The following is a 57,671-nucleotide window of genomic DNA, read 5'->3' as shown; positions in this document are numbered from 1 at the left end:
AATGGTGGCTTTATGGAGGGCAGATGGAGAGTGTGTGGAGATGCGGAGCAGACACCCAGCAGGCCAATAGACAGTCATCCGGGAAATGCGTAGCGTGCCGCTGAACGCCACTTAAGGATGAACGGCCATGACCCAGCACAACCCCTACGCTACCCCGCAAGCCAGCGTCGCCGACGCAGAATCACTGGTGTCCGACGAGCAGATTGCAGCCCTACCCATCTCGGATAAATGGAAGCAGCGCTTTAGCGCGATCCACCATGCCGGCGGCATCAAGATGCCCAGGTTCAAGCAGCTGCCCGCCGAGGAGCGGCGCAAGGCTTTCAGCTTCAACTTTCTGGCGTTCTTCTTCGGGCCGATCTACTACGCCATCAAGGGCATGTGGAAAAAGGGTTTGGCGCTGTTCGTCGTCTGCGCAGCGGTAGTGATCATCCTCGGCATCGGCCTGGACTACCTCGGCTACAGCAAAATCGCCAACGCGCTGGGCTACGGTATCAGCGCGGTATTCGCCACGCGCGCCAATATCGATTACTACAAGAAGATGCTGCTGAATGATAACGGCTGGTGGTAAGTGCCCAGCGCCTGCTGAAAACCACCTGCCTTGCTACCGACTACGCCTTCAACGGTCTGCTACCTAACTGCATCAGGAGAATAAACGTGGCGGAGTATGTCGCTGAGGTGATCTGGCAACGCGGTGAGCAGGACTTTCTTGGTAACCGCTACAGCCGCAAGCATCTGCTGCGTTTTGATGGAGGTCAGGAGGTCGCCGGTTCGTCCTCACCGCATGTAGTTCCGCTGCCAATGTCGGATGCAAGCGCCGTCGACCCCGAGGAAGCCTTCGTCGCATCGCTTGCCAGCTGCCATATGCTCTGGTTCCTCTCCATCGCCGCCAAGTGTCGTTTCTGCGTTGATGACTACCACGACTGCGCCAGCGGGCTGATGCAGGAAAATGCCGCCGGAAAGCTGTTTATCGCCCAGGTTACTCTGCGTCCTGCGGTCACTTTCTCTGGTGAGCGCCTACCCAGCCGCGAACAGATTGAGCACATGCACCACCAGGCCCATGAAGAGTGCTTTATTGCCAACTCGGTGAAATCTGAGGTGCGCTGCGAGCCACGTTTTATTGAGTGACAACCCACCGACCGTATCGATGACTGAACACGATGCGGATTAACGCAACAGCTGCTAGCGGGAGATAGGGCGTGAACCCAACTGCATACGGCTGCCCCGATGGACAGCCACTGTTCTACTTCCATGGCGTGCCGGGCGCAGCGGTTGAGGCGGCGATGCTGCATCAGGCTGCCTTGGCGCACGGCATCAAGCTGCTGGTGGTGGAGCGCAATCTGCCCGGTGAATTCGGCAGCGCGGCTTATCTGCAACAACTGACGCAACAGATCAGCGATAGCACCGCTGGACAACCGATTCGCCTGCTCGGTTTTTCCATCGGTGCCTGCCTGGCGCTGCGTGTCGCCGCACTACTGGGTGAGCAAGTGGCTGAGGTGTACCTACTATCAGCCGCCGCACCTCTGGAAATCCCCAGCAATAGCGTCGGCATGGGCGCGGGCCGTTATACCTTCCTTTGGGCGCAGCATTACCCAAGGCTGTTCCGGGCCTTTGCCGGGTATCAGGCGCTGCTGGCGAAGATCAGCCCGCGCCTGTTGCTGAAACTACTGTTCGCCGGTGCCGGCGGCAAAGACCCGGAACTGTTGCGCCAGGCCGATACCCAGGCCTGGCTGGCAGATATTCAGCGCGCGTGTTTCAAACATGGGACTAGCAGCTATCAGCGTGACGTAAACCTCTACGTCGAACCCTGGGCGGTAAAACTGGATAGCGTCACGGCGGCGGTCAACCTGTGGCATGGCGACGCCGATAACTGGGCGCCAATTGCCATGTCCATTTACCTGCAGGAGCATCTGCGCAATGCCAATGCGGTGATCCGCTGCGCCGAACAAGCGCACTATGGCTGCCTGCTGGAGAACGCTGAAGCCGTGATGGCGATGGTGCAGCGGAACAGTTCAGCAACCCGCGCGTCAGGCTGATAGCGCAAACTCCCTAGATTTATAACAACCCAAGGATGGCACCATGAAAAAGCTCGTACTGCCGCTGATCACCCTGCTGGCCTTCAGCGCCTACACCTTCTACGTGATGCTGCACGCAGAGCAATCACTGCTGCAATTTGGCATTCAGTTGATGTCCAGCCCTGACACCGCCCAGGTGGTGATCGACCTGTATATCCTCGCGGCGCTGGCCTGCATCTGGATGTACCGCGACGGCCGCCAACGGGGCAAGTCACTGGCCTACCTACTGCCATTCTTTGCCCTGACTGCGCTGTTTGTCTCAGTCGGACCGTTGCTGTATCTGGTGCTCAAAGCGCTCAATACAGCGAGCAAAGCGCCGCAGGATAGCGCCTCGACTACAGCTTGACTGGACGGGGCAGCCCGAAGAACCGGGCTGCCAAACGCTTAAAAGTTCAGATTGAAATTGCCAGTGCCGAAGATGCCAACCAGGCCAATCACGATCAGATAAATCGCCACGATGTAGTTCAGCAGGCGCGGCATCACCAGAATCAGAATGCCGGCAATCAGCGAAATCAGTGGAGTAAGGGCAAGGGTCATCGTCGTCACCTGAGGATTATTGAAAGGCCAGTATGCGCGCCACAACCAAAGCGCACAGCACTATCCACCCACTGGGCCGTAACCCATCCAACACCCGGCTAAACCACCCGCGTATCAAAGGCCATTTATGAGCAGTGCTAGCTTGTTAACCTCACTACTCCAGTACAAGGCCTGGGCCAATCAGGAACTCATTGCTGAGTTGCAGCGACTGGATCCACTCACCCAACACAGCGAGCTGCACGCCGCCCTGCGCATCCTCAATCACATCTATGTGGTCGAGCGAATATTTGTCGCCAACCTGCAAGGCATCAACCACAGCTACAGCGCCACCAACACCGCGGAAACGCCCACGCTGGCAGCATTGCAGCAGGTAATGCAGGAGACAGATCGCTGGTATTTGGACTATGTCGCGGGACTCGGCGCCGAACAGTTGGCCGAGCGCCTGAGCTTCACGTTTGTTGATGGCGATACCGGCTGCATGAGCCGCGAGGAGATGCTCGCGCATATCGTCACCCACGGCGGCTACCACCGTGGCGCAGTCGGCCGAATCATGGCGCAGCTGCAGCTGGCGCCGCCGCGGGATATCTACACGCGCTTTCTGCATGATGATCAGCCGCAGCGGCGCGCAGTGAGCTAACGCGGTAAGTGCTATTCGCCGCGAATGTACTGTTCCAGCTGCTGGATCAGGCTGGCCTGTTCGGCGATGGTGTGTTTAACCAGGTCGCCGATCGACAGCAAGCCGATCAGTTCGCCTTCGGCGATTACCGGCAGGTGGCGCAGGTGGCGGTCGGTCATCAGCTGCATGCAGTGCTGAGAGGTGTCGCGCGGCCCGACGGTCAGGACATCTGCGGTCATAATTTCGCTGATCTGGGTGCTGAATGCCGAGCGTTGTAGCAGCTCGATTTTACGTGCGTAGTCACGCTCGCTGACGATGCCGACCAGGCGGCCCTTGTCCAGTACTACCAGCGCACCGATGCCTTTTTCAGCCAGCAATTTGACTGCGTCGAGCACTGTGGTGTCCGGGCTAACGCTGTAGATCGCGGCATGTGGCTTGGCCCTGAGTATCTCGGCTACGGTTTTCATGCAGTGACTCCATTCTGGTCTTGTTGGCAGTAAAGGTCGCGCGTGGGCTGTTGCTATGAGGATAGCCAACCCGACAACAGGGATCAGAGCATCTGCCTGGCGGTTGCGCAACCTTGCTTAGCCACAGACGTCAGCAAGGAGCAGGCCAAGATGTGCCACTAATCACTGGTTGCCGCCGGCAAACGCAGGCGCACTTCTACGCCGCCGCTGACATTGCCAATGTGCAGTTCGCCGCCATGCAGCTGCACCACCTCCTCGACAAAATTCAGCCCCAAACCGGTGCTCTTGCGTCCACTGCCGGGGCGCGGCAGGGAATAGAAGCGTTCACTCAAACGCGCCAAGGCATAGTCCGGTATCGGCTCACCCTGGTTGAACAGGCGCAGTTCAATCTGCTCGCCGACGCGCTCGGCCGTAAATCGCAACTGACCCTGCGGCGGAGTGAAATCCAGGGCATTGTCGAGCAGGTTGACCAGCGCCTGGCGCAGTAGAAAACGTTCACCACGGAGTGCAAGGCTGGCTTCAATCCTATTCTCGACCTGCACAGCAGCGGCTTCTATTCGCGCCATCTGCGCCTGTAAAAGCGACGTGACCAGTGCTTGCAGCGGCACCGCGACCTGTTCCTCCAGGCCCTGGCGCTGTTCGACCTGGGCCAGGTGCAGCAGGCGCTCGATCAACTGCTGCATGCGCGCGCTTTCCTGCTCGATATTGGCCACGAAACGCTGCCGCTGTGCCACCGGCATTTCGCCGTCGAGCAGTTCCGCCGCGCCACGAATCGCTGCCAGGGGGCTTTTCAGCTCGTGGGTCAGGGTGTGCACGTAGCGTTCGACATAGGCTTTGCCTTCCAGCTCGGTGCGCATGCGCTCGATGGCCTCAGCCAACTGCGCCAGCTCACCGCCGCGTACGCTGGGCAGTTCGGCACGTTGACCGGCGCTAACCGCCTGGGCGTAGTGGGTCAGTTTGCGCAGTGCGGCGCTGAGCCACCAGGACAGCAGCGCGCCGATCAGCAGACCGAGCACGATCAAACCGCCGCCGAGCCAGGCCAGACGCTGCTCGGAGCGTTCGATATAGGGCTGCAGGGTGCGATTGGGCTTGGCCACCGAGACCACGCCGATAATCTGCGCGCCGTCCATGATCGGTGCAGCGACATACATCACCGAGGAGTCGGGATCGTTCGGGTCTTCCTTGGTCGAGCGCGCGCCATACTCGCCGCGCAGGGTGCGCAGCACATCGTTCCAGCGCGAGTAATCCTGGCCCACCGCCGCGCCTGTGGAGTCGAGTAAGACAATGCCATCGGCGTCGGTGACATAGATGCGGTGGTTGACCTGGGTTTTCTCCACGCCCCAGATTTGCGCCTGCGGTTGACGCTGACCATAGGCTTGCAACAAGGCGGGCAGGCGGCTTTGTTGCAGGCGGCCAGCCTTGACCTCATCACGCAAAATCTCGGCCAACAGGTTGGCGGTATCGACCAGGGTTTCTTCGGTGCTTTGCCTTACGCCGGGGCGGATTTCGTCCATCACCGTGCTCAGCACAAACCAGCCCGCCAGCCCGACAAACAGGAAGTACACCAAAAAGATGCGTATCCCCAACGGCATCAGGCGTGCCTCGGCGAGTAGCTGTAACCCAGGCCGCGATGAGTCTGGATCGGCTCCGCCTCAGCGGCCACCAGGCGCAACTTGGCGCGCAGGCTTTTGATATGGCTGTCGATGGTGCGCTCGTAGCCGACATCGGCGGCCACGCCCAGGCCGTCGAGCAACTGCTCGCGGGAGAACACCCGCTCGGGTTGCGCCAGCAGGCTTTGCAGCAAACGGAATTCGTGGCGGGTCAGGCTCAGTAGCTGGCCGTGATAGTGGATCTGCACCCGCTCGATATCCAGCTGGAACGGAGCGCAGGCCGGGCTGGTGGCAGGTGCTTCACGCGGCGCTATGCGTTTGAGAATGGCCTTGACCCGCGCGGCGACTTCCCGGGGGCTAAAGGGTTTGACCACGTAATCGTCGGCACCGATTTCCAGGCCCACCACGCGGTCGATTTCCTCGCTGCGGGCCGTAAGGAAGATCACCGGCACCTCGGAGAAGCGCCGCAGCCGTTTGCAGGCCTCGAAACCGCTGATATCCGGCAGGCCGACATCGAGAATCAGCAAGTCCGCCGGACTGCGCTGCTGTTCGGCCAGGGCCTGCTCGGCCAGGCTCAGCCAGGTGGTGGTGAAGCCTTCGCTTTGCAGGGCGAAGATCAAGGTGTCGGCGATCGCGGCTTCGTCTTCGACAATCAGAATATGCGGCATGGGCGTCCTGCTCGTGGCAACTCGGCGGGGAGCCTGCGGCAGGCAGCCGATAGCGTCAAGATCGGACGAAACCGGCGGACAAACTGTGCGTTGTCCGCCCTACGCCGACCTGGCCTTAATCCAGCTTGAAGCGCGCAGTATTCTGCGCCAACGCCTGACTCCCCTGACGCAGTTGTTCGGCGGCGTTGCTGACAGCTTGCGCACCTTCAAGCAAGGCGCTGGCGGCATGATCGACCTGCTGGATATTGCCGCTGACTTCATCGGCCGTTGCCGCCTGCTGCTCGGCGGCAGTGGCGATCTGCGCCAGACGGTCAGTGACAAGTTGCACCGATTCGACGATGGCATTCAGGTCCTCGCCCATGGCCAGCACGCTACCGACATCGCCTTCGGCCTGGCGCACGGCGTCTTCCATCTGGGTGACCGACTGGCCGACCACCCGGTGCAAGTTGGCCACCGTGTCGGCGATTTCCGCGGTGGAGTTCTGCGTGCGCTGCGACAGGCTACGCACCTCATCGGCGACCACGGCAAAGCCGCGGCCCTGATCGCCAGCGCGCGCCGCTTCGATGGCCGCATTGAGCGCGAGCAGGTTGGTCTGCTCAGCGATGCCCTTGATCACATCCACAACCCGAGTGATTTGCGCCGTCTGCTCTCGCAGCTGTTGCAACGTAGTGGCACTGTCGCCGAGGCGGCTGCTTAGCTGGCGCATGCTCTGACTGGTGCGCGTGCTGCGCTGGTTGCTCTGATTAGCGATCTCGCGGGTCTGGTTGGCTTCTACCGCCGCCTGCTCGCAGCTTTGCGCAACGCTTTGCGCGGTGGCAGCCATTTCAGTGGCGGCCGCCGCAATCTGGCTCATCTGTGCCTGCTGCTGCTCCACTGACACCAGGGCATTACGCGCCTCGCCGTTGAGCAGTTGCACAGTGCCGCCCAATTGCTGGCTCTGTTGATTGACCCCCAGCATGGAATCGCGCAACTGGCCAACGGCGGTATTCAGGGCCTGGGCGATATTCGCCAGGTCATCCTCGCCATGCACTTGCATGCGCACACGCAGATCACCATCGCGCAAGCCTTCAGCGGCCTGAATGATCCCAGCAGTGCTGCGCCGGATCGACGCGTTAAGGCAGAACAACACATACAGCGCCAGCAATGTCAGAACGCTGAACACACCAATGGCTTGAGCCATGGCGCTCAGCGCCTTGCTCCGATAATCACCCAAACTGGCAACAAACTGCTGATACAACGCCGCTTGCAGCTTCAGCAGTTGGCCCTGAAGAGCATCCGCGCGCTGCACAAATTGATCCGGGGTCAAGGCCATCGGGCTGGCTTCAAACATGTCGCGATCGATGCCCGCGAGGAAGGCTTCATAGCCCTTCAGTGCCTCATCATAAGGCCCCTGCAGCTGGCGCATGGCATGCGGCGCCTCAAGGGTGAGCGTGGCCTGTGCCTTCAGCAGCTGACTGCGTGATTCATCCAGGCTGCGGCGTAGGTCGCGGATCAGTACGCGGCTCTGTAACGTGAAGTGCTGCGACACCACCGCGCCATAACCTTGACTGGTGAAGCTGCCAAGCTGCTCGAGCAGGCGCGGCAAGGTGTAGGTCAGCTGCTCCATCATCAGGTACGTGTCGAGCTGCGGGTCAAGGATCAACCCACTGTCGGTGGCCACCTGCTCGCGCAAGGCCAGCAGGCTCAGCAGGTTCTTTTGGTAACGTTCAAGCGCATCGGGCAGGGCCAGTTTACCCAGCACATCGATACTCAGTTCGGCCTGGCCGGTTGTAAGGCTCTGCAAATGTTGACGGGACTGATCACTCAGCAGCTCTGACTGAAGCGGCTGTTCCAAGGCTTGCAAGGCGGGCTCAAGGCCGCTGGCATGCTCACGCAGCAGCGCTTCGGCGGCTTTCTCTGTGCCCTTCCAGCGCGACAGCAACGTGCGCTGCTCAATCAACGCCTGCTGCACGCCAGCCATGCCCTGCAGTGCATTGATGCCCTCTACCTCATTGGCAATGGAGGTGAGCCGCTCCTGGTAATTACTGCTGATCACCCACAAGGCAAAAACCAGTGGCATCGCGAACAAGACAAACACCAGCTGAAACTTGCGCGCGAAGCTGAAACGCTCCAGCAGCCGCACACCTGGTTTGAGTACTCCAGTCATACACACCTCAACCTGTTGAGCACGCCAACTACAGGGGCGCGCCAAAGCGAAACTTCAAGCAAGAAGTACGCCCAAGCCGCGAGCCTGCGGACAGTCATAGGTAATGAGCATAGTTGAGTGACCGGGCCACGACCCGTTATCCGCTCGACACGCGAGCCATGGCACCCAAGGCACTACCTGGAAATGCCGCTCCAGAGTTCCTCGACATTGCGAAAGCCCCACTCCTCAGCAGACTCCCGGCCAACAATCTTGTCGCGACCGACCAGCTTGCTGAGGTCGAGGGTTTCCTGCGGGATTGGGGTTTTCGAGCGGGCCGAAAAGAACACCTTCACCCGCGGTGCAAGCAAGGATTTGGCTTGCTGCTCCAGCACCACGCCAATACGCCCGCTTTCCAGCCGCACCAGCGAACCCACGGGGTAAATACCCACGGTTTTGACAAAGGCCTGGAACACTACAGGGTCAAAATGGCCTTTCCATTCGGCCATCTTGCGGATGGATTCGGCTGGGTCCCAGCCACGCTTGTAGGGGCGATCAGACGTGATGGCGTCATACACATCGCACACCGCGCCCATGCGCGCATACAAGCTGATTTGCTCACCGGCCAGGCGGTGCGGATAACCGCTGCCATCGACTTTTTCGTGGTGGTGCAAGCACACATCCAGCACCAGCGCGCTGACCTGCTTGCTGGCAATCAGCATGCGCGAACCGGCTTCAGGATGATCGCGCACGGTGGCGAATTCATTGTCAGTGAGCTTACCGGGTTTGTTCAGCACCTCATTGGGGATCGCCATCTTGCCGATGTCATGCAGCAGCCCAGCCAACCCAGCCTCACGCACCTGGGCCTCGTTGAGCCCCAGGTTGCGAGCCAAAGCAATCATCAGCGCGCAGACCGCCACCGAATGCATGTAGGTGTATTCGTCGGCGTTTTTCAGCCGCGCCAGGCTAATCAGCGCATTGGGATGACGCATGATCGAATCGGAAATTTCCTCAACCAACTCCCCGGCCTGTTCAAACTGCAAGGCCTGGCCCATGCGCGCATCGCTAAACATGCTGACCACTGCAGCCTTGGAGCGCTCGCAGAGCCTGGCCGCGCGCTGCAACTCATCCTCCATCGACACCGCCAGATTGACTGGTGGGGTCTGTACCGCAGCCAAGAGTGCGGCCTCGGCTTCGGCGGCAACCTCTTCAGGGCTGACACTGACGGTGCCAACCTCGACATCCAATCCCTTGCTGACATCAATCCACAGCTCACCGATGCTGCTGGCCTTGATCCGCTGCAGGTCTTTTTCAGAATTGAGAAGGAACTTGGATTTCCAGAAGGGGTGGTCCATCCATGCGCCACAGAACTCGTGGATATACATACCGACTCGCACGTCGGTCACAGCGATGCACTTCAACATGGATGGCACTCGAACAGAAAAATAATCCGGTTATTGTCAGACAAGAATAGATGAACAATAGCCGGCATTATGCGGACTTGGAACAGCTAATGGCCATAGGACATCGGTCGCAGATCAGTGGCTTGGAAGCCTTGACACGACTGCTTATCATTGCCGCTCAAGCGCACCCTAAGGAGCTGCCATGCGCCGTTTGTTGACCGGTCTGAGCGTCATTTTTCTGCTGCTGTTAAACACGCTGATTCTGATCGGCCCGCTGCTGCTGATCGCCCTCGGCAAATTCGTCCTGCCGGGCAAAGCGCTTAAGACTGCAAGCTCACGCGGGGTGATGTGGGTAGCGGAAACCTGGGCGGAAATCAATAAGCTGATCTTTGCCGCCCTACTGCCCGTGCGCTGGGATATTCGCGGCAGCGCTGACCTGCGCCCAAGCACCTCCTACCTGGTTATCAGCAACCATCAGTCGTGGGTGGATATTCCAGCGCTGGTGCAGGCCTTCAACCGCAAGACCCCGTACTTCAAGTTCTTCCTCAAGCAGGAACTGATTTGGGTACCCTTCCTCGGCCTGGCGTTCTGGGCATTGGACTACCCCTTTATGAAGCGCTATTCCAAAGCGTTTCTCGCCAAGCACCCGCATATGCGGGGTAAGGACCTGGAAATCACTAAGCAGGCCTGCGAAAAATTCAAGGACCTGCCGGTGACCGTGGTCAACTACCTCGAAGGCACTCGTTTCACCCCGGCCAAGCTGGCGCAACAGGGTTCGCCCTTCCAGTACTTGCTCAAGCCCAAAGCCGGCGGTGTGGCTTTTGTGCTGGCGGCGCTGGGTGAGCAGCTTGATACGGTGCTGGACGTGACCCTGGTCTACCCCGGTGCGCGCATTCCCGGTTTCTGGGCGCTGATCAGCGGGCAGGTGGACAAGGTGATTGTCGACATCCAGACCCGCGAGCTGGACCCGGCGCTGTGGCAGGGCGACTACGAAAATGATCCGAACTTCCGCCAGTTTGTGCAGAACTGGGTGAACACACTCTGGGAAGACAAGGATGCGCGAATAGCGCAGATTCGCGCTGAGCTGAGCACGCCAACACACGGCTAGCGTCGGCCTACTGCGGCAGGTCGCGGCGAATCATCCAATGTTCCGGCGGTGGCATCAGGCGGCTGATGTCGAACTGCGGCAGGCTGGCCTGATCGAGCATCTGGATCATCGGGCTGACCTGCCGGGCATGCGGCTGATCTTCCAGCACCCGGACCGCCAGATCGACAGCAATCCGCGCCTGTATCACCGGTGAATCCGTGGGCGCAGCAACAATAAAGCCGTCGCGAATCTGCTCGATAATCCGTTCGGTGGTGTAGGTCGCCAGTACCTGTGCCCGGTAGTTTTGCCCGGAGGTCTGCACCAGCTGGGCGGCAAACCCGGCAGCTTCGGCGTTACCCAGCAGGTAATCGAGGTGCGGATGCGTTTTCAGCAGCCCGCGCACCAGCTGCGCCTGGCTGGCGCGATCGACAGGGGCATAGCCGCCATGCTCCACGCGCATGCGACCTGCCTGCTCGGCCTCGCGCAGCGACCGCTCAAGATCCTCGACCCAACCCGCGCCCTGCGGCCCGGGTAACCAGCCAAGGCTGAACGACCCAGCAGGACGATGCTGCTCGATGTAACCCAGCGCAGCCTTGAGCATGTCGGCAAAGTCCACGCTCGAATTGGCACTCAACCCCGGGCAATCGCTGCCGTTCACCAGATCAATCACCGGTTTACCCTGCTCGACCAGCGTGGCGATAGCCCCGCAGAGGGCCTGGGCGTTTATCGCGGCGATGATGTAGGCATCGGCGTTTTGTTGCCGGCATTGTTCCAGCTGCTGGGCCTGCACCTGCGGATTTTCATAGCCACCGGCTTCATAGATGCCAAGGCGAACGCCCTGTCGGGTGGCCTCTTCATCCAAACCCCAGGCCACACCCCACCAATAGCGATCCTTGCCATGGGGCAACAGCGCACAGATGCGCCAGTGCTTGGCCGCTTGCGCCAAGGGTTGGTAGGGCTGTACCTGGCCATCCGCCTGCACGGGCACAGGGAACCAGTCAGCAGCCGAGGCCAGGCCTGTCGTGCACAACAAAAAGAGGGTTAAAACGATTACCCGCATGAACTCCGGCCCTGGAAAGTGCGCACTGAGCAGCCGTGCCGTGCACTTACTGTAGCCAATTTTACGGGTCTAACGAGGGCGCAATACTGCGCAGAAGGCGGGCACTTGAGTACCCGCCGAGGTGCAGCTATTGATCAAGCGGCGCTGAACAGCTTGTGCGGGTCGATGACGAATTTCTTCGGTACACCGGCATCGAATTCGCCGTAACCGCGCGGCGCGTCGTCCAGGCTGATCACCTGCACGCCGACCACTTCGGCAATGTTGATGCGGTCCCACATGATCGCCTGCATCAGCTGGCGGTTGTACTTCATCACCGGGGTCTGGCCGGTGTGGAAGCTGTGGGATTTGGCCCAGCCGAGGCCGAAGCGGATGCTTAAGGACCCGATCTTCGCCGCTGCATCCACCGCACCCGGATCTTCGGTGACATACAGGCCGGGAATGCCGATCTTGCCGGCGACCCGTACCACGCCCATCAGCGAGTTGAGCACCGTGGCCGGCGCTTCGTGCTGCACGCCTGCGTGACCATGGCCACGAGCCTCGAAGCCCACCGCATCCACCGCACAATCGACTTCCGGTTCGCCCAGTAACGCAGCGATCTGTTCGTGCAGCGGAGTGTCTTTGGACAGGTCAGCAATCTCGAAACCCACCGCCTTGGCATGGGCCAAACGCACCGGATTAACGTCACCGACAATCACCACTGCCGCGCCCAGCAAGCGTGCCGAGGCAGCCGCAGCCAGACCGACCGGGCCGGCACCGGCGATATATACAGTACTGCCAGGGCCAACACCGGCCGTTACCGCGCCGTGGTAGCCGGTGGGCAGGATGTCGGACAGGCAGGTCAGGTCGCGGATCTTCTCCATGGCCTTGTCGCGGTCCGGCAGTTTCAGCAGGTTGAAATCGGCGTACGGCACCATGGCGTATTCGGCCTGGCCGCCGGTCCAGTCGCCCATGTCGACATAACCGTAGGCACCGCCGGCACGCGCTGGGTTGACCGACAGGCAGACGCCAGTGTGCTGCTCTTTGCAGCTGCGGCAGCGGCCGCAGGCCACGTTGAACGGCACCGAGACCAGATCACCAATTTTCAGGTTCTCCACGTCGCGGCCCTTCTCGATCACCTCACCGGTGATCTCGTGGCCCAGCACCAGGCCGGTTTGCGCCGTGGTACGACCGCGCACCATGTGCTGGTCGGAGCCACAGATATTGGTGGAGACCACGCGCAGGATAACTGCGTGCTCGATCTTGCGACCGCGCGGGTCCTGCATTTTCGGATAGTCGATTTTCTGCACTTCGACCTTGCCAGCGCCGAGATAGACGACGCCACGATTACCAGACATACGTATTTCTCCTTTCTTGTTGTGAATACAAAGGCGCGGCCAACGGTCGCGCGGCCTTGTACTGGAGCGTTTGAGTCAGTTGCCGGGTGGGCCGAGGGTTTGGCAGTCGGTGATCCACCCGTAGCGGGAATTTCCAGCGCTGTGGCTTAGGCGTGCAGCACCACCGTGCGGCCGTCATTGAGGAAGACGCGGCGTTCCAGGTGATAGCCGATGGCCTTGGCCAGGGTCTGGCACTCGATGTCACGGCCCTTGGCGATCAGGTCTTCGGGGTAGTGGGCATGGTCCACCGGCTCTACGCCCTGGGTAATGATCGGCCCTTCGTCGAGGTCGTTGTTGATGTAATGGGCAGTGGCGCCGACCAGCTTGACGCCCTTCTCGTAAGCCTGGTGATAGGGCTTGGCACCCTTGAAACCGGGCAGCAGCGAGTGGTGGATATTGATCGCCCAGCCATCCAGCTTGCGGCACAGCTCGGGCGACAGCACCTGCATATAGCGGGCGAGCACCACCAGCTCGGCACCCGTGTCCTCGATCACCTGCAGCACCTTGCGCTCCTGCGCCGGCTTGTCTTTCGGATCGAGCGGGAAGTGGTAGTAGGGGATGTCGTGCCAACGTGCCAGCGGTTCCAGATCCGGGTGGTTGGACACCACGGCCACCACGTCCATGGCCAGATGGCCGATACGCTGGCGATAGAGCAGGTCGTTCAGACAATGGTCGGCCTTGCTGACCATCAGCACCACCTTGGCGCGGTAGCCCGGCGGGGTCAGTTCGACCTGCATGCCAAAGGCGCTCAAGCGCTCGTGCAAACCGGCACGAAAGGTCTGCTCGTCAAAGTCATCCGGCTGACGGAATTCCACCCGGATAAAGAAGCGCGCCGACAGGCGATCATCGAATGAATGGTGCTCGGTGACGTAGCAGCGCTGCTCGAACAGAAAGCGCGTCACCGCATCCACCGTGCCGAGCACGCTCGGGCAGTGGGCGGTGAGAATCCAGGTATCGGGGGTGCGGCTCATAACAAACTCCAGAACAAACTCCGCTGCTTTGCACCCCTCCCTCCATTTATGGGAGAGGGGCCGGGGGAGAGGGCCGCCGGTACACCGCGATCAGCCCTTCCCCTCTCCCCAACCCTCTCCCCATAGGGGAGAGGGAGCCGTTCGTATCAGCCTCAGGCTTTGATTGCCAAGCCATATTCGGCACTGGCGTCCTGCAGCCACAGCCAGAAGTAATCGGAGAAGCTGCGGCGGATCAGCAGTTCCCAGGTGTCTTCGGCGGTGTGACGAATCACCAGTTGCGACTTGGCAAAGTGCGTACCCACCGCCTTGCCGACCGGGAAGTTGCTCGGATGCACGTCATAGCTGGTGGACTTCATCAGCACTTCGCGCACCTTCGGCCCAGTCAACTCCAGCAGGGTCTGCCCGCCGCTGACGTTTACTATCGAGATGTGCTGGCCATCCAGCGCTTCGCGCAGTTTTTGCTCGACCGCGAACTCGCTGCCGCTCGGCACAATCAACAGCCATTCATCGGGGGCCAGCCATTGCAGCGAGGTGTCGCCGGCCGCCACCAGGGTCAGTGCCACGGGCAGTTCCAGGCCCAGGGCCTTGTGTACGCCGCCGGCAAACGCCGGGTCTTTGCCATCGCCACGCAGGGTCAGGTGCCCGAGCAGCTTCTTCTCGCGCACCGTCAGCCCGGCGCTGGCCGAGCCTTTACCCGCCAGCTGTTCAAGGCCGGCGTGGAACAGAGGCGATTCGGCATGAGCGGCAGCCGGGCGTTGCTGATAAACGTTGATCAAATTAGACATTCTGGCGATCCCCTTTCGGGTCATAGAACACGGAGCTGACGATTTCGGCTTCGATCAGGCTGCCATCGGCCAGCGGTGCAAACACCCGCTCGCCGGTGCGTTTGAGGCCGCCCTTGACCACACCCATGGCGAAGGAATAACCCAACGCCGCGCTCATGTAGCTGGAGGTGACGTGGCCGACCATCTGCATCGGGATGGACTGTTTCGGGTCGAACACCAGTTGCGCGCCTTCCGGCAGCACCTTGTTGGGGTCGACGGGTTTGAGCCCGACCAGCTGCTTGCGGTCTTCGCGCAGGCTGTCTTCGCGGTTCATGCCGCGCCAGCCGATCCACGAGAACGGCTTGGTGCGGCCTACGCACCAGCCCATGTTGAGGTCATCTGGGGTGACCGAACCGTCGGTGTCCTGACCGACGATGATGAAGCCCTTCTCGGCCCGCAGTACGTGCATGGTCTCGGTGCCGTAAGGCGTCAGGCCATGCTTCTTGCCGGCCTCGATGATCTTTTCCCACACGCCCAGAGCGTAATCGGCCTGCACGTTGACTTCATAGCTCAGCTCACCGGTGAAGGAGATGCGGAACACCCGCGCCGGCACACCGCCGACCTGGCCTTCCTTCCACGTCATAAACGGGAAGCCTTCCTTGTCCAGGTCAATGTCAGTGACCTCGGCCAGCAGCTTGCGGCTGTTGGGGCCGGACAGGGTCATGGTCGCCCAGTGGTCGGTAACCGAGGTGAAGTACACCTTCAGCTCCGGCCACTCGGTCTGGTGGTAAATCTCCAGCCATTCCATCACCCGCGCAGCACCGCCGGTGGTGGTGGTCATCAGGAAGTGATTGTCGGCCAGGCAGGCGGTCACACCGTCATCGAAGACCATGCCGTCTTCCTTACACATCAGGCCGTAGCGCGCCTTGCCCACATCTAGCTTGGTCCAGGCGTTGGTGTACACGCGGTTGAGAAACTCGCGGGCATCCGGGCCTTGAATATCGATCTTGCCCAGCGTCGAGGCATCCAGAATGCCGACCGCGTTGCGCACGGCCAGGCACTCGCGGGCCACGGCGGCGTGCAGGTCTTCACCGGCTTTGGGGAAGTACCACGGGCGCTTCCACTGACCCACGTCCTCGAACTCGGCACCGTTTTGCAGGTGCCAGCTTTGCATCGCGGTGTAACGTTTGGGCTCGAACAACGCGCCACAGTGACGGCCGGCCACCGCACCGAAGGTCACCGGCGTGTAGTTCGGGCGGAACATAGTGGTGCCCATCTGCGGGATGCTGATGCCCAGCGAACGGGCGGCAATCGCCAGGCCGTTGATATTGCCCAGCTTGCCCTGATCGGTGCCGAAGCCCAGCGCGGTGTAGCGCTTGACGTGCTCGACCGACTCGAAGCCCTCGCGGGTGGCCAGCTCGATACCGGCTGCGGTGACGTCGTTCTGCAGGTCGACAAACTGCTTGGGGGCACGCGCCGTCGGCTTGTCGTGCGGCACCTGGAACAGCGCCAGGGAAGGTTCTTCCAGACGGACAGCGACCTGCGGCAGGCTGGCGGAAACCGCCTTGAAGCCGGCTTCGGCAGCCGCCGATACACCCGCCTCGAAACCATCGGCCAGGGCATCACCCAGGCCGAACACACCATTTACCGCACCGGCACACAGGCGCTTCTGGAAGCCGCCCTCGCCTGGCACAAAGGCCAGAATATCTTCACGCCAGGTCGGCCGGCCGCCCAGATGCGAAGCCAAGTGCACCACCGGGCTGTAGCCGCCGGAGCTGACGATCAAATCGCAGTCGAGCACTTCACCCGGGCTGCTGACTTTATGGCTCTGCACATCGATGGCGCAGATGCGCGCAGCGGTAACCCGCTTGCTGCCAGCGGCTTCCACCACGGCGCTGCCGGTGAGAATACGCACACCACGGCTACGAGCCTCTTCCACCCAGCTGCCGCGTGGGTTGCTGCGGGCATCGGCCACCGCCACCACCTGCAGACCGGCGTCGAGCCAGTCGAGCACCACGCGGTAGGCGTAATCGTTGTTGGTCGACAGCACCAGCTGCTTGCCCGGTGCCACGCCATAACGGCGCACGTAGGTGGACACCGCATCGGCGAGCATATTGCCCGGCACGTCGTTGTTGGCGTACACCAGCGGCCGCTCGTGGGCACCGGTGGCCAGCACCACACGCATGGCACGCACGCGGTGCATGCGCTGGCGCACCATACCGAGTGGCGCGATTTCACCAAGGTGATCGGTCAGGCGCTGGTGAATGGTGAGGAAGTTATGGTCGTGGTAACCGTTGACCGTGGAACGCGGCAGCAGGGTCACTTCAGGCATGCCAGACAATTCAGCAATCACCTGCGCGGCCCAGTCGGCGGCCGGTTTGCCGTCGAGGGTTTCGCGGGTGCTGAGCAGACTGCCGCCGAACTCTTCCTGCTCATCGGCGAGAATCACCCGTGCACCGCTGCGCGCAGCCGCCAAGGCTGCGGCCAGGCCCGCCGGGCCGGCACCGACTACCAGCACGTCGCAGTGCTGGTTCATGTAGTCGTAGCTATCCGGGTCCACGGCAGTCGGCGCGCGGCCAAGACCGGCGGCCTTACGGATGTATTTCTCGTAAGTCAGCCAGAGGTTCTGCGGGTACATAAAGGTTTTGTAGTAGAACCCCGGCGGCATCATCTTGCCGCCGACCTTGCCGAGAATGCCCATCAGGTCGGTGTTCACACTCGGCCAGCCGTTGGTGCTGCTGGCGACCAGACCGGCATACAGCGCCTGCTGGGTGGCGCGCACGTTGGGGATCTGCGCCGCTTCGGTGCTGCCAATCTGCAGCACGGCGTTCGGCTCTTCGGCGCCAGCAGCAACGATGCCGCGCGGCCGCGAGTACTTGAAGCTGCGCCCGACGATATCCACGCCATTGGCCAGCAAGGCGGCGGCCAGGGTGTCACCGGCAAAGCCCTGGTAGCTCTGCCCGTTGAAGCTGAATGTCAGAGGCTGGCTGCGATCAACGCGGCCGCCGCTGGCAAGACGATTGACCTGGCTCATGCCGTTACTCCTTGGTCGATGGCCTTTTTCTCAGCAGTGCCAGCAGCGGTAACGCTGGGCTTCTCGCCGATCTTGTAGGTTTCGAGAATTTCGTAGGTCACCGTGTGACGGGTGGCGTTGAAGTACTTGCGGCAACCAGCCGAATGCACCCACAGCTCGTGGTGGATGCCGCGCGGGTTATCGCGGAAGAACAGGTATTCACCCCACTCGGCATCGGTGCAGGCGGCTGGGTCCAGCGGGCGCGGAATGTGCGCCTGGCCCTTGGCGTGGAATTCCTCTTCGGAGCGCAGTTCGCCGCAGTGAGGGCAGAAGATATGCAACATGGGGAAGCCCTCTTAGTGAGCCACGGCAGCAGCGCCGTGCTCGTCGATCAATGCGCCGGTGTGGAAACGGTCCATGGAGAACGGCTTGGCCAGCGGGTGCATTTCGCCCTTGGCCAGGCTGGCCGCGAACACGTGACCCGAACCCGGCGTGGCCTTGAAGCCGCCGGTGCCCCACCCGCAGTTGAAGAACAGATTGGGCACCGGGGTCTTGGAAATGATCGGGCAGGCGTCCGGCGAGGTGTCGACGATGCCGCCCCACTGACGGTTCATGCGTACCCGCGAGAGCACCGGGAACATCTCAACGATGGCCTGCAGGGTGTGTTCGATGGTGCCGTAAGAGCCGCGCTGACCGTAGCCGTTGTAGCCGTCGATACCGGCACCGATGACCAAGTCGCCTTTGTCGGACTGACTGATGTAACCGTGCACGGCGTTGGACATGATCACGCTGTCGATGACCGGTTTGATCGGCTCGGATACCAGCGCCTGCAGCGGATGGGATTCCAGCGGCAAACGGAAGCCAGCCAGGCCAGCCATGTGCCCGGAGTTACCGGCGGTAACCACGCCCACGCGCTTGCCGCCGATAAAGCCTTTGTTGGTTTCCACGCCGATGCACACGCCGTTTTCCTTACGGAAACCGATCACTTCGGTCTGCTGCAACAAATCCACACCCAAGGCGTCGGCGGCGCGGGCATAGCCCCAGGCCACGGCATCGTGACGGGCCACACCACCGCGACGCTGTACGGTAGAGCCGAGCACTGGGTAGCGGGTGTTCTTGCTGCAATCTAGGTACGGAATCTCTGCGGCCACCTGCTTGGCGTCCAGCAGTTCGCCGTCCACGCCGTTGAGGCGGTTGGCGCTGACACGGCGCTCGGAGTCGCGCATGTCCTGCAGGGTGTGGCACAGGTTGTAGACGCCGCGCTGGCTGAACATGACGTTGTAGTTGAGGTCCTGGGACAGGCCTTCCCACAGTTTCATCGCGTGTTCGTAGAGGTGCGCCGACTCATCCCACAGGTAGTTGGAACGCACAATGGTGGTGTTGCGCGCGGTGTTGCCGCCGCCCAACCAGCCCTTCTCGATCACCGCGACGTTCTTGATGCCGAACTCTTTGGCCAGGTAATAGGCCGTGGCCAAACCGTGACCGCCACCGCCGACGATGATCACGTCGTACACCGGCTTGGGCGTTGGGTTACGCCACATGCGCTGCCAGTTTTCGTGGTGGCTGAACGCGTGCTTGAACAGGCCGAAGCCGGAATAACGTTGCATCAGTGGGTACTCCTGATACGAAAACTTAACCGTAGGAGCGGGCCATGCCCGCGAACCCCGTGGAATCGCGGGCATGGCCCGCTCCTACAGGGTCATTGCGTTCAGCGATAAACCGGGTAATCGGCGCACAAACCTGCCGCCAGAGTCGCCACCTGTGCCTCAACATCGGCATCGCCGAGGTGGTCGAGGATGTTGCAGATCCAACCGGCCAGCTCGATGCTCTGTGCTTCCTTGAAACCGCGCGTGGTAATCGCCGGGGTGCCGATACGCAGGCCCGAGGTGACGAACGGCGACTGCGGGTCATTCGGCACGGCGTTCTTATTGACGGTGATGCCGGCACGGCCCAGGGCGGCATCGGCGTCTTTGCCGGTCAGGCCCTGACGGATCAGGCTGACCAGGAACAGGTGGTTGTCGGTACCGCCGGAAACCACGTCGTAGCCGCGCTGGATAAACACCTTGGCCATGGCCTGGGCATTTTTGATCACCTGCGCTTGGTATTCCTTGAAGCCTGGTTCCATGGCTTCCTTGAAGCACACCGCCTTGGCAGCAATCACGTGCATCAGCGGGCCGCCCTGAGCGCCGGGGAAGACCGCCGCGTTAAGCTTCTTCTCGATATCAGGATTGGCCTTGGCCAGGATCAGTCCGCCACGCGGACCGCGCAGAGTCTTGTGGGTGGTGGTAGTGACCACATCGGCAAAGGGAATCGGGTTGGGGTACAGGCCTGCGGCGACCAGGCCCGCGACGTGGGCCATGTCGACAAACAGCAGCGCCCCGACCTTGTCGGCGATGGCGCGGAAACGCGGGAAATCCAGGGTTTTCGAATAGGCCGAGAAACCGGCGACGATCATCTTCGGCTGGCATTCAACGGCCAGGCGCTCGACTTCGTCGTAATCGATCAGTCCAGTGGCAGTGTCGATGCCGTACTGCACGGCGTTGTACAGCTTGCCCGAGGACGACACCTTGGCGCCGTGGGTCAGGTGACCACCGTGGGCCAGGCTCATGCCGAGGATGGTATCGCCGGCATTGATCAGTGCGAGGTACACCGCGCTGTTGGCGGACGAACCGGAATGCGGCTGCACGTTGGCGTAATCGGCGCCGAACAGTTTCTTGGCACGGTCGATGGCCAGCTGCTCGACCACGTCTACATGCTCGCAACCGCCGTAGTAACGCTTGCCCGGATAGCCTTCGGCGTACTTGTTGGTCAGGCCGCTGCCCTGCGCTTCCATAACCCGCTGGCTGGTGTAGTTTTCCGAGGCGATCAGCTCGATATGGTGCTCCTGACGGCGCTCCTCGGCGTTTATGGCGCTGAGCAATTCATCGTCGTAGCCTTGAATCTGGTCGTTCTTGCTGAACATCACTGATCTCCTGCGGCACCGGGGTGTGGCGCATCTGTGTCGGAAGCGGGCTGAGCCCTTGTGAGCCGATGGTATGACTGGCCCTGATCGGTCAGATGCCTAGGCACGCCACGGGGGATTGCGTTTGCGACATGCACGCGTCGCAATTGCGCAGGCCTTATAGGCGACAGCGCGCTGCGGCTTCGCCTGTATGGCAGAGGATGTCGCCCCCGTATCTGCACGCAGGCGTGACCGCGGATACAGTAGAAGCATCCCAAACGGCTTAGCGTTAGCGCCCACAAGGAAGCTCCCATGCCCGATCTCTCGCAACAATTCGCCAGCGACAACTACTCCGGCATCTGTCCGGAAGCCTGGGCGGCCATGGCCGAAGCCAATCAGGGCCACCAGCGCGCCTATGGCGACGACGAATGGACCGCACGCGCCGCCGACCACTTCCGCCGCCTGTTTGAAACCGACTGCGAAGTGTTCTTCGCCTTCAACGGCACCGCCGCCAACTCACTGGCCCTGGCGTCGCTGTGCCAGAGCTACCACAGCGTGATCTGCTCGGAGACCGCCCACGTCGAAACCGACGAATGCGGCGCGCCGGAGTTCTTCTCCAACGGCTCCAAGCTGCTGCTGGCCAAGACCGAAAACGGCAAACTGACGCCCGAGGCGATCCGCGAGATCGCCCTCAAACGCCAGGACATCCATTACCCCAAGCCACGCGTGGTGACCCTGACTCAGGCCACGGAAGTCGGTACCGTTTACAACCCCGACGAAGTGCGGGCGATCAGCACGGTGTGCCGCGAACTGGGCCTGCATCTGCACATGGACGGCGCGCGCTTCTCCAATGCCTGCGCCTTTCTCGGCTGCAGCCCGGCCGACCTGACCTGGAAGGCCGGCGTCGATGTGCTGTGTTTTGGCGGCACCAAAAACGGCATGGCCGTGGGTGAGGCCATCCTGTTCTTCAATAAAGATTTGGCCGAAGACTTCGACTACCGCTGCAAGCAGGCCGGTCAGCTGGCCTCGAAGATGCGCTACCTGTCCGCACCCTGGGTCGGCATCCTGCAGAACGATGCCTGGCTGAAATACGCCCAGCACGCCAACCGCTGCGCGCAGCTGCTCGCCGAGTTGGTCAGCGATATTCCGGGGGTCAGCCTGATGTTCCCGGTGCAGGCCAACGGCGTGTTTTTGCAGATGTCGGAACCGGCGCTGGAAATCCTGCGGGGCCAGGGCTGGCGCTTCTACACCTTTATCGGGGCTGGCGGCGCACGCTTTATGTGCTCCTGGGACACCGACGAAGCGCGAGTGCGCCAGCTGGCAGGGGATATTCGCCAGGCGATGACGGCCAGCTAAGCAAGACGCTCAGGATGCGGGCTGACGCCTGCATCAGCCCCAATCATCAGGAAGGACGGGGAACCAGCGCTGGCAGCAATGTGCGCGAGATCGCCTCGCGCACATTCGGCAACAGCGTCGCGCTGCCACCGAGCAACTCCTCCACCAGACGCCGCAGGGCCAGCGCGCGCTCCGGGCTCAGGCCGCTGACGGCATGTTCGCACGCCTGCTCGGCAGTGACCCCAGACGGAATCGACAACCCTAGCGCCACCAGACGTTCGCGTAGGTCCTCCTGATCGATCAGGTCGGCGTGCATCATGGTCAATTCCTCCAATGGTGGCGTGCTAGCGCAGCACGCCTTCTTCCAATAGCAACTTGAAGATAGCCTCCGCGCCCGCTTGCGGCGAGACATCCTTGAGCACCTGTCCTCCTCCGCCCGACGCTTTGGCGGTGGCGGCTTTCATGCGTTCCGCGCCGGTCTTGGCCTTGATCACCTTAAGGCGTTTGGGCCGGGGTTTCGCCGGTTGCAATTGCGCGTTGGCAAACAGCGGGTCGTCGACCAGCTCCACCTCCTCGGCAGTCAACAGACCACGGCGAGCCGGACCGAAAGCGCTCTGCCGCGCGGTGGGTGCGGCGTTATCGACACTGGCGACAAACGGCAGACGCACCTGCAGGCGCCGGCGCTGGCCGCGCGGCAGGGCTTGCAGCACCTGCGCCAGACCATTGCTGACCTGCTCCACCGCCGCCAGCCCGACCACCAGCGGCCAGCCAAGCTGTTCCGCCAACAGATAAGGCAGCATGCCCGAGCCTTCACCGGTTTCCGCCTGACTGCCGGTCAACACCAGCTGCGCGCTGGAGTCGGCCAGGTACTCGGCCAGCACCGGCAGCGCATCGCTGTGCGCCGGTTGTTCGAGAATCTTGATCTGCTCAAGGCCCATGCCCAGATAGGCGCGCAGTGCTTCCTGCTGCGGGTCTCCGGCATGCAGCACCTGCAAACGCTCACCGGCCAGACGCAAACCCAGCTCGACCGCGCGGGCATCCTGCTCGGCGCGACGTGGGCGCCCGGAGGTGGGGTGAGCGCCTACGGAAACCAGCGTAACTACCTGCAAATCAGTCATGGAGCAGCTCCATAGGGTGGAAGACGCTGTGCTCTTCCACCATCGCAGTGTGATGGTTACTGGTGGATGGGTGAAGCGTCATCCACCCTACAGTTTGCTTAGGCAGCATCACGTTCTGCTCCCTGTCGATGGGCGGCGACCCGCTCGATCAACGCTTGCAAGATCGCAGCGGACTCACCGATTACCGAAAGATCAGCGCGTTTGATCATGTCGCAGGTCGGGTCGAGGTTGATCGCCACCACTTTGTCGCAGGCACCGATGCCTTGCAGATGCTGGATCGCCCCGCTAATCCCCACCGCCACATACACCCGCGCGGTAACCCAGATGCCCGACGCGCCGACCTGGCGCTCGCGGCCCATAAAGCCATCGTCCACCGCCACCCGTGAGGCACCTTCGGTGGCGCCCAGCGCCGCAGCGGCCTGGTGGAATAGCGTCCAGTCCTTCACGCCGTTGCCGCCAGAGAGAATAAATTCGGCCTCGGCCATGGGGATCTGCGCCGGATCGACCGCCACCGCGCCCAAATCCTGAATCCGCGGTAAGTGTCTGACCAGCGCTTCACTGAGCGCCAGCGGCCGCACTTCGTGACGGGTTTCGCTGACCGGCTCGGCGCATTCCACCGCCGCCAGAATCAGGCGTGGCGCTTGTTGCACCAAGTCTTCCCGGCCGGCCCCGGCGCGCCCGCTGGCCATGCCATCGGCGACCTGCCAGACCCGCGTGGCCGGGCGCTCACCGAGTTTGGCAGCCAGGCGGCGACCCAACTCGCCACCGCCGTTACGGCTGTCGGGTAGCAACCAATGGCGCGGCGACAATTGCCGTTCTACTGCGCCGAGTGCCAGCACCCGGGCTTCCGGGGCGTAGCCGTCAAAATTGTCACCGGTGAACTGCAGAAGGCGATCCACGCCATTGCTGTCGAAGGCGCTTTCCTTGTGCTCGCCAAAGATCACCGCGACCACCGCACCGTCGCTGCCGGCCAGCTTGTGCGCCAGGCCGAGCAGGTCCTTGTCGTGGGCGCTCAGGCGGCCGCCGACCATGTCCGGCACCACGGCGATATAGAATGCCGGTTGCTCGATCACATGCAGCGGCAACTGCACCACGGCGCTGGCCGTCGAGCGCTTGGCCGCGCCACCTTGCTGCGCGCCGGAACGATCAATACGTTTGAGGCCATTGGGGCCGATAAAGCCCACGGCATGCGGGTTCTTACGCAGCACTCCAGCGGCGCTGAGCCAGCTGGCCATCACCGGCTGTGCGGCGGCATGCAGCGGGTGCAGGCGGTTGCGGGCAATCCATTCGGCCCGTGGGTCGCGGCGGATGATGTCGCTCATGGGCTTACCTCAGCTGCTTCACGCGGGACGGATGCAGGCTTCTTCACCTCGACCACGCCCTCGATCAATACATCGGCCACCAGCTCGGCAATATCCTTGACCTCCGGGCGCGGGCCGACCACACCTTCGAGCATGGCGGTGCACTGCGGGCAACCCACGGCAACCAGCTCGGCGGCGGTTTCCTTGATATCGACCATGCGCATATCGGGAATCCGCTGCTTGCCGGGGATATCAGTGATCGGCGCACCGCCGCCACCGCCGCAGCAACGGGAACGGAAGCCCGAGCGCTGCATCTCTTTCACTTCAATGCCGATGGCATTCAGCACATTGCGCGGCGCTTCGTACTCACCGTTGTAGCGGCCCAGGTAGCAGGGGTCGTGATAGGTCACGCTGCCGCCTTTGTGGGTGCCGAGGTTGAGTTTCTGCCCAGTGATCAGTTCATCCATATAGGTGCTGTGATGCAGCACCGAATAGCGGCCGCCCAGCTCGCCGTATTCGTTTTTCAGTACATGGAAGCTGTGCGGGTCGCAGGTGACGATGCGTTTGAATTGGTACTTGGCCAGGGTAGCGATATTGCGTTTGGCCAGCAGCTGGAAGGTCGCCTCATCACCGAGACGGCGTGCCACGTCGCCGCTGTCGCGCTCTTCCAGGCCGAGCACGGCGAAGTCGACCTTGGCCGCTTTCAGTACTTTGACAAAGGCGCGCAGGGTGCGCTGGTTGCGCATATCGAAGGCGCCGTCGCCGACCCAGAACAGCACATCCACATTTTGCTTGTCGCTCATTAGCGGCAGGTTCAAATCCGCCGCCCAGTTCAACCGGCCACCCGGAGCGAAACCGCCGGGGTTGTCGGTGGCGATCAGGTTGTCCAGCACCTCAGCGCCCTTGTTGGGCGTGGCGCCTTTTTCCAGCGTGAGATGGCGGCGCATATCGACGATGGCGTCGACGTGCTCGATCATCATCGGGCATTCCTCGACGCAGGCGCGGCAGGTGGTGCAGGACCACAGCGTTTCGGCGTCGACCAGGGCTTTGCCATGCAGGTTGACGATGGGCAGATGCGGGCCCCCGCTGTGCTCGCCCACCGGCTTACCCGGATAAGGCGAACCGGCAAAGTTGGCATCGGTGCCGCCAGCCAAGCCGACAACCATATCCTGAATCAGCTTCTTCGGGTTCAACGGTTGGCCGGCGGCGAAGGCCGGGCAGGCCGCCTCGCACTTACCGCACTGCACGCAGGCATCGAAGCCGAGCAGCTGGTTCCAGGTGAAGTCCGTGGGTTTTTCCACGCCCAGAGGAGCGTTGCGGTCATCCAGATTGAGTGCCTTCAAGCCGGTCGAGCGACCACCGCCAAAGCGCTCAGAGCGGCGATGCCAGGCCAGGTGCAAGGCACCTGCGAAGGCGTGCTTCATCGGCCCGCCCCAGGTCATGCCAAAGAACAGCTCGGACACACCCCAGGCCACGCCGACGGTGAGCAGCAGCGCGAGAATCCAGCCACCAAAGCCTTCCGGCAGGATGCCGGCAACAGGAAGCGTGGCGATAAAAAAGCTGCCGGCAAACAACAGCAGGCTTTTCGGCAGACGCATCCACGGGCCTTTCGACAGCCGTGACGGCGGGTCGAGACGGCGTTTGGCGACAAACAATGCGCCGACAAACATCAACGCGGTGGCACCTAACAAGGCGAAGCCGAGCATGCGATTCTGCAGGCCAAAACCATGCACCAGAATCGCCAGCACTGCGGCCAGGACAAAGCCGCCGGCAGTGGCGACGTGGGTGTTGGCGATATATTTGTCGCGGGCCACCACATGGTGCAGGTCGACCATATAGCGACGCGGCATGGCCAGCAGCCCGCCAAGCCAGTCGACTTGGGCCGGGCGGCCGCGGCGCCACATAAAGAAGCGCTTCGCCGCGCCAATAACCGCAAGGGCCAGGGCAGCGAAGAGCAGGATGGGGAGTAGGGTGTTCAACATGTGAGGCTCCCACCGCCAATGTCAGGGGATGATGCATTTCAGTCACCTCTCCCCTCCGGGGAGAGGGTTAGGGTGAGGGGCTGGCCTGAGAGACCGCTCCCCTCACCCCAGCCCTCTCCCCAAGAGGGAGAGGGAGCTAGACCGGGTCAAACCATCGATGTTGTGCTGGGCTCAGAAATCCTTGCACAACCGCAGTGCATCGTAGATCGCTGCATGGGTGTTGCGCTGGGCTACGCAGTCGCCGATACGGAACAACAAATAACCGTCGCCCGCCTCGGATAAACACGGCTGCGGCTTGATCGCGAACAGCGCTTCCACGTCGATCTGGCCCTTGTTACGCGAGCCTTCCTTGAGTGCGTAGTAAAGGCGCTCATCCGGGCGCACGCCGTTTTCCACCACCACCTGATCGACCACGCGCTCTTCTTTCGCACCGGTGTATTCGTTCTCCAACACCGCCACCAGCTTGTCGCCTTCGCGGTAGACCTTTTCCAGCATCATGTCGCCGGTCATGATCACTTCTTTCGGGTACATGCTGCGGTAGTAAGTCGGGAACGTAGTGCCGCCCATGGCCACACCCGGTTTGATGTCGTCGGTGACGATCTCCACCTTCGCGCCTTTTTCGGCGATAAAGTCAGCCACCGACATACCGCCGAATTCGCAAATGGTGTCGTACACCAGCACGTTATTGCCCGGTGCAACGGTGCCATCGAGAACGTCCCAGCTGCTGACTACCAGGCCTTCAGCGGCGCCCCAATGTTCGTTTTGCTCGATGAATGGATGACCGCCGTTGGCCAGCACGACGATGTCGGGACGCAGGTCGAGAATGCTGGCCTCATCAGCACCAGTACCCAGGCGCAGGTCGATATTCAGACGGGCCAACTCCAGCTGAAACCAGCGGGTAATGCCGGCCATCTGGTCGCGCTGCGGTGCCTTGGCGGCTAAAGTGATTTGCCCGCCGAGGCTGTCTTTCTTCTCGAACAGAGTCACATCGTGGCCACGCTCGGCAGCCACGCGCGCCGCTTCCATCCCGGCCGGACCACCGCCAACAATCACCACCTTGCGCTTAGGTCCGCTGGTTTTTTCGATTATATGCGGCAGGCCCATGTATTCGCGGCTGGTCGCCGCGTTCTGGATGCACAGCACATCCAGGCCTTGATACTGGCGGTCGATGCAGTAGTTGGCACCGACGCACTGCTTGATCTGGTCGACCTGGCCCATCTTGATCTTGGCGATCAGGTGCGGGTCAGCGATGTGCGCGCGGGTCATGCCGACCATGTCGACATAGCCGCCTTCGAGAATGCGCGTGGCCTGGTTCGGGTCCTTAATGTTCTGCGCGTGCAGCACCGGCACCTTGACCACTTCCTTGATCCCGGCTGCCAGGTGCAGGAACGGCTCCGGCGGGTAGCTCATGTTGGGGATGACGTTGGCCAGGGTGTTGTGGGTGTCGGCACCAGAGCCGACCACGCCGATAAAGTCGATCAGGCCGGTGGCATCGTAATACGCGGCGATCTGCTTCATGTCCTCGTGAGAGAGGCCGTCCGGGTGGAACTCGTCACCGGAGATACGCAGGCCCACGCAGAAATCGGGACCCACCTCGGCGCGCACCGCTTTGATCACTTCCAGGCCGAACTTCATCCGGCCTTCAAAGGTGCCGCCCCATTCGTCAGTGCGCTTGTTCACCCGAGGCGACCAGAACTGATCGATCATGTGCTGGTGTACGGCAGACAGCTCTACGCCGTCGAGGCCGCCGGCTTTGGCCCGAGCCGCTGCCTTGGCGAAGTCACCTATGACGCGCCACATTTCCTCCGGCTCGATGGTCTTGCAGGTGGCACGGTGTACCGGTTCGCGGATACCGGACGGCGACATCAGGGTCGGCCAGTCGAAGCCATCCCAGCGTGAGCGGCGGCCCATGTGGGTAATCTGGATCATGATCTTGGCGCCATGCTTGTGCATGGCATCCGCCAGGTTCTGGAAGTGCGGAATGATCCGGTCAGTCGACAGGTTCACCGAACTCCACCAACCGTGCGGGCTGTCGATGGAGACCACCGACGAGCCACCGCAGATCGCCAGGCCGACGCCACCCTTGGCCTTTTCTTCGTAATACTTAACGTAACGCTCAGTGGTCATGCCGCCATCGGTAGCCATAACCTCGGCATGGGCGGTGGACACGATGCGGTTACGAATAGTCAGCTTGCCGATTTGGATCGGCTGGAACATTGCTTCGAAAGCCATGACTCGATCCTCGACTTAGCGCGGTTTGACGATAAACAGGCCATCGTCGTGGCCCTCTTCGGAACCGCCATAGACCTGCTCGGCCACGGTGCGCAGTGTACTGCCCTGGGCCTGGAGAATCTGATCCATGGCGCCGGCAAACCAGCCGGTGAACATGTAATCGACCTTGCGCCCGCACTTGCCGTAGACGTAGACGAAAGCCGAATGCTTGAGCTTCACCGAGGCGGTGCCGGCGGCCAGGTCGATGGCTTCAATCTCGAACAGCCCCCAGCCGCGTTGCGACAAGCGCTTCATGTAGTGCTCAAACACCGCCACGCCTGATAGGCCGTGGCATTCAGCCTCTTTCTCGCACCAGTGCCAGGCAGACTTGTAGCCGGCCTTGTAGAGAATTTCGGCATAGGCCTCAGCGCCCAGTACCTCTTCGATACCGATGTGGTTGTTGACGAAAAAATGCCGCGGCACATAGAGCATCGGTAGCGCGTCAGTGGTCCAGACGCCGGTTTCGTCGTCGACCTGGATAGGCATTTCGGGTGCGTGGGTGGCCATGTGTTCAGTGCTCCAGAATTCGTTGTCTTGCGTATTTGAAAGGTGCCGATGAATGCCTGTGGAGCCGTAGCGAGCACGCCGAGAGCAAGGAGACCCGCAGCGACAAGCGAGAGCAGTACGCATGTACGGCGAGCTTGTCGCGAGGACGCGACGCAGCTATCGGTGGGCGCAGTAGGCTCCGGAGGTATTCATCACTCGCCCCAGACGTCCGCCAGAACCCTTACCCAGTTCTCACCCATGATCTTGCGCACCACGCGCTCGGAATGGCCGCGTTTGAGCAGGGTCTCGGTGAGGTTGGGGAATTCGCCGACGGTGCGGATGCCCAGCGGGTTGATGATCTTGCCGAAGCTGGTCAGGCGGCGGGCGTAGCCCTTGTCGTGGGTCAGGTACTCGAAGAAGTCCTGGCCATGGCCCTGGGTGAAGTCGGTGCCGATGCCGATGGCGTCTTCGCCAACGATGTTCATCACGTACTCGATGGCCTCGGCGTAGTCGTCGATGGTCGAGTCGATGCCTTTGGCCAGGAACGGCGCGAACATGGTCACGCCGACGAAGCCGCCGTGGTCGGCGATAAATTTCAGCTCGGCATCGGACTTGTTGCGCGGGTGCTCTTTCAGCCCCGACGGCAGGCAGTGGGAATAGGTGACCGGCTTTTTCGATTCGAGGATGACTTCCTCAGAAGTCTTCGAACCCACATGCGAGAGGTCGCACATGATGCCGACGCGGTTCATCTCGGCGACGATCTCGCGACCGAAGCCGGACAACCCGCCGTCACGCTCGTAGCAGCCGGTGCCAACCAGGTTCTGGGTGTTGTAGCACATCTGCACAATGCCCACGCCGAGCTGCTTGAACACCTCGACGTAACCGATCTGATCTTCGAACGCATGGGCGTTCTGGAAGCCGAAAAGGATGCCGGTCTTGCCCTGCGCCTTGGCGGTACGAATGTCGGCGGTGGTGCGTACGGGCATCACCAGGTCGCTGTTCTCGCGGATTAGCTTCTGGCTGGCGGCGATATTGTTCACCGTGGCCTGAAAGCCTTCCCACACCGACACGGTGCAGTTGGCCGCCGTCAGGCCGCCTTTGCGCATGTCTTCGAACAGTTCGCGGTTCCACTTGGCGATGATCAGCCCGTCAATAACGATGCTGTCGGCGTGTAATTCGGCTGGGCTCATCAGGCAGTCCCCTTTTAGCGGTGTCGCCAAACCCGTTGTTGGCGCTTTGGACTGAGCATATCCCCGGGGGCTCGGGCGACCCGGTGCAAAAACGACTGGGGTATTGCCGAAAGCGTCAAAGCCGGGTCGCCTATGGATAAGCCACCGAGTGAGCAGCCACCCGACTGCACTGCCGGGCGTGCGGAAAGGTTGCGAGGGGAAGGAAAACGAAACCGCAGAAAGCACAAAGGGGAGCCTAGGCTCCCCTCTAATTGGGTGTGTGCTTTATTTTTATTATTTGGCGACTGTTATTGTTGTTTTATCGCTGTCTGTTGCGTCATCGCTTTCGGTGATTCCAAGTGGAACCAAGGGCAAACGTATTTTTTTGGTTACTGATACAGCAATCGCCATTGCCAAAACCCCTGCAATGATCCAACCGGCACACCGAGCTACCTCAAGGTAGTTTTATTCTTTTCGGCCTGGCTGCGGGAAAACCCGAATCACATACCCTTTCCAAAAAAATCAGTTTGCGACTCGTGGGTACTCTTGTTTTTGTTGTGCCTTGAGTCGATACGATAGTTCTGCTGATGCTTGTTATTGTTTTTGTACAGTAAATAAAGCACTCAGCGTGCCAACTTTAAAAATCACTTATAAATCAATGGTATATGAAAATACCAGGTAGCCAGACTGACATAAGCAGTCACCATTCTGGGGTGCTGCTACTCGTTTGTGTTCCCGTTGCTGGCGGAGCGGTAACACTTGTGCGCAGGTAATGGCGCACATTGGCGGGGCTAAAAAAATGCCCGCAGCAGACTGCGGGCAGCAAAGCGGCCATGAAGGCCTGAGTGTGGAGCCGTTCCGGCGGGCGACCAACCCGCCAGCTCCGTTACTCGGCGGCAACCCCTTTCAGGTAGGGCGCAGGTGCGGCGCCAAGGTTGTTGAGCAGACGCTCGCTGTACCAGTCGATAAAGTTGACCACGCCAAACTCGTAGGTTTTCGAGTACGGGCCGGGCTGGTAAGCGGTGGAGTTGATGCCGCGCTGGTTCTCCTCAGCCAGACGGCGGTCCTGGTCGTTGGTGGCATCCCACACCTGGCGCAGGCGGGCGACGTCGTAATCGACACCTTCCACGGCATCCTTGTGCACCAGCCATTTGGTGGTGACCATGGTTTCCTGGGCGCTGATCGGCCAGACGGTGAAGACGATCATGTGATCGCCCATGCAGTGGTTCCACGAGTGCGGCAGGTGCAGGATGCGCATCGAGCCCAAGTCGGGATCGGTGATACGACCCATGAGTTTCTTGCAGCCCTGCTTGCCGTCCATGGTCATGGACACAGTGCCCTTGAGCAGCGGCATGCGCACGATGCGGTTGCGCAGACCAAAGCTGGCATGGGCGTAGGGAATGTTGTCTTTGTCCCAGCGCCCCGTGCACTCCGCCACCTGATCCTTGAACGCCTGGGTGGCGCGCGGGTCGGTAACGTCATCCCACTCCAGCAGGGTATTGAGCAGCTCAGGGTGCGAGCCGTTGCAGTGGTAGCACTCGCGGTTGTTCTCCAGCACCAGCTTCCAGTTGGCCTTTTCCATCAAGGTGGTTTGCACGGCCACCTTGGTGTTTTCCATGTCGTACGGCTCCATGTAATGAGCCAGCGTGCTGAGGAACTCATCAATGGCCGGTGGGTTTTCCGCCAGGGAAATAAAGATGTAACCACCTGCCACTTTGCAGTTGACCGGTTTAAGGCTGTAGTCCTTGAGGTCGAAATCCGCACCCATTTCGGTGCCAGCAAACAGCAGGCGACCGTCGAGTTCGTAGGTCCACTGGTGATAAGGGCACACCAGCTTGGCCACCTTGCCTTTGTCACTGGTGCACAGGCGCGAGCCACGGTGACGGCAGACGTTATGGAAGGCATGCACCACACCATCGGCCCCGCGAATCACCATGATCGGGTTATCACCGATCTGCAGGGTGAGGTAGTTACCCTTGGCCGGGATCTCACAGGTCATGCCGGCAATCAGCCATTCCTTGTGGAAGATCTCCTGCATATCGATCTTGAACAGACGCTCGTCGTTGTAGAACGGCTGCGGCAGCGAAAAGGTGCGCTCGCGGCTTTGCAGCATCTCGGCGGTGGCCTTGCGTGCAGGCTCCAGCGGATCGCCCAGGCTCAGGGTGGAAGTGACGTCCATCGGTAACTCCTCAATGGCGACTCGCTGGGCGAGTTGCCGCAATAAAGTGGCTAGTCGGTATCACGCAAGGTGGCGTCATTGCCCCGTTCTACGCCTGCCGATGGCGACTGGATGAAAGAGGAATTCGCTCGTGACCTTTTGCTTCGGCTGGCTGCGAGTGTGGCGCTGAGCGTGGGCCAAACCTTGTCTATGGACGACATGGTCACATCCGTTTCCGACGCGGCAAACCAAGGCCTGCGCGGCAGGTCGCGATAAGCATGTAAATGTCGCTGGCAGATAAATGAGCCCATCCGCCAGTGCGCACAATCCGCCCCATATAAGGCCGATGCCCGGCCGCGCGGAGAGACGTCCATGACGACGAACGACTTCCTCAACCCCATTACCACCCAGACCTGGAGCAACGGCCGCCACCTGGTGCGTTGCGTCAAAGTCATCCAGGAAACTTGGGATGTGCGCACGTTCTGCTTTATGGCCGATCAGCCGGTGCTGTACTTCTTCAAACCAGGACAATTCGTCACCCTGGAACTGGAAATCGACGGCCAGCCGGTGATGCGCTCCTACACCATCTCCAGCTCGCCTTCCGTGCCCTACAGCTTTTCCATCACCATCAAGCGGGTGCCTGGCGGCAAGGTCTCCAACTGGTTGCATGACAACCTGCAGGAAGGCCAGGAGCTGCCGGTTCACGGCCCGGTCGGGCTGTTCAATGCCATCGACTTTCCCGCCGACAAGGTGCTCTACCTCAGTGGCGGGGTCGGCATTACGCCGGTGATGTCGATGGCGCGCTGGTTTTACGACACCAACGCCAATGTCGACATGGTGTTTGTGCACAGCGCGCGCTCACCGAAGGACATCATCTACCACCGCGAGCTGGAGCACATGGCCGCGCGGATCAACAACTTCAGCCTGCATGTGATTTGCGAGAAGCATGGGCTGGGTGAGGCTTGGGCCGGTTATCGCGGCTACCTCAACCAGAAGATGCTGGAGCTGATTGCCCCGGATTATCTGGATCGGGAAATCTTCTGCTGCGGCCCGACGCCGTACATGAATGCGGTCAAACGCCTGCTGGAAAGCAATGGCTTCGACATGCAGCACTACCACGAGGAGTCCTTTGGCGCGACGCCGGCGGATGTCCGCGAAGAAGCCAAGGAGCTCGCCGCCGAAGCCGCCGAAGCCCCCGCCGTGCCGGCTGCCGAACAGAATCAGGTGGCATTCACCAGCACCGGCAAGAGCATCCGCGTCGATCCAGGCGAAACCGTACACGCTGCCGCAGCCAAGCTTGGCCTGCATATCCCCAAAGCCTGCGGCATGGGCATTTGCGGCACCTGCAAGGTAATGAAAACCTCAGGCGAGGTGAGCATGGAGCACAACGGCGGGATCACCGACGAAGATGTCGCCGAGGGCTACATCCTCTCCTGCTGCAGCGTGCCGCAGGGTGATGTGGCGATCGAGTACTAAGCACCGCGTATCGCGCCGTCGCGCACACAGCAAAACGCCGCACTCGCCTTCAAGGCCAGTGCGGCGTTTTTGTTTTGTGGGAGGGGCTGGGCGGCACTCCGCTTCAGCCGCGACAAGCGATTAACAGCTCGCCGCTAAAGCGCCTCCCACACAGCGTGTAGAAGCCAGCTTGCTGGCGATCCCTGCCAAGCAAAAGCATCGCAAGCAAGCTTGGTCCTAGAGGTTATTCCGCGAGGCTTAGAGCCTGACACTAGCGAAGGTCGACTCCCCCTGCGCCCGCGTCAGCGCGGCCATAGCCGAGGATGGCGATGGGCGCATCAGGTCTTCCGGCATGGGCAGCAGCGCCACCACATGGCCGCCCTGCTGGCCCGCGCGCTCGTCGCGCGGCGGGATGCCGAAGTATTCGCGGTAGCACTTGGAGAAGTGCGGAGTAGAAACAAAGCCGCAGACCGAAGCCACTTCGATAATCGACATGCTGGTCTGCTTGAGCAGTTGGCGCGCACGAATCAGGCGCAGCTTGAGGTAGTAGCGCGACGGCGAACAGTGCAGGTACTTCTGGAACAGGCGCTCCAGCTGGCGGCGCGAGACATCGACATACAGCGCCAGCTGATCGAGGTCGATCGGCTCTTCCAGGTTGGCTTCCATCAGCGCGACGATTTCCTGCAGCTTCGGCTGGTTGGTGCCGAGCATGTGCTTGAGCGGCACGCGCTGGTGATCCTGCTCGTTACGGATGCGCTCGTAGATAAACATTTCAGAAATTGCCGCCGCCAGTTCACGGCCATGCTCGCGGCCGATCACATGCAGCATCATGTCCATCGGCGCGGTGCCGCCGGAGCTGGTGTGGCGGTTGCGGTCAATCGAGAACAGGCGAGTGCTGACTGCTGCGCGGGGGAAGGCTTCCTGCATCGAGGCCAGGCATTCCCAGTGCACGCTGCAATCGAAACCATCGAGCAGCCCGGCCTTGGCCAGCGCCCAGCTACCGGTGCATACCGCGCCCAATTGCGCGCCATGGCGGGCCTGGCTTTGCAGCCACTGCACGTGCTCGCGGGTGACGCTGTGCTGAATGTCGACACCGCCGCAAACGATCACCGCATCCAAACGCGGCGCCGTAGCCAAGCTGGCATCCGGGGTGATCTGCAGACCATCACTGGCGCAGACCGGCAGGCCGCTTTGGCTGAGGGTGTGCCAGCGGTACAACTCCTTACCGGACAGCTGGTTGGCCATGCGCAGCGGCTCGACGGCAGACGCCAGGGAAATCAAGGTGAAGTTGTCGAGCAGGAGAAAGCCGATGGACTGCGGAGCACGGCTCTGGGGTTGTGCCCCATGAGTGAACTGTGACATCAGGTAAACCCTCACGCGAAGCAAAGCACGGTAGTGAGCCCCTCTATGCGGTGGCTCTTTTTATGGTTCTGGGACTGCACAACGCCAGATCGACCACCAGCACAACGCAAAGGCCGTGCCTAAATTGATTGGGCGTTCAATTAAAAACAGAGGGATCGGCCCAACGCTAGTGACACTAGGCGTTGGCAGGAGCGACAGAAGCATTCTGATTACGACCGCAAACGCCCGTTCGACGGGCGCTTGAGCATTTCGGTAGCACTGCCAGGCAGGTGCTTTGTCACCCCGCTACGCAGGGTAAAAACGGCGCGGTAACGGAGCAACGGTCAGGCCGTATTCAGCAGCGTTGCGCTGCCCTTGCCACTGCGCCGAACAACCACGCACCACAAATGTGCACGCAAGCCTGAACGTGCGCATCAGCATTCAACAGCGCTAACGGCCAACCCGCCGCGCGAGGTTTCCTTGTACTTGTCATGCATATCGGCGCCGGTGTCGCGCATGGTGCGGATCACCCGGTCCAGTGAGATAAAGTGCTCGCCGTCGCCACGCAGGGCCATCTGCGCCGCGTTGATCGCCTTCACCGCAGCAATCGCGTTGCGCTCGATGCACGGCACCTGCACCAGGCCACCGACCGGGTCACAGGTCAGGCCGAGGTTGTGTTCCAGGCCGATTTCAGCGGCGTTTTCCACCTGCCCAGGGGTGGCCCCGAGAATCTCTGCCAGCCCTGCCGCGGCCATGGCGCAGGCCGAACCTACCTCACCCTGACAACCGACCTCAGCGCCGGAGATCGACGCGTTCTTCTTGCACAGGATGCCGATGGCGGCAGCAGCCAGCAGGTAATCCACCACATTGGCCTCGGTCACCGACGGACTGAAGCGCACGTAGTAATGCAGCACAGCCGGGATGATCCCCGCCGCACCATTGGTCGGCGCTGTGACCATGCGCCCGCCGGCGGCGTTTTCCTCATTCACCGCCAGGGCGAACAGGTTGACCCACTCCATGCCACTGAGGGTCGAGCCGATCACGTTGGGCTTGCTCATTTCCTGCAGGCTGCGGTGCAGCTTGGCGGCGCGGCGCTTCACATTCAGCCCGCCAGGTAAGGTGCCCTCGTGCTGCAAGCCTTGCTCGACACAATCGCGCATGGCCTGCCACAGACGCATCAGGCCGCTGCGGATTTCAGCCTCACTGCGCCAGGCTTTCTCGTTGGCCATCATCAACTCGGAAACCCTCAGGCCATGGGCCTTGCACAGGCGCAGCAGCTCTTCCGCGCTATTGAAGTCATACGGCAGCTGCGTGTGATCCTGATCCAGCTGACCGCTGGCGGCCTGCTCGGCGTCCACGACAAAACCGCCGCCCACCGAGTAATAAGTGTTTTCGTGCAGCAGGCTGCCATCGGCGGCAAAGGCGCTGAGGGTCATGGCGTTGGGGTGATAGGGCAGGTTTTCTTCCAGCAGCAGCATGTCGCGCGACCAGTCGAAGCCGATGCTGACCCGCCCACCGAGCGGCAACTGCCCGCTGGCCAGCAGCTGCGCGATTCGCGGTTCGATGCTGCTCGGGTCAACCTGATCCGGCCATTCGCCCATCAGCCCCATGATCACCGCACGGTCGCTGCCGTGACCAACACCGGTGGCCGATAGCGAACCGTACAGACGCACCTGCAACCGCGCTGTACGTTCCAGCAAACGCCGCTCGGCCAATGCGCCGCTAAACAGCGCAGCCGCACGCATCGGTCCGACGGTATGCGAACTGGACGGCCCAATGCCGATCTTGAACAGGTCAAACACGCTGATAGCCACACCACTCTCCTGCACGATTGCTACATGCAGGCATGATCAGGATTTCCCCACGCTACCGCCGCTCCACACCGACCCGCCCATATCTAAATCCGTCAGCGCCGCAAACGAACGCGACGTGTGCGACAGCGCGCAGTTTCAAGCGCCGCTGCAGCGATTCACGACAGCAGCGTTCTACTTGCGACTTCACGCATAGGCAGCGAAGGAAATCTGTCGGCATGATCGCCGCGCCCATGGACCGGCCAGCTGCAGTCGCCTGCCACCCGTGGCCCGACTGCGCGCTTGTACGCGCGCCCTGTCACTGCAACCGGGAGAGGCTTGATGACACGTAACAAACGCTGGCTGCTGGCCGCCACCTTCTGCACCACCCCGCTGCTGGCCCAGGCCGCAGAGCCAGCGCAGTGCGGGCTGATTCGCTTCGCCGATGTGGGCTGGACCGACATCACCGTGACCACCGCCGTCACGCGGCAGGTATTCAGTGAATTGGGCTACCGCACCCAGGTCAAACGCTTGTCCGTGCCCGACACCTACAAAGCCATGCAGGACGGCAAGATCGACGTGTTCCTCGGCAACTGGATGCCGAGCATGGAAAACGACATCAAACCCTACGCCGCTAACGGCTCGGTAAAGACCCTCGGCGCCAACCTCATCGGCGCCAAATACACCCTGGCGGTGAACCAGGCGGCGTATGACGGTGGCGTGAAAAACTTCGCCGATCTCGCGCGCTTCAGTAAAGAGCTGGGCGGCAAACTCTACGGAATCGAACCAGGCAACGATGGCAATAAGCTGATCCAGTCAATGATCGACAAGAACGCTTTCGGCCTGGCCGGTTTCAGCCTGGTGGAGTCCAGCGAGAACGGCATGCTGGCCCAGGTCAAACGCGCCGAGCACCTCAAACAGTGGGTGGTATTTCTCGGCTGGGCGCCGCACCCGATGAACAACCAGCTGCAGATGCATTACCTGGACGGCGGTGATGAGTTCTTCGGCCCCAACTACGGCGGCGCCACGGTGTACACCAACGTGCGCGCCGGTCTGGCCGAACAGTGCCCGAATGTCACCCGACTGCTGAAAAATCTGCGCTTCAGCCTGGAGATGGAGAGCTACCTGATGGGCGCCATCCTCAACAAAAACACCAACCCGCGACGCGAGGCCAAAGCCTGGTTGAAGGCTAATCCGCAGACGCGGGCGAGCTGGCTGGAGGGCGTCACACGATTGAACGGTCAATCAATAAAAACCGCCGAAAACCTCGCCAGTGGAAATTAATTTGTCATTTTTTCCGAACAGCGCGCAGCCCCCAGCTCATAGTGCCTGTGGCCATTTGAAACGCTGCAAACCACGGCCGCTGTGGCTTGCAGCCTTGGCAACGGAACAAACAAGTCTGTTATGGTTTTTAAAGCGTCTGTCGCCGCGCAACACGTCAGAGTCGCAAACCGACAATTGCGACAGGCCGAAGACTATATCGTTGAGTCAGCCGATTTCGTCGCTGTCGCCTTAGCAGGGTCGACAGACCGGGCGCCCACAGCCCCGGACCGAAGAATATATAAGTGCTGGCTCACCACGTGATGGGTGCCAGCCCAACAAGAAATTTCGGATGTACGCGCGCCTCGGGTCGAGGTGTGTAAAACCCAAGGATGGGACTTCGTAACACTGCCAGAGGGTTTGGAACGCGGTTTGCAGCACGGCACAGCAAGGTTGACTCAACAGTACGCCCCCATAGCGTCCATTGCCCACAAGGCAACCGGAGCGTTGCAGCGGTTGTGCCTGAGCACCCTGAATGTGTTGCGCGGCAAGGCACGGCCCCGACCCCGGAACCCAGTAAACCCACACAGGCAAGAACAGTCGGCATCACCGTACGTACGCCAGCTGGCGTAGGCGCGGTTCCGCAGCACTGATCTGGATGTCTACTGAAGGGGAATCATCCCATGCAGTCTGGAAAAATCGTCGTCGAAAACCTCTACAAGGTGTTCGGCGCAGAGCCACAAGAAGCCATTGACCTGCTCAAACAGGGCTGGAGCAAGGAACGAATTCTTGCGGAAAAAGGCGCGGTAATCGGCGTCAGCGACGTGTCCTTCAGCGTCGAGGAAGGTGAAATTTTCGTGCTGATGGGCCTCTCCGGCTCCGGCAAATCCACCCTGATCCGCCTGATCAACCGCCTGGTTGAACCCAGCGGCGGCAACGTCTACATCGACGGGCAGAACGTCGCCAAGATGCCCAAGGCGGAGCTTATTGATCTGCGCCGCCGCGACATGAGCATGGTCTTTCAGTCCTTCGCCCTGATGCCTTCACGCAGCGTGCTGGACAACGCCGCGTTCGGCCTGGAAGTGGCCGGCAAGAGCAAGAAGGTGCGCGAAGAGCGCGCCATGCAAGTACTCAAGCAGGTTGGCCTGGACACCTTTGCGCACAAGATGCCGCATGAGCTGTCCGGCGGCATGCAACAGCGCGTCGGCCTGGCCCGCGCCCTGGCGGTTGACCCGTCAATGATCATCATGGACGAGGCGTTTTCCGCCCTCGACCCGCTCAAGCGCCGTGAGATGCAAGACGTGCTGCTGGAGCTGCAAAAGACCGATCGCCGCACCATCATCTTCGTGTCCCACGACATCGAAGAAGCCATGCGCATCGGCACCCGCATCGGCATCATGGAGGGCGGCAAACTGGTTCAGGTCGGCACCCCGCAGGAGCTGATCGACAACCCCGCCAACGATTACGTGCGTAACTTCTTCAACACCGTCGACACCAACCGCTACCTCACCGCCGGCCAGCTGATGGCCAACAGCGTGCCGATCTACGTGCACAACGGCAAAGCGCCGGATGCGCAGAAGGTCTGCCAGGAGCTGCAGGCGCTGGACAAGCACTACGCCTTTGTCGTCGACGAGCAGAACAACTTCCAGGGCTCTATCAGCCTGGAAAAAATCGCCCTACTCGTCGAAGGCGGTGCGACCTGCAGCCTTGACGCGAACGTACTCAAGCATATCAACCCCGTTTCCGAAGGCACCCCGCTGGATCAGGTGATTGAACGCCTGGTGGACAACGAAGGGCCGATCCCGGTGATTGACGCGCACGGCCACTACAGCGGCGCCATCAGTAAAGGTCGTCTGTTGACCCGCCTGCAGGGAGAGTCCCATGAGTGAGAAACAGCTCGACCTGGGCAGCTGGGTCAACGACGTGGTGCAGCACCTGCTGGACAACTACAGCGATGGCTTCGACAGCATCGGCGCCGTAGTCAACGGCTTCTCCGAAGGCATCGAATGGCTGCTGATGCTCCCACCGGCCTGGCTGCTGATTGCCATCTTTATCGGCCTGGGCCTGTGGCGCATCGGCTACAAGTTCGCCATCTTCACCGCCATCTCCTTCGTGCTGATCGTACTCACCGGCTTCTGGGAACAGACCGTGGTAACCCTCGGCCTGACCTTCTCCGCCACGCTGATCAGCCTGCTACTCGGCATCCCGCTGGGCATCTGGGCCGCGCGCAGCGAGCGGGTGGCAACCATCATCCGGCCGATTCTCGACTTTATGCAGACCATGCCGGCGTTCGTTTACCTGATTCCCGCCGCCATGCTCTTCGGCCTCGGCCGTGTGCCGGGGATCATCGCCACGGTGATCTTCGCCATGCCCCCGGCGGTACGCCTGACCAACCTGGGCATCCGCCAGGTGAATAAAGAGATCATCGAAGCCGGCCAATCCTTCGGCTGCACGCCGCGTCAGCTACTGTTCAAGGTCCAGCTGCCCAACGCCATGCCGTCGATCATGGCCGGGGTCAACCAGACCATCATGATGGCCCTGTCGATGGTGATCATCGCCTCGATGGTCGGCGCCGGCGGCCTGGGTAACGACGTACTGGCGAGTATTCAGCGCCTGGACATCGGCCTTGGTTTCGAAAGCGGCATGGCCGTGGTGCTGCTGGCGATCATTCTCGACCGCATCACCGAAAGCTTCGGCACCCCACAAACCGCCAAGCGCAGCAGTCTGTTCAGTTGGTTCAGCGGCAAGCTTCAACGCCAGTAATCTAAATTTAACCATCACAGGGAATCGCAGATGAAGACGATTAAACAGCTCGCAGGTGTCGGCCTGCTCTCCGTGGCCATGCTGCAAAGCGCATGGGCGCAAGAGCCGGAGAGTTGCAAAATGGTGCGCTTCGCCGAAATCGGCTGGGCCGACATCGCCGCCACCACTGGCGTGGCCATGACCCTCAGCGAAGGCCTGGGCTACCAGACGCGCAAAATCATGGCCTCCGTACCCATCGCCTTCACCGGCGTGCAAAAAGGCCAGATCGACGTATTCCTCGGTTACTGGGCGCCCTCGATGGACGCCGTGATCGAACCCTTCACCAAGGATGGCGGCGTCAAAGTCCTGCCCAAAGCCAACCTTGAAGGCGCCAAATACACCCTCGCCGTCCCGACCTACGCCGCTGAAGCCGGGCTGAAAAGCTTTGCCGACATCGCCAAGTTCAAGGACCAGCTGGGCGGCAAGATCTTCGGCATCGAGCCAGGTAACGACGGCAACCTGCTGATCGACGGCATGATCAAGAGCAACCAGTTCGGCCTCGGCGAATTCAAGATGGTCGAGTCCAGCGAAGCCGGCATGCTGGTTCAGCTGCAACGTGCCGTGAAGAAAAATGAACCCGCCGTGTTCCTCGGCTGGGCACCGCACCCGATGAACACCCAGTTCGACATCACCTACCTGGAAGGCGGTGATGACGTGTTCGGCCCCGACTTCGGCGCCGCCAAGGTCTACACCGTCGTGCCGCCAGATTACGAAGCACGCTGCGCCAACGTCGGCAAACTGCTGAACAACCTGCAGTTCACCGTGGAAATTGAAAGCCAGCTGATGGAAAAGGTCCTGGATAAACAGAACCCGACCGAAGTCGCCAAAGAGTGGATCAAAGCCAACCCGGCAATCCTCGACCAGTGGCTGGCCGGCGTTACCACCTACGACGGCCAGGACGGCGTTGCTGCGGTGAAAAAACACCTCGGCCTGTAAGCCACAACGCGCCGCCTCCTTTACCTGCGGGCGGCGCGGTTAGTTCAAGCACCTGAATCAGCACCACACCCGCGAGGCCACACGGCCATCGCCGGGTTTGCTGCACCCCGGATTTAACACGCAATACCGTACGACCCAGCTAGGCCCGCAAGAAGAACGCGCCAGTAACTCACTGAACTGCCACTCTCACTGACGGAGCACACCCTATGCGAAACCTGAAGAACCTCTGCCTGCAAAGCCTCGGCGTTGCCGCCCTGGCCATCGGCATGAGCAGCGCCATGGCGGCGGACAAAGCCACCCTGAAAATCGGCTACGTAAACGGCTGGGACGACAGCGTCGCCGCCACCCACGTCGCCGGTGAAATCCTCCAGAGCAAACTCGGTTACACCGTCGAGCTGAAGCCTGTAGAACCCGCCATCATGTGGCAGGGCGTAGCCCGTGGTGACCTCGACGCCACCCTCTCCGCCTGGCTGCCCGCCACCCACGGCGAATACTTTGCAAAACTCAAAGACAAGGTCGAAGTGCTCGGCACCAACTACGCCGGCGCCAAAATCGGCCTGATCGTGCCGGACTACGTAGAAGCCAAAACCATCGCCGACCTGCAAACCTACGCCAAAGACTTCGACGGCAAAATCACCGGCATCGACGCCGGCGCCGGCGTGATGCGCCGCGCCGAAGACGCGATCAAGGAATACGCCCTCACCGACATCAAACTGATGCCAAGCTCCGGCCCAGGCATGGCCACCGCCCTGACCCGTGCCGAGAAGGACAAGAAAGCCATTGTCGTCACCGGCTGGATCCCGCACTGGATGTTCGCCAAATGGAACCTGCGCTTCCTCGAAGATCCGAAAAAAGTCTTCGGCGATGACGAACACGTCGACACCGTCGCCAACCCCAGCATCAACAGCAAAGCCCCAGAAGCCGCTGCCTTCCTGAAGAAATTCTCCTGGAGCGGTGAAGAAGTCGGCGCCGTAATGCTCGCCATCCGCGACGGCGCCAAACCGGAAGACGCCGCCAAAGACTGGATCAGCAAAAACCCAGAGCGCGTCGCCGAGTGGCTTAAATAAGCCCAGGCTGCACCTCTATATATAAAGCGGGCTACGGCCCGCTTTTTTGTGGGCGCGAAATGGTGGCGGGAGAATGTTCTAGACAGTGGGATATGGGGGTGGATAGGGTTGGGACTAGCCAAACTGTCGCCTAACATCGGCCGCTTTCTGCACCTTCGCGACATTGAGAATGGGATATAGACGGGATACAGCAGATAGGGTGACGTTATGCGACAGGAAAGCGCGACATTGGTATGCCGCATAATTAATAGTTATATTTTCTCAAGCCGGAGCTTTGGATGCTGGATATTGATAGGTTTATCTTTGAATTAGATCGCCTAATTACGGCAGTCCATTTTTACGACGAGGTATACTGTAACGAAGATGGAGTTAATGCGATTAGCAGCTTGTCCTTGGAGGCCGCAAAGATAATCCAGCGCTCTATTCATAACGATATAGTTCTATCTACTGCACGACTAGTATTCGACGGCAAAGGCTTTAATTCCTCCGAAGGCACACGTGAAAATCTAAGCCAGTATAACTTAGTGTGCAACTATAAAGAGCACATCGATCCCGAACTAGAAAAACACAGGACTACAATTGCCGCTCTAAAGAAAAAATTTGACACCAAGAGTTACCGCGACTTAGTTATTGCGCATAACGATAAACCTACCATTACCGGAAAAATATCGATTCCAAAACATAAAATTGACACCAAAACTCTACTGAATTTACTCGACGAGTCTCGCTCACTTATGTTTGGAATACGACTGAAAGTCGCAAAAAACAACAAAGAAACATATCTTCCCGTCACTGATGGAAAAGTGACGCGTTGTGGTGTAGGGCGGGATTTCGTAAGGCGAATCAAGAGAATATAAAAACTGGTTCAAATCGTTCATGGGAATGCCCCTCCACTAACAAAGCCTATGTCCGTAAAGCAGGGATGCCCTTCAATGAAATACGCCTACTTCCTCCTAGCACTTTTATCAGCATCCGTCCAAGCAGATGAATTTTTCGAAGCAGAGTATGGAGAGCAACCGGATCATTTGACGCCTCTAGACCATCCGTCAGACGAGTATGATCAGCGAATTTCTGAACATCTGTTTCTTACAGACGGCGAGTTGGGAAGGTTTATATCGCGACCCTCTTTTGGATTAGAGAGCTGCGTCTCGGTGTACGAAAAAATTTCAGACGAATTACTGAAGCAACCCGACGCACTCTGGCCTGCGACCAGTGATAAAAATAAATACTTCATTACGGTCACACAGGCCGCAGAAAATCTCTGGTATTCGATGGCGCAGAATAACTCCGAGAAAAAGACTAAACATGTTGAAGTGACACGCATAGATCGCGAGATCAGTTTGCGACTTGCAGTCGCCATTCAACGTACGTGGGCGCGCATGCTGCACCACACCAAATACCCTGCAAAGGCATCATTAGGCCTGGACGGTACAACTTTCCAGCTATCCGTATGGGTTAGAGGCTTCGGCGATCTGAATGGTGAAACATGGTCGCCTGATAAAGGTTTGCCTGCGGAGATTGTTTCAATTGGAGTAGACTTAGCTAATTTTGCTAGGGACAAGGCTACGAGTGAAGAGCCTCTTATTCAACGTTTAAATAAACTTGAATCCGAAATTCCGAAATTATAAAAATAACTAAATGGAGCGAAGTGTTTTATATTTGATAAACTCAAAGTCATCACACCGTTAGACTCCTCTTCAAAACCACTTTCTTTGCACACGCCAATTAACCAACCCGGCCTAAACCAATGAACCGCCGCAAAAAAATCAAACAGCTACTCGAAGCTCACGCCAAAAAAGCCAATGCCAAGTTGGCACCGAAGAAGAAATCCACCTATATCAGCAAAGCCGACCGCTTAAAACTGGCCGAAGAAGCCAACCCGGATTCGACCACTACCCCTGAAAGCTAGGCACGCTTTATTGCCCCAGTCAGCCCTTAGTACATATAAGGAAGTACCATGATCACCTGCCATATCCGCTATGTGCTCGACCCGCGCAAACTCAAGGAATTCGAACACTACGGCAAGCTGTGGATTGCCCTGGTGGCGAAGTTTGGCGGCACGCATCACGGTTATTTCCTGCCATCGGAAGGTGCCAACAATATCGGCCTGGCGATGTTCAGCTTCCCCAGCCTGGCGGAGTACGAACAGTATCGGCTGAAATCTTTTGCCGACGCCGAGTGTCTGGCGGCCTTTAAGTATGCCGAAGAAACCCAGTGCATCATCAGCTACGAGCGCACCTTCTTCCGCCCGGTATTCGATGCCTGACTGAACCTTAATTGCCGAGTTAAGCGCCATGTCCCAGCTCGCCCACTTCCAGTTGATGGCCCGCTATAACGCGTGGATGAATGACAAGCTCTACGCGGCCGCCGGCCAGCTTTCGCCGCAGGCGCTGAGTGAGGATCGCGGGGCGTTTTTCCCGTCCATCCTCGCCACGCTTAACCATATTGCGGTGGCCGATATCATCTGGCTCAAGCGCTTTGCCGAGCACCCGGCGTGCGCTGAGCTGCGTGAGGTGATCAGCGATCTGCAACGGCCAGCGGCGCTGGATCAGCTGTTATTCAATACCTTCGCCCCGCTGCATGCTTTGCGCGGCCGGCTGGATAGGCATATCAGCAACTGGGTAGCGGCACTGACCGAGCAGGATCTGGAGCATGTGCTGGCCTACGGCAATATGAAGGGCGTGCCGGCGCAGCGGCCGTACGCCAGCCTGATGCTGCACTTCTTCAATCATCAGACCCACCATCGCGGCCAGGCCAGCACCTTGCTGCATCAGGCTGGTCAGGATATCGGTGTGACCGATTTACTGGCGCTGATTGCCGACATTGAGCCGCGCTAGTGCGCTCCGCAATCCGCCAGAGCCAAGACAGCCGATGAAGCCACTCGCCCTGCTGCTGGTTTATCTCCCGCGCATCGCCTTTCGCCAGGCGGCGCAGGCGCAGCTAGGTGCGTGTTTGTCGGCGGCCACGGCGGCAGCGGTATGGGCCAGAACCCTGGAAGTACAACGTGAATTGCAACGCACGCGCGTGCGCCATTCGCCTGGGGTGAATCTGCTGCTGCGTTATATGCAGTGGGATTTCGCGCTGTACCGCACCCTGCAGGAGCACGGCATTGGCCAGCAGCAGGCCGGCGAGTGGATTGAGCAGATCAACTGGCAGATCTTCGGCCCGGCCAGCGCCATGGCGTTCAAGGTGTCGCGCCTGCGTAGCCGCCGCTTGCAGGCACGCATCCAGTGGCTACTCGATGCGCTGTTCAGCCTGGTGTTTACCCGCCCTTTTCGCCGCAGCAATCTGCCAGCCGCCTCTGGCGTGGCCTTTGATGTGCAGGTGTGTCCGCTGGCCAGTTACTTGCGCGAGCAGGGTGCGCCGGAGCTGACCCACTTTGCCGCGTGCAGCCTGGATTACCGCATGGCTAGCGATTGGGGCGTGACTCTGCGGCGCACACAAACCCTCGCCGGCGGCGCGGCCTACTGCGATTTCCGCTTTAGCGTGCCACCGGTTCAGCTGATTGCTCGCGCAGGCGCGGGCGTCGATAAAACCGCCGCCGATCAACCTGGAAACTAGCCGCGCTGGCCCTCGCGCAGCGGCATGCCCCTGACCGACAGGTCATCCCTGGAACGCCATGTTTGATTGATCGTTCAACAATAACCGGCCTAGACTGCGCGCATTCCGGGGACGCCCCCTATCGACGGAGAAGCCGATGCCCAAGGTTGGAATGCAACCAATCCGCCGCTCGCAATTGATCGCGGCGACCCTTGAAGCAGTGGATCAGGTCGGCATGAGCGATGCCAGCATCGCCTATATTGCGCGGATCGCCGGGGTTTCCAACGGGATCATCAGCCACTATTTCCGCGACAAGAACGGCCTGCTCGACGCCACCATGCGCCACCTGATGCAGGCGCTCAGTGATGCCGTGCGCGAACGCCGCGCCAGCTTGCCGCCGGACCAGCCGCGCGAACACCTGCGGGCGATGATTGAAGGCAACTTCGATGACAGCCAGGTCAACGGCCCGGCGATGAAAACCTGGCTAGCGTTCTGGGCCACCAGCATGCACCAGCCGGCGCTGCGGCGTTTGCAGCGGGTCAATGATCACCGCCTGTATTCCAACCTGTGCGGGCAATTCAGCCGGGTATTGCCGCAGGATCAGGCGCGCAGCGCGGCCCGAGGACTGGCAGCATTGATTGATGGCTTGTGGCTGCGAGGGGCGCTGTCCGGCGAGGGTTTCGACACCCGCCAGGCGATTGAGATCGCCTACGAATACCTCGACCTGCAGTTGCTCAAGGCGCAATAGCCGCCTCTCTTTTAAATAGCCGAATACCGCCACCGACTCGCCCTGCGTGTCGCGTTTGGCTGCGCCCTGTCGTTTTTGTTGATTGATCGTTCAATTAAGATAATTTAGCCTTGCGTCTATATTGCCTACACCGACGACCTGCGCCAGGCGGCTCGCGTCGACCACCGCACACGAGGAACGCGCCATGCCCCGCTTCGACGAACAGCAGCTCTTTATTGGCGGCCGCTATGTAACGGCCAGCAGCGGCGAGACCTTCGACAGCATCAACCCCGCCACCGGCGAAGTACTGGCCCGCGTGCAGCGCGCCAGCAAAGCGGACGTGGAACTGGCCGTGGCCAGCGCCACCGAGGGCCAAAAGGTGTGGGCGGCAATGACCGCCATGCAGCGTTCGCGCATCCTGCGCAAGGCCGTGGACATTCTGCGCGAGCGCAACGATGAGCTGGCCGAGCTGGAAACCCTCGACACCGGCAAGCCGCTCTCCGAAACCCGCTACGTCGATATCGTCACCGGCGCCGACGTGCTGGAGTACTACGCCGGGCTGATTCCGGCCATCGAAGGCGAGCAGATCCCGCTGCGCGAAACCAGTTTCGTCTACACCCGCCGCGAGCCGCTCGGCGTGGTCGCCGGTATCGGCGCGTGGAACTACCCGATCCAGATCGCCCTGTGGAAATCCGCGCCGGCCCTGGCCGCCGGCAACGCGATGATCTTCAAACCCAGCGAAGTGACTTCGCTCAGCGCATTGAAACTGGCGGAAATCTACAGCGCCGCCGGCCTGCCGGATGGCGTTTTCAACGTGCTGACCGGCAGCGGCCGTGAAGTTGGCCAGTGGCTGACCGAGCATCCGGGCATCGAGAAGATTTCCTTTACCGGCGGCACCGTGACCGGCAAGAAGGTCATGGCGAGCGCCTCCAGCTCGTCGCTCAAGGAAGTGACCATGGAGCTGGGCGGCAAGTCGCCGTTGATCATCTTCGAGGACGCCGACCTCGACCGCGCCGCCGATATTGCGGTGATGGCCAACTTCTACAGCTCCGGCCAGGTCTGCACCAACGGCACCCGCGTATTCGTGCCGCGCATGCTGCAGGCGCGCTTCGAGGCCAAGGTGGTTGAGCGGGTCAAACGCATCCGCCTCGGTGACCCGCTGAATGACAGCACCAATTTCGGCCCGCTGGTCAGCGCGGCGCATATGGACAGCGTGCTCGGCTATATCGAAAAAGGCCGCAGCGAAGGCGCGCGCCTGCTGATCGGCGGCAATCGCGTGACCGAGGGCGACTACGCCAAAGGCGCCTATGTCGCGCCGACGGTGTTCACCGACTGCAACGACGGCATGACCATCGTCCGTGAGGAAATCTTTGGCCCGGTGATGAGCATTCTGATTTACGACACCGAAGAGGAAGTGATCCGCCGCGCCAACGCCACCGAGTACGGCTTGGCTGCCGGCGTAGTAACCCGCGACCTGAACCGCGCGCACCGAGTGATCCACAAGCTGGAAGCTGGCATCTGCTGGATCAACACCTGGGGCGAGTCACCGGCGGAAATGCCGGTGGGTGGCTACAAGCAATCCGGCGTCGGCCGCGAAAACGGCCTGACCACCCTCGCGCACTACACGCGGATCAAATCGGTACAGGTCGAGCTGGGCGGTTACACCTCGGTGTTCTGACCCGCCCACGAATTGATCGCCGCCCCGTAGCCCGGATGCAATCCGGGAACAGTCACCGCGTTTTCCCCGGAGTGCATCCGGGCTACAGGAGCTTTTATGCCCCAGGAATTCGACTACATCATCATCGGCGCCGGCTCGGCCGGTAACGTGCTGGCCACCCGTCTGACTGAAGACGCCGACGTCAGCGTGTTGCTGCTGGAAGCCGGCGGCCCAGACTACCGCCTGGATTTTCGCACCCAGATGCCCGCCGCCCTGGCCTTCCCGCTGCAAGGCCGGCGCTATAACTGGGCCTACCTGACCGAGCCCGAACCGCATATGAACAACCGCCGCATGGAATGCGGGCGCGGCAAGGGATTGGGCGGCTCATCCTTGATCAACGGCATGTGCTACATCCGTGGCAACGCCATGGACTACGACGGCTGGGCCGAGGAAAAGGGCCTGGAAGACTGGAGCTACCTGGATTGCCTGCCGTATTTCCGCAAGGCGGAAACCCGTGATATCGGTGCCAATGCCTACCACGGCGGAGAGGGCCCGGTGAGCGTGACGACGCCGAAGAACGGCAATAACCCGCTGTTCCACGCCATGATTGAGGCCGGCGTGCAGGCCGGTTACCCGCGCACCGACGACCTCAACGGCTACCAGCAGGAAGGCTTCGGCCCGATGGACCGTACCGTCACGCCCAAGGGCCGCCGTTCCAGCACTGCGCGCGGCTACCTCGATCAGGCCCGCGAGCGGCCGAACCTGACCATCGTCACCCACGCCCTTACCGACCGCATTCTGTTCAGCGGCAAGCGCGCCAGCGGCGTGGCGTATCTGCTCGGCGATAACGACACACCGATCACCGTCAACGCGCGCCGCGAAGTGCTGCTGTGTGGCGGCGCGATTGCCTCGCCGCAGGTGCTGCAACGCTCCGGCGTCGGCCCGGCGGCGCTGCTGCGCGAGCTGGACATCCCCTTGGTGCACGACCTGCCTGGCGTCGGCCAGAACCTGCAGGATCACCTGGAGGTGTACCTGCAATACGCCTGCAAGCAACCGGTGTCGCTGTACCCGGCGCTGCAATGGTGGAATCAGCCGATGATCGGTGCCAATTGGCTGTTCCTCGGCAAAGGCATCGGCGCCAGCAACCAGTTCGAGGCCGGCGGCTTTATCCGCTCAAGTAGCGAGTTCGAGTGGCCGAATATCCAGTACCACTTCCTGCCGGTGGCGATTAACTACAACGGCAGCAACGCGGTGAAGGAACATGGCTTCCAGGCGCACATGGGCTCCATGCGCTCGCCGAGCCGTGGGCGCATTCAGATCAAATCCAAGGACCCGCGCCAGCACCCGAGCATCCTCTTCAACTATATGGCGCATGAGCAGGACTGGCGCGAGTTCCGCGACGGCATCCGCATCACCCGCGAAATCATGGCGCAATCCGCCCTGGACCCGTATCGCGGACGTGAGATCAGCCCCGGCGCCGAGCTGCAAACCGACGCCGAACTGGACACCTTTATCCGCGAACATGCAGAAACGGCCTACCATCCGTCGTGCTCCTGCAAGATGGGTGAAGACGATATGGCAGTGGTCGACGGCCAGGGCCGGGTGCACGGCGTGCAAGGCCTGCGCGTGGTGGATGCGTCGATCATGCCGCTGATTGTCACCGGCAATCTGAATGCACCAACCATCATGATGGCCGAGAAGATCGCCGACAAAATCCGTGGCCGCGCCCCGCTGCCACGCAGCAGCGCGCCGTATTTCGTCGCCGGCAACGCGGCGGTGCGCGGCACGGCGCAGCGCTCCGCGTAACGCTTCACGCTACATCCAGACGCCGCAGTGGTTTCGCCTCTGCGGCGTTTGTCTATATATGCCCAGCGCGGCGTGATCTGCAGCCCATCGCGGCGGCCTTTAGCTCGGCGAAACCACACGCTGCTTGAAGCTGCGGGCGAAGGGCGTCGATAATGCGCAGTTTTCAACCAGCGCCTTTGTGCGCCGCCGCCCCCACGGCCGACCGAGCAGACCATGAAAGACAGCATTCGCCACCTGATCCAGCAAGCCCTGACCCGCCTCACTGCCGACGGCGTGCTGCCGGAAGGCCTGAGCCCGGCCATTCAGGTGGAGAACACCAAGGACAAGACCCACGGCGACTTCGCCAGCAATATCGCCATGATGCTGGCCAAGCCGGCCGGCATGAAGCCGCGCGACCTGGCCGAGAAGCTGATTGCCGCGCTGCCGAGCGATGCGGCGATCAGCAAGGTCGAGATCGCTGGCCCGGGTTTCCTCAATTTCTACCAGAACACCCAGGCCCTGGCCGCGCGCCTGGATGCCCTGCTGGCTGACGCCAAGCTCGGCGTGCGCAAGGCTGGCCCAGCGCAGCGCGTGGTGATCGATCTGTCGGCGCCCAACCTGGCCAAAGAGATGCACGTTGGCCACCTGCGCTCGACCATCATCGGTGACGGCGTGGCGCGGGTGCTGGAGTTCCTCGGCGACGAAGTCATCCGACAGAACCACGTGGGCGACTGGGGTACCCAGTTCGGCATGCTGCTGGCCTTTATGCAGGAAAACCCGGAGGCCGCCGAAAGCGAGCTGGCTGATCTGGAAGGTTTCTACCGCGCGGCGAAGAAGCGCTTCGACGAATCCCCTGAGTTCGCCGAGCGGGCCCGCGAGCTGGTGGTGCAGCTGCAAGCCGGCGACGCCGAATGCCTGCGCCTGTGGCACCGCTTCAACGATATTTCCCTGAGCCACTGCCAGGCGTTGTATGACCGCCTCGGCGTGAAGCTCTCCATGGCCGACGTGAAAGGTGAAAGCGCCTACAACGACGACCTGGCCAACGTGGTCGCCGATCTCAAGGCCAAGGGCCTGCTCAGCGAAAGCGACGGCGCGCAGTGCGTGTTTATGGACGAGTTCAAGAACGCCGAAGGCAATCCGCTGCCGCTGATCGTGCAGAAGGCAGGCGGCGGTTACCTGTACGCCACCACCGACCTGGCTGCCACCCGCTACCGTGCCAACGTATTGAAAGCCGACCGCGCGCTGTACTTCGTCGATCAACGCCAGGCCCTGCACTTCCAGATGGTCTTCACCGCCGCGCGCCTGGCCGGCTTCGTCCCGGCCAGCATGCAGCTGGAACACATGGGTTTCGGCACCATGAACGGCGCCGATGGCCGTCCGTTCAAGACCCGCGACGGCGGCACGGTAAAACTGGTCGACCTGCTCGATGAAGCCGAAGAGCGCGCCTACGCCCTGGTCAAAGGCAAAAACCCTGAACTGGACGAAGCCGAGCTACGGCAGATTGCACGCGCGGTGGGCATCAGCGCAGTGAAATACGCCGACCTGTCCAAGCACCGCACCAGCGACTACCGCTTCAACTTCGAGCTGATGCTGAGCTTCGAGGGCAATACCGCACCTTATCTGCTGTACGCCTACACCCGCGTGGCCAGCGTATTCCGCAAGCTGGGCAAGGGCTTCGAGCAGATCGAAGGCAGCCTCAACCTGCAGGCCGCCCACGAAATCGAACTGGGCGGCAAGCTCGCACAGTTCAATGAAGTGCTCGCCAGCGTCGCCGACAAGGGCGAGCCGCACCTGCTATGCGCCTACCTGTACGACCTGGCTGGCTTGTTCTCCAGCTTCTACGAGAATTGCCCGATCCTCTCCACCGAGGACGAAGCGCTGCGTAACAGCCGCCTGCGCCTGGCCGCACTGACCGCGCGCACGCTCAAGCAGGGCCTGGAACTGCTCGGCCTGGAAACCCTGGAGCGCATGTAAGTGGCAGCGAAGAAAAAGCCCGCCGCCAAACGCGGCGCCAGCCGTTACCAGGCACCGGCGAAAAAACCGGTGCCGGGTTGGTTCTGGCTAGTTTGCGGCCTGGTGATCGGCGGCTTTATGGTGTTTCTGTTCAGCCTTGAACCGGGCCGCGACGAGATCAAGCGCACCAAGGTCGAACAGGAGCGGGCCTCTCAGGCCAGCAAAGCGGCAGCCGTCAAGCCAGCCACCAGCGAGCCTGCCAAGCCCAAGTACGACTTCTACACCCTGCTGCCAGAATCAGAAGTGATCCTGCCGCCGCAGGCCATTGAGCAACCTGCCGCCGTGCCTGAGCAGAAACCGGTCACCCCGGAAGAGGCCGCGAAGATTGATGCCGCCCGCGCCGAAGCCGCGCTCAACGGCCAGGTGCCGCCACCGCCGCCGGTGGTCGCCAAAGGTCCGGTCAGCTCGCAGTTCTTCCTTCAGGCTGGCTCATTCCGCCGCAAGGACGACGCCGACAGCCTGCGCGCGCAGATCATCCTGCTCGGGCAAAGCGTGCAGGTGGAATCCGGCACCGTGCGCGAGGAAACCTGGCACCGCGTGCTGGTCGGCCCCTTTGCCACCCGCGAACAGCTCGGCCAGGCGCAGAAAACCCTGTCCGCCAGCGGCTTCAGCAATCTGTTGTTACAGCAGCGCCAGGCGCAATAAACCGCGCGATTTCAGGCCCTGCGGCGCGCTCTGCCGACTATTTGTCGGACAGCATGCGCTTCAGGGCTTGAAGCGGGCTGCCGCTGCCCCCACTTCATTCGGCATTGGGCACTTTCGCCCCGCTGCGTGGAGACTCTCACCTTGACCACCATCGTTTCAGTGCGCCGCAACGGCAAAGTCGTCATGGGCGGCGACGGCCAGGTGTCCCTCGGCAATACCGTGATGAAAGGCAACGCGAAGAAAGTTCGTCGCCTGTACCACGGCCAGGTGCTGGCCGGTTTTGCCGGCGCCACCGCCGACGCCTTTACCCTGTTTGAACGCTTTGAAGGCCAGCTGGAAAAGCATCAAGGCCATCTGGTGCGCGCCGCCGTTGAACTGGCCAAAGACTGGCGCACCGACCGCTCGCTGAGCCGCCTGGAAGCCATGCTGGCCGTGGCCAACAAGGACGCCTCGCTGATCATCACCGGCAACGGCGACGTGGTTGAGCCCGAGCATGGCCTGATTGCCATGGGCTCTGGCGGCGGCTTCGCCCAGGCTGCAGCCATGGCCCTGCTGCAGAAAACCGATTTGAGTGCCCGTGAAATCACCGAAACCGCGCTGAACATTGCCGGCTCCATTTGTGTCTTCACTAACCAAACCTTGACTATCGAAGAAGAAGACTGCGCCGATCCGGCCGCTTAAAGCTGCTGCGCTCGGCCATGCTGCGTTGAAAGCAGGCTCGGAATGCTCATTTACAGACGTAAACTCCGCTTCCTCGCCTACTTTCGCCTTGCCTGGCCTTCGCTCGCGACGCTTTAAACACCCTGATTAGCGGTCTTTTCTGGAGTAACCCGCATGTCCATGACGCCCCGCGAGATCGTTCACGAACTCAACCGCCACATCATCGGTCAGGACGACGCCAAGCGCGCCGTGGCCATTGCCCTGCGCAACCGCTGGCGGCGCATGCAGCTGCCGGTTGAGCTGCGCGCTGAAGTGACGCCCAAGAACATCCTGATGATCGGCCCGACCGGTGTCGGCAAAACCGAGATCGCCCGCCGCCTGGCCAAGCTGGCCAATGCACCGTTTATCAAAGTGGAAGCAACCAAGTTCACCGAAGTCGGTTATGTAGGCCGCGATGTCGAGTCGATCATCCGTGACCTCGCCGATGCGGCAATCAAGATGCTGCGGGAGCAGGAGATGGTCAAAGTCCGTCACCGCGCCGAAGATGCCGCTGAAGAGCGCATCCTCGATGCCCTGCTGCCACCGGCCCGCACCGGTTTCAGCGAAGAAGCCGCACCGGGCAACGACTCCAACACCCGCCAGCTGTTCCGCAAGCGCCTGCGCGAGGGTCAGCTGGATGACAAGGACATCGAGATCGAAGTGGCCGACGCTCCGGCCGGCATCGAAATCATGACCCCGCCGGGCATGGAAGAGATGACCAACCAGCTGCAAAGCCTGTTTTCCAACATGGGCAAGGGCAAGAAGAAGAGCCGCAAGCTCAAGGTCAAGGAAGCCCTGAAAATGGTGCGCGATGAAGAAGCCGCGCGCCTGGTCAACGAGGAAGAACTCAAGGCCCAGGCCCTGGAAGCCGTGGAACAGAACGGCATCGTGTTTATCGACGAGATCGACAAAGTGGCCAAACGCGGCAACACCGGCGGTGCCGACGTGTCCCGCGAAGGCGTGCAGCGTGACCTGCTGCCGCTGATCGAAGGCTGCACGGTGAACACCAAGCTGGGCATGGTGAAAACCGACCACATCCTGTTTATCGCCTCCGGCGCGTTCCACCTGAGCAAGCCGAGCGACCTGGTACCCGAGCTGCAAGGCCGCCTGCCGATTCGCGTGGAGCTGAAAGCCCTGACCCCGCAGGATTTCGAGCGCATTCTCACCGAGCCGCACGCCTCGCTCACCGAGCAATACGCCGCCCTGCTGAACACCGAAGGCCTGGGCATCCAGTTCGTTGCCGAAGGCATCAAGCGCATCGCCGAGATTGCCTATCAGGTCAACGAGAAGACCGAGAACATCGGCGCACGCCGCCTGCACACCCTGCTTGAGCGCCTGCTGGAGGAGGTTTCCTTCAGCGCCGGCGATCTGGCTGGCCAGCAGAACGGCACGCCGATCGTGATCGACGCCGCTTACGTCAACAGCCACCTCGGCGAGTTGGCGCAGGACGAAGACCTGTCGCGCTATATCCTGTAACGCGCCCGCCCGTAGCCCGGATGCAATCCGGGCTACGGAGCAACCCAGGAAGCAATCATGCGCATCCCTACCGCGATAAAACTGCACAAAGCCTCGAAAACCCTGGAGCTGCATTACGGGGCGGACGAGCGCTACACCCTGCCCGCCGAGTTCCTGCGCGTGCATTCGCCGTCGGCGGAAGTGCAGGGTCACGGCAAGCCCATTCTGCAGACCGGCAAGCTCGGCGTCGGCCTGAACAAGATCGAGCCAGCAGGCAATTACGCCCTCAAACTGACCTTCGATGACGGCCACGACAGCGGCCTGTTCACCTGGGATTATCTGGAACAGCTGTCCCTGCGCCAGACTGAACTGTGGAACGATTACCTCGCCACCCTCGCCGCCGCCGGCAAGTCCCGCGATCCCAGCGAGAGCGTAGTCAAGCTGATGCTCTGAAGTGCCCAGGCGATATACCGTCAGGAATTGACCCAGGTGCTTCAGCTATTTCCTCACGCCCGCACCACCAAGCGGCAATCTGCCGCAGCGCAGCAGCCCGTCTAGCTCGTTGATCCTGGCGGGTTAGAGCGCATTTTCTAATCCTTCCCTGCATACTCATCATGCATTCGGCCTGGATCGCGGCCGGCTTGCACAAATTCTCAAACTCGGGTAACCAAGTAGTTGGAAGTTTCTCGCGCCAGGCAGCCCCTGCGACGAGGACGATTGCGGAGCGATCCGCCCTTGGTAATCCGGGCAATACCTGGCCCTTAGCCCTGTGTCGCCGAGCACAGCAGTACGCCGGTATTTCGTCTCAGGACAATGGAGCGTTGTAGATGACAGATAAGAATAATGATGACCTGAAACACCAGGCCTCCGAGAACACGCTGGGCCTTAACCCGGTGATCGGCATCCGCGGTAAAGACCTACTTAGCTCCGCCCGAGTCGTACTCAAGCAAGCCCTCAAGCAACCCCTGCACAGCGCCAAACACCTTGCCCACTTCAGCATGGAGCTGAAGAACGTGATGCTCGGCCAATCCGACCTCACCCCCGCCGATGGCGACCGGCGCTTTGCCGATCCCGCCTGGAGCCAGAATCCGCTGTACCGCCGCTACCTGCAGACCTACCTGGCCTGGCGCAAGGAGCTGCATGACTGGGTCGAGCACAGCAACCTGTCCGAACAGGATGCCAGCCGTGGCCACTTCGTGATCAATCTGATGACCGAAGCCATGGCCCCCAGCAACAGCATGGCCAACCCGGCCGCTGTTAAGCGCTTCTTCGAAACCGGCGGCAAGAGCCTGCTAGACGGCCTGTCGCACTTGGCCCAGGACATCGTCAACAACGGTGGCATGCCCAGCCAGGTCAACATGAACGCCTTCGAGGTCGGTAAAAGCCTGGCCACCACCGATGGCGCAGTGATTTTCCGCAACGACCTGCTGGAGCTGATCCAGTACAAGCCGATCACCGAGCAGGTACACGAACGTCCTCTGCTGGTAGTACCACCACAGATCAACAAGTTCTACGTGTTCGACCTGTCGCCGGAGAAGAGCGTGGCGCGCTTCCTGCTGCGCAATGGCGTGCAAACCTTCGTGGTGAGCTGGCGCAACCCGACCAAGGCACATCGCGAGTGGGGCCTGTCGACCTATATCGAAGCACTGAAAGAAGCCATCGACGTGGTCACCGCCGTCACCGGCAGCAAAGACATCAACATGCTCGGTGCCTGCTCCGGCGGCCTGACCACCACCTCGCTGTTGGGCCATTACGCCGCGCTGGGTGAGAAGAAGGTGCATGCGCTGACCCTGCTGGTCAGCGTGCTGGATAACCGTCTGGAAACCGATGTGGCGCTGTTCGCCGACGAAAAGAGCCTGGAGCTGGCCAAGCGCCGCTCCTATCAGGCCGGTGTGCTGGAAGGCAGCGACATGGCCAAGGTGTTCGCCTGGATGCGCCCCAACGACCTGATCTGGAACTACTGGGTTAACAACTA

The 57,671-nt window shown here is 61.0% G+C and carries 52 protein-coding genes (1 of these 52 cut by a window edge); 28 read left to right on the top strand and 24 right to left on the bottom strand.

The window, feature by feature from the left end; translation table 11 throughout:
* The first annotated feature begins 127 nt into the window (after nt 1-127).
* The 4 genes from CUR33_RS02205 (at nt 128) to CUR33_RS02190 (ending at nt 2,418) form a co-directional block, all read left to right on the top strand.
* Nucleotides 128-568, top strand: coding sequence for a DUF2628 domain-containing protein (locus CUR33_RS02205; RefSeq protein ID WP_282874217.1), 441 nt, complete (start codon nt 128-130; stop codon nt 566-568).
* Between the two features lie 86 nt (nt 569-654).
* Nucleotides 655-1,125 (top strand): OsmC family protein, encoded by a 471-nt coding sequence (locus CUR33_RS02200; protein WP_289238555.1) that lies wholly within the window; start codon nt 655-657, stop codon nt 1,123-1,125.
* Between the two features lie 71 nt (nt 1,126-1,196).
* On the top strand, nt 1,197-2,033 hold the full coding sequence (locus CUR33_RS02195) for an alpha/beta fold hydrolase (protein ID WP_289238554.1): 837 nt from the start codon (nt 1,197-1,199) through the stop codon (nt 2,031-2,033).
* A gap of 43 nt (nt 2,034-2,076) precedes the next feature.
* Nucleotides 2,077-2,418, top strand: a complete 342-nt coding sequence (locus tag CUR33_RS02190) for a DUF2834 domain-containing protein (RefSeq protein ID WP_289238553.1) — start codon at nt 2,077-2,079, stop codon at nt 2,416-2,418.
* Nucleotides 2,419-2,456: 38 nt separating this feature from the next.
* Here CUR33_RS02190 and CUR33_RS02185 read toward each other — a convergent pair whose 3' ends face one another.
* Nucleotides 2,457-2,609 (bottom strand): DUF3096 domain-containing protein, encoded by a 153-nt coding sequence (locus CUR33_RS02185; protein WP_167146758.1) that lies wholly within the window; start codon nt 2,607-2,609, stop codon nt 2,457-2,459.
* A 142-nt stretch (nt 2,610-2,751) separates the two neighbouring features.
* On the opposite strand from CUR33_RS02185, the gene CUR33_RS02180 reads away from it, so the two are divergent.
* Entirely contained in the window at nt 2,752-3,246 is a 495-nt protein-coding gene (locus CUR33_RS02180) for a DinB family protein (RefSeq protein WP_289238552.1), read from the top strand.
* Between the two features lie 11 nt (nt 3,247-3,257).
* Here CUR33_RS02180 and CUR33_RS02175 read toward each other — a convergent pair whose 3' ends face one another.
* The 5 genes from CUR33_RS02175 to CUR33_RS02155 all read right to left on the bottom strand — a co-directional run bounded on the left by CUR33_RS02175 (nt 3,258) and on the right by CUR33_RS02155 (nt 9,516).
* Entirely contained in the window at nt 3,258-3,692 is a 435-nt protein-coding gene (locus tag CUR33_RS02175) for a CBS domain-containing protein (RefSeq protein ID WP_090255006.1), read from the bottom strand.
* Nucleotides 3,693-3,850: 158 nt separating this feature from the next.
* The gene (gene creC, locus CUR33_RS02170) at nt 3,851-5,284 is read right to left on the bottom strand and encodes a two-component system sensor histidine kinase CreC (protein WP_289238551.1); all 1,434 of its coding nucleotides are present in this window, start codon (nt 5,282-5,284) and stop codon (nt 3,851-3,853) included.
* On the bottom strand, nt 5,284-5,970 hold the full coding sequence (gene creB, locus CUR33_RS02165; RefSeq protein WP_090255001.1) for a two-component system response regulator CreB: 687 nt from the start codon (nt 5,968-5,970) through the stop codon (nt 5,284-5,286). Before creB ends, creC begins: the two co-directional genes overlap by 1 nt.
* A gap of 115 nt (nt 5,971-6,085) precedes the next feature.
* Entirely contained in the window at nt 6,086-8,116 is a 2,031-nt protein-coding gene (locus tag CUR33_RS02160; RefSeq protein ID WP_289238550.1) for a methyl-accepting chemotaxis protein, read from the bottom strand.
* A 173-nt stretch (nt 8,117-8,289) separates the two neighbouring features.
* Nucleotides 8,290-9,516 carry an HD-GYP domain-containing protein gene (locus CUR33_RS02155; RefSeq protein ID WP_289238549.1) on the bottom strand — a complete coding sequence of 409 codons (1,227 nt, stop codon included), beginning with the start codon at nt 9,514-9,516 and terminating at the stop codon, nt 8,290-8,292.
* Nucleotides 9,517-9,697: 181 nt separating this feature from the next.
* Here CUR33_RS02155 and CUR33_RS02150 point away from each other — a divergent pair, with 181 nt between their 5' ends.
* Nucleotides 9,698-10,603 (top strand): acyltransferase, encoded by a 906-nt coding sequence (locus tag CUR33_RS02150; protein WP_289238548.1) that lies wholly within the window; start codon nt 9,698-9,700, stop codon nt 10,601-10,603.
* Between the two features lie 7 nt (nt 10,604-10,610).
* On the opposite strand, the gene torT is transcribed toward CUR33_RS02150, so the two are convergent.
* The 8 genes from torT to glyA all read right to left on the bottom strand — a co-directional run bounded on the left by torT (nt 10,611) and on the right by glyA (nt 20,725).
* Complete coding sequence (gene torT / locus CUR33_RS02145) at nt 10,611-11,642, bottom strand: TMAO reductase system periplasmic protein TorT (protein WP_289238547.1); 1,032 nt, start codon at nt 11,640-11,642, stop codon at nt 10,611-10,613.
* A gap of 134 nt (nt 11,643-11,776) precedes the next feature.
* Nucleotides 11,777-12,976, bottom strand: coding sequence for a formaldehyde dehydrogenase, glutathione-independent (gene fdhA / locus CUR33_RS02140; protein ID WP_167146726.1), 1,200 nt, complete (start codon nt 12,974-12,976; stop codon nt 11,777-11,779).
* A 146-nt stretch (nt 12,977-13,122) separates the two neighbouring features.
* Entirely contained in the window at nt 13,123-13,986 is an 864-nt protein-coding gene (gene purU, locus CUR33_RS02135; protein ID WP_289238546.1) for a formyltetrahydrofolate deformylase, read from the bottom strand.
* Between the two features lie 152 nt (nt 13,987-14,138).
* Nucleotides 14,139-14,771, bottom strand: a complete 633-nt coding sequence (locus CUR33_RS02130; protein WP_289238545.1) for a sarcosine oxidase subunit gamma — start codon at nt 14,769-14,771, stop codon at nt 14,139-14,141.
* Nucleotides 14,764-17,784 carry a sarcosine oxidase subunit alpha gene (locus tag CUR33_RS02125; protein WP_289238544.1) on the bottom strand — a complete coding sequence of 1,007 codons (3,021 nt, stop codon included), beginning with the start codon at nt 17,782-17,784 and terminating at the stop codon, nt 14,764-14,766. The genes CUR33_RS02130 and CUR33_RS02125 overlap by 8 nt, the downstream gene beginning before the upstream one ends.
* Complete coding sequence (locus CUR33_RS02120) at nt 17,781-18,107, bottom strand: sarcosine oxidase subunit delta (protein WP_090379269.1); 327 nt, start codon at nt 18,105-18,107, stop codon at nt 17,781-17,783. Before CUR33_RS02120 ends, CUR33_RS02125 begins: the two co-directional genes overlap by 4 nt.
* A 12-nt stretch (nt 18,108-18,119) precedes the next feature.
* Nucleotides 18,120-19,370, bottom strand: coding sequence for a sarcosine oxidase subunit beta family protein (locus CUR33_RS02115; RefSeq protein WP_289238543.1), 1,251 nt, complete (start codon nt 19,368-19,370; stop codon nt 18,120-18,122).
* 101 nt (nt 19,371-19,471) lie between these two features.
* The gene (gene glyA, locus CUR33_RS02110) at nt 19,472-20,725 is read right to left on the bottom strand and encodes a serine hydroxymethyltransferase (RefSeq protein WP_289238542.1); all 1,254 of its coding nucleotides are present in this window, start codon (nt 20,723-20,725) and stop codon (nt 19,472-19,474) included.
* A gap of 291 nt (nt 20,726-21,016) precedes the next feature.
* Here glyA and CUR33_RS02105 point away from each other — a divergent pair, with 291 nt between their 5' ends.
* Nucleotides 21,017-22,060, top strand: coding sequence for a threonine aldolase family protein (locus CUR33_RS02105; protein WP_289238541.1), 1,044 nt, complete (start codon nt 21,017-21,019; stop codon nt 22,058-22,060).
* Nucleotides 22,061-22,106: 46 nt separating this feature from the next.
* Here CUR33_RS02105 and CUR33_RS02100 read toward each other — a convergent pair whose 3' ends face one another.
* From CUR33_RS02100 to gbcA, 8 genes are all read right to left on the bottom strand, one after another.
* The gene (locus CUR33_RS02100; RefSeq protein ID WP_289238540.1) at nt 22,107-22,358 is read right to left on the bottom strand and encodes a hypothetical protein; all 252 of its coding nucleotides are present in this window, start codon (nt 22,356-22,358) and stop codon (nt 22,107-22,109) included.
* A 25-nt stretch (nt 22,359-22,383) separates the two neighbouring features.
* Nucleotides 22,384-23,157, bottom strand: coding sequence for an electron transfer flavoprotein subunit beta (etfB, locus tag CUR33_RS02095; protein WP_289238539.1), 774 nt, complete (start codon nt 23,155-23,157; stop codon nt 22,384-22,386).
* A 98-nt stretch (nt 23,158-23,255) separates the two neighbouring features.
* The gene (gene etfA / locus CUR33_RS02090; RefSeq protein ID WP_289238538.1) at nt 23,256-24,479 is read right to left on the bottom strand and encodes an electron transfer flavoprotein subunit alpha; all 1,224 of its coding nucleotides are present in this window, start codon (nt 24,477-24,479) and stop codon (nt 23,256-23,258) included.
* Nucleotides 24,476-26,440 (bottom strand): dimethylglycine demethylation protein DgcB, encoded by a 1,965-nt coding sequence (gene dgcB / locus CUR33_RS02085; RefSeq protein WP_289238537.1) that lies wholly within the window; start codon nt 26,438-26,440, stop codon nt 24,476-24,478. Before dgcB ends, etfA begins: the two co-directional genes overlap by 4 nt.
* A gap of 171 nt (nt 26,441-26,611) precedes the next feature.
* The gene (gene dgcA, locus CUR33_RS02080; RefSeq protein WP_289238536.1) at nt 26,612-28,672 is read right to left on the bottom strand and encodes a dimethylglycine demethylation protein DgcA; all 2,061 of its coding nucleotides are present in this window, start codon (nt 28,670-28,672) and stop codon (nt 26,612-26,614) included.
* Between the two features lie 15 nt (nt 28,673-28,687).
* Nucleotides 28,688-29,218, bottom strand: coding sequence for a DUF5943 domain-containing protein (locus CUR33_RS02075; RefSeq protein WP_090254966.1), 531 nt, complete (start codon nt 29,216-29,218; stop codon nt 28,688-28,690).
* A 191-nt stretch (nt 29,219-29,409) separates the two neighbouring features.
* Nucleotides 29,410-30,387 carry a dipeptidase gene (locus tag CUR33_RS02070; protein WP_090254964.1) on the bottom strand — a complete coding sequence of 326 codons (978 nt, stop codon included), beginning with the start codon at nt 30,385-30,387 and terminating at the stop codon, nt 29,410-29,412.
* Between the two features lie 865 nt (nt 30,388-31,252).
* On the bottom strand, nt 31,253-32,545 hold the full coding sequence (gene gbcA, locus CUR33_RS02065) for a glycine-betaine demethylase subunit GbcA (protein ID WP_167146693.1): 1,293 nt from the start codon (nt 32,543-32,545) through the stop codon (nt 31,253-31,255).
* A 351-nt stretch (nt 32,546-32,896) separates the two neighbouring features.
* Between gbcA and gbcB the strand changes: the two genes are divergently transcribed.
* On the top strand, nt 32,897-34,000 hold the full coding sequence (gene gbcB, locus CUR33_RS02060; protein ID WP_167146690.1) for a glycine-betaine demethylase subunit GbcB: 1,104 nt from the start codon (nt 32,897-32,899) through the stop codon (nt 33,998-34,000).
* Nucleotides 34,001-34,237: 237 nt separating this feature from the next.
* On the opposite strand, the gene gbdR is transcribed toward gbcB, so the two are convergent.
* Entirely contained in the window at nt 34,238-35,341 is a 1,104-nt protein-coding gene (gbdR, locus tag CUR33_RS02055) for a choline metabolism transcriptional regulator GbdR (protein WP_289238535.1), read from the bottom strand.
* A 413-nt stretch (nt 35,342-35,754) separates the two neighbouring features.
* Nucleotides 35,755-37,134 (bottom strand): L-serine ammonia-lyase, encoded by a 1,380-nt coding sequence (locus CUR33_RS02050; RefSeq protein ID WP_289238534.1) that lies wholly within the window; start codon nt 37,132-37,134, stop codon nt 35,755-35,757.
* Between the two features lie 318 nt (nt 37,135-37,452).
* Here CUR33_RS02050 and CUR33_RS02045 point away from each other — a divergent pair, with 318 nt between their 5' ends.
* The 20 genes from CUR33_RS02045 to phaC all read left to right on the top strand — a co-directional run.
* Nucleotides 37,453-38,394 carry a choline ABC transporter substrate-binding protein gene (locus CUR33_RS02045; RefSeq protein WP_289238533.1) on the top strand — a complete coding sequence of 314 codons (942 nt, stop codon included), beginning with the start codon at nt 37,453-37,455 and terminating at the stop codon, nt 38,392-38,394.
* 659 nt (nt 38,395-39,053) lie between these two features.
* The gene (locus CUR33_RS02040) at nt 39,054-40,259 is read left to right on the top strand and encodes a quaternary amine ABC transporter ATP-binding protein (protein ID WP_090254952.1); all 1,206 of its coding nucleotides are present in this window, start codon (nt 39,054-39,056) and stop codon (nt 40,257-40,259) included.
* The gene (locus CUR33_RS02035) at nt 40,252-41,133 is read left to right on the top strand and encodes an ABC transporter permease (RefSeq protein WP_090254950.1); all 882 of its coding nucleotides are present in this window, start codon (nt 40,252-40,254) and stop codon (nt 41,131-41,133) included. Before CUR33_RS02040 ends, CUR33_RS02035 begins: the two co-directional genes overlap by 8 nt.
* 30 nt (nt 41,134-41,163) lie before the next feature.
* On the top strand, nt 41,164-42,108 hold the full coding sequence (locus CUR33_RS02030; RefSeq protein ID WP_090254948.1) for a choline ABC transporter substrate-binding protein: 945 nt from the start codon (nt 41,164-41,166) through the stop codon (nt 42,106-42,108).
* 206 nt (nt 42,109-42,314) lie between these two features.
* Nucleotides 42,315-43,175 carry a glycine betaine ABC transporter substrate-binding protein gene (locus tag CUR33_RS02025; protein ID WP_289238532.1) on the top strand — a complete coding sequence of 287 codons (861 nt, stop codon included), beginning with the start codon at nt 42,315-42,317 and terminating at the stop codon, nt 43,173-43,175.
* Nucleotides 43,176-43,453: 278 nt separating this feature from the next.
* Complete coding sequence (locus tag CUR33_RS02020) at nt 43,454-44,032, top strand: AbiU2 domain-containing protein (RefSeq protein ID WP_289238531.1); 579 nt, start codon at nt 43,454-43,456, stop codon at nt 44,030-44,032.
* Nucleotides 44,033-44,107: 75 nt separating this feature from the next.
* Nucleotides 44,108-44,803: a hypothetical protein gene (locus CUR33_RS02015; protein ID WP_289238530.1), complete on the top strand. Its 696-nt coding sequence runs from the start codon at nt 44,108-44,110 to the stop codon at nt 44,801-44,803.
* Nucleotides 44,804-44,922: 119 nt separating this feature from the next.
* Nucleotides 44,923-45,084 (top strand): DUF2986 domain-containing protein, encoded by a 162-nt coding sequence (locus CUR33_RS02010; protein ID WP_282874239.1) that lies wholly within the window; start codon nt 44,923-44,925, stop codon nt 45,082-45,084.
* A 48-nt stretch (nt 45,085-45,132) separates the two neighbouring features.
* Entirely contained in the window at nt 45,133-45,441 is a 309-nt protein-coding gene (locus CUR33_RS02005) for an NIPSNAP family protein (protein WP_282874240.1), read from the top strand.
* Between the two features lie 28 nt (nt 45,442-45,469).
* Nucleotides 45,470-46,012: a DinB family protein gene (locus CUR33_RS02000; protein WP_289238529.1), complete on the top strand. Its 543-nt coding sequence runs from the start codon at nt 45,470-45,472 to the stop codon at nt 46,010-46,012.
* 34 nt (nt 46,013-46,046) lie between these two features.
* Nucleotides 46,047-46,736 carry an L-2-amino-thiazoline-4-carboxylic acid hydrolase gene (locus CUR33_RS01995; RefSeq protein ID WP_289238528.1) on the top strand — a complete coding sequence of 230 codons (690 nt, stop codon included), beginning with the start codon at nt 46,047-46,049 and terminating at the stop codon, nt 46,734-46,736.
* Nucleotides 46,737-46,872: 136 nt separating this feature from the next.
* Nucleotides 46,873-47,463, top strand: coding sequence for a transcriptional regulator BetI (gene betI / locus CUR33_RS01990; protein WP_167146649.1), 591 nt, complete (start codon nt 46,873-46,875; stop codon nt 47,461-47,463).
* Nucleotides 47,464-47,647: 184 nt separating this feature from the next.
* Nucleotides 47,648-49,120, top strand: a complete 1,473-nt coding sequence (gene betB / locus CUR33_RS01985) for a betaine-aldehyde dehydrogenase (protein ID WP_289238527.1) — start codon at nt 47,648-47,650, stop codon at nt 49,118-49,120.
* 96 nt (nt 49,121-49,216) lie between these two features.
* Nucleotides 49,217-50,905, top strand: coding sequence for a choline dehydrogenase (gene betA, locus CUR33_RS01980; protein WP_289238526.1), 1,689 nt, complete (start codon nt 49,217-49,219; stop codon nt 50,903-50,905).
* Between the two features lie 213 nt (nt 50,906-51,118).
* Nucleotides 51,119-52,858 (top strand): arginine--tRNA ligase, encoded by a 1,740-nt coding sequence (gene argS / locus CUR33_RS01975; protein WP_289238525.1) that lies wholly within the window; start codon nt 51,119-51,121, stop codon nt 52,856-52,858.
* Entirely contained in the window at nt 52,859-53,542 is a 684-nt protein-coding gene (locus CUR33_RS01970; RefSeq protein ID WP_289238524.1) for an SPOR domain-containing protein, read from the top strand.
* Between the two features lie 141 nt (nt 53,543-53,683).
* Nucleotides 53,684-54,223 carry an ATP-dependent protease subunit HslV gene (hslV, locus tag CUR33_RS01965; RefSeq protein ID WP_282874247.1) on the top strand — a complete coding sequence of 180 codons (540 nt, stop codon included), beginning with the start codon at nt 53,684-53,686 and terminating at the stop codon, nt 54,221-54,223.
* Between the two features lie 153 nt (nt 54,224-54,376).
* Nucleotides 54,377-55,717, top strand: coding sequence for an HslU--HslV peptidase ATPase subunit (gene hslU / locus CUR33_RS01960; RefSeq protein ID WP_090254919.1), 1,341 nt, complete (start codon nt 54,377-54,379; stop codon nt 55,715-55,717).
* A gap of 57 nt (nt 55,718-55,774) precedes the next feature.
* Nucleotides 55,775-56,149 carry a gamma-butyrobetaine hydroxylase-like domain-containing protein gene (locus CUR33_RS01955; RefSeq protein WP_090254917.1) on the top strand — a complete coding sequence of 125 codons (375 nt, stop codon included), beginning with the start codon at nt 55,775-55,777 and terminating at the stop codon, nt 56,147-56,149.
* A gap of 374 nt (nt 56,150-56,523) precedes the next feature.
* On the top strand, nt 56,524-57,671 hold the 5' portion of the coding sequence (phaC, locus tag CUR33_RS01950; RefSeq protein WP_090254914.1) for a class II poly(R)-hydroxyalkanoic acid synthase. 532 nt of this gene lie beyond the right edge of the window; 1,148 of the gene's 1,680 nt are visible here — the first part of the coding sequence; it begins with the start codon at nt 56,524-56,526; its stop codon lies beyond the right edge, outside the window.

The organism is Pseudomonas sp. FEMGT703P, from assembly GCF_002786345.1.
GTDB classification, from domain to species: domain Bacteria; phylum Pseudomonadota; class Gammaproteobacteria; order Pseudomonadales; family Pseudomonadaceae; genus Aquipseudomonas; species Aquipseudomonas peli.
The sequence above is the reverse complement of the archived record's forward strand: the minus strand, read 5'-3'. Positions and strand labels throughout refer to the sequence as shown.

Coding starts and splice junctions, on each gene's coding strand:
- CUR33_RS02205 (WP_282874217.1), top strand. CDS start 128: ATGACCCAGCACAACCCCTACGCTACCCCGCAAGCCAGCGTCGCCGAC.
- CUR33_RS02190 (WP_289238553.1), top strand. CDS start 2,077: ATGAAAAAGCTCGTACTGCCGCTGATCACCCTGCTGGCCTTCAGCGCC.
- CUR33_RS02185 (WP_167146758.1), bottom strand. CDS start 2,609: ATGACCCTTGCCCTTACTCCACTGATTTCGCTGATTGCCGGCATTCTG.
- CUR33_RS02175 (WP_090255006.1), bottom strand. CDS start 3,692: ATGAAAACCGTAGCCGAGATACTCAGGGCCAAGCCACATGCCGCGATC.
- creC (WP_289238551.1), bottom strand. CDS start 5,284: ATGCCGTTGGGGATACGCATCTTTTTGGTGTACTTCCTGTTTGTCGGG.
- creB (WP_090255001.1), bottom strand. CDS start 5,970: ATGCCGCATATTCTGATTGTCGAAGACGAAGCCGCGATCGCCGACACC.
- CUR33_RS02160 (WP_289238550.1), bottom strand. CDS start 8,116: ATGACTGGAGTACTCAAACCAGGTGTGCGGCTGCTGGAGCGTTTCAGC.
- CUR33_RS02155 (WP_289238549.1), bottom strand. CDS start 9,516: ATGTTGAAGTGCATCGCTGTGACCGACGTGCGAGTCGGTATGTATATC.
- CUR33_RS02150 (WP_289238548.1), top strand. CDS start 9,698: ATGCGCCGTTTGTTGACCGGTCTGAGCGTCATTTTTCTGCTGCTGTTA.
- torT (WP_289238547.1), bottom strand. CDS start 11,642: ATGCGGGTAATCGTTTTAACCCTCTTTTTGTTGTGCACGACAGGCCTG.
- fdhA (WP_167146726.1), bottom strand. CDS start 12,976: ATGTCTGGTAATCGTGGCGTCGTCTATCTCGGCGCTGGCAAGGTCGAA.
- purU (WP_289238546.1), bottom strand. CDS start 13,986: ATGAGCCGCACCCCCGATACCTGGATTCTCACCGCCCACTGCCCGAGC.
- CUR33_RS02130 (WP_289238545.1), bottom strand. CDS start 14,771: ATGTCTAATTTGATCAACGTTTATCAGCAACGCCCGGCTGCCGCTCAT.
- CUR33_RS02125 (WP_289238544.1), bottom strand. CDS start 17,784: ATGAGCCAGGTCAATCGTCTTGCCAGCGGCGGCCGCGTTGATCGCAGC.
- CUR33_RS02120 (WP_090379269.1), bottom strand. CDS start 18,107: ATGTTGCATATCTTCTGCCCTCACTGCGGCGAACTGCGCTCCGAAGAG.
- CUR33_RS02115 (WP_289238543.1), bottom strand. CDS start 19,370: ATGCAACGTTATTCCGGCTTCGGCCTGTTCAAGCACGCGTTCAGCCAC.
- glyA (WP_289238542.1), bottom strand. CDS start 20,725: ATGTTCAGCAAGAACGACCAGATTCAAGGCTACGACGATGAATTGCTC.
- CUR33_RS02105 (WP_289238541.1), top strand. CDS start 21,017: ATGCCCGATCTCTCGCAACAATTCGCCAGCGACAACTACTCCGGCATC.
- CUR33_RS02100 (WP_289238540.1), bottom strand. CDS start 22,358: ATGATGCACGCCGACCTGATCGATCAGGAGGACCTACGCGAACGTCTG.
- etfB (WP_289238539.1), bottom strand. CDS start 23,157: ATGACTGATTTGCAGGTAGTTACGCTGGTTTCCGTAGGCGCTCACCCC.
- etfA (WP_289238538.1), bottom strand. CDS start 24,479: ATGAGCGACATCATCCGCCGCGACCCACGGGCCGAATGGATTGCCCGC.
- dgcB (WP_289238537.1), bottom strand. CDS start 26,440: ATGTTGAACACCCTACTCCCCATCCTGCTCTTCGCTGCCCTGGCCCTT.
- dgcA (WP_289238536.1), bottom strand. CDS start 28,672: ATGGCTTTCGAAGCAATGTTCCAGCCGATCCAAATCGGCAAGCTGACT.
- CUR33_RS02075 (WP_090254966.1), bottom strand. CDS start 29,218: ATGGCCACCCACGCACCCGAAATGCCTATCCAGGTCGACGACGAAACC.
- CUR33_RS02070 (WP_090254964.1), bottom strand. CDS start 30,387: ATGAGCCCAGCCGAATTACACGCCGACAGCATCGTTATTGACGGGCTG.
- gbcA (WP_167146693.1), bottom strand. CDS start 32,545: ATGGACGTCACTTCCACCCTGAGCCTGGGCGATCCGCTGGAGCCTGCA.
- gbcB (WP_167146690.1), top strand. CDS start 32,897: ATGACGACGAACGACTTCCTCAACCCCATTACCACCCAGACCTGGAGC.
- gbdR (WP_289238535.1), bottom strand. CDS start 35,341: ATGTCACAGTTCACTCATGGGGCACAACCCCAGAGCCGTGCTCCGCAG.
- CUR33_RS02045 (WP_289238533.1), top strand. CDS start 37,453: ATGACACGTAACAAACGCTGGCTGCTGGCCGCCACCTTCTGCACCACC.
- CUR33_RS02040 (WP_090254952.1), top strand. CDS start 39,054: ATGCAGTCTGGAAAAATCGTCGTCGAAAACCTCTACAAGGTGTTCGGC.
- CUR33_RS02035 (WP_090254950.1), top strand. CDS start 40,252: ATGAGTGAGAAACAGCTCGACCTGGGCAGCTGGGTCAACGACGTGGTG.
- CUR33_RS02030 (WP_090254948.1), top strand. CDS start 41,164: ATGAAGACGATTAAACAGCTCGCAGGTGTCGGCCTGCTCTCCGTGGCC.
- CUR33_RS02025 (WP_289238532.1), top strand. CDS start 42,315: ATGCGAAACCTGAAGAACCTCTGCCTGCAAAGCCTCGGCGTTGCCGCC.
- CUR33_RS02020 (WP_289238531.1), top strand. CDS start 43,454: ATGCTGGATATTGATAGGTTTATCTTTGAATTAGATCGCCTAATTACG.
- CUR33_RS02015 (WP_289238530.1), top strand. CDS start 44,108: ATGAAATACGCCTACTTCCTCCTAGCACTTTTATCAGCATCCGTCCAA.
- CUR33_RS02010 (WP_282874239.1), top strand. CDS start 44,923: ATGAACCGCCGCAAAAAAATCAAACAGCTACTCGAAGCTCACGCCAAA.
- CUR33_RS02005 (WP_282874240.1), top strand. CDS start 45,133: ATGATCACCTGCCATATCCGCTATGTGCTCGACCCGCGCAAACTCAAG.
- CUR33_RS02000 (WP_289238529.1), top strand. CDS start 45,470: ATGTCCCAGCTCGCCCACTTCCAGTTGATGGCCCGCTATAACGCGTGG.
- CUR33_RS01995 (WP_289238528.1), top strand. CDS start 46,047: ATGAAGCCACTCGCCCTGCTGCTGGTTTATCTCCCGCGCATCGCCTTT.
- betI (WP_167146649.1), top strand. CDS start 46,873: ATGCCCAAGGTTGGAATGCAACCAATCCGCCGCTCGCAATTGATCGCG.
- betB (WP_289238527.1), top strand. CDS start 47,648: ATGCCCCGCTTCGACGAACAGCAGCTCTTTATTGGCGGCCGCTATGTA.
- betA (WP_289238526.1), top strand. CDS start 49,217: ATGCCCCAGGAATTCGACTACATCATCATCGGCGCCGGCTCGGCCGGT.
- argS (WP_289238525.1), top strand. CDS start 51,119: ATGAAAGACAGCATTCGCCACCTGATCCAGCAAGCCCTGACCCGCCTC.
- hslU (WP_090254919.1), top strand. CDS start 54,377: ATGTCCATGACGCCCCGCGAGATCGTTCACGAACTCAACCGCCACATC.
- CUR33_RS01955 (WP_090254917.1), top strand. CDS start 55,775: ATGCGCATCCCTACCGCGATAAAACTGCACAAAGCCTCGAAAACCCTG.